43 protein-coding genes (1 of these 43 cut by a window edge) are annotated in these 41,838 nt (G+C 68.1%); 28 read left to right on the top strand and 15 right to left on the bottom strand.

Annotated features, from left to right (window positions below; translation table 11 throughout):
• The first annotated feature begins 59 nt into the window (after window positions 1–59).
• The 10 genes from ACQUQR_RS17010 to ACQUQR_RS16965 all read left to right on the top strand — a co-directional run bounded on the left by ACQUQR_RS17010 (window position 60) and on the right by ACQUQR_RS16965 (window position 11,704).
• Window positions 60–1,898 carry an ABC transporter substrate-binding protein gene (locus ACQUQR_RS17010; RefSeq protein ID WP_435197591.1) on the top strand — a complete coding sequence of 613 codons (1,839 nt, stop codon included), beginning with the start codon at window positions 60–62 and terminating at the stop codon, window positions 1,896–1,898.
• A 240-nt stretch (window positions 1,899–2,138) separates the two neighbouring features.
• The gene (locus ACQUQR_RS17005) at window positions 2,139–3,221 is read left to right on the top strand and encodes an ABC transporter permease (protein WP_435197590.1); all 1,083 of its coding nucleotides are present in this window, start codon (window positions 2,139–2,141) and stop codon (window positions 3,219–3,221) included.
• A 3-nt stretch (window positions 3,222–3,224) separates the two neighbouring features.
• Window positions 3,225–4,739, top strand: a complete 1,515-nt coding sequence (locus ACQUQR_RS17000; protein ID WP_435197589.1) for an ABC transporter permease — start codon at window positions 3,225–3,227, stop codon at window positions 4,737–4,739.
• The gene (locus tag ACQUQR_RS16995) at window positions 4,736–5,806 is read left to right on the top strand and encodes an ABC transporter ATP-binding protein (protein WP_435197588.1); all 1,071 of its coding nucleotides are present in this window, start codon (window positions 4,736–4,738) and stop codon (window positions 5,804–5,806) included. Before ACQUQR_RS17000 ends, ACQUQR_RS16995 begins: the two co-directional genes overlap by 4 nt.
• Window positions 5,803–7,374 carry an ABC transporter ATP-binding protein gene (locus ACQUQR_RS16990; protein WP_435197587.1) on the top strand — a complete coding sequence of 524 codons (1,572 nt, stop codon included), beginning with the start codon at window positions 5,803–5,805 and terminating at the stop codon, window positions 7,372–7,374. Before ACQUQR_RS16995 ends, ACQUQR_RS16990 begins: the two co-directional genes overlap by 4 nt.
• On the top strand, window positions 7,374–7,823 hold the full coding sequence (locus ACQUQR_RS16985; RefSeq protein WP_435197586.1) for a DUF7555 family protein: 450 nt from the start codon (window positions 7,374–7,376) through the stop codon (window positions 7,821–7,823). Before ACQUQR_RS16990 ends, ACQUQR_RS16985 begins: the two co-directional genes overlap by 1 nt.
• A gap of 37 nt (window positions 7,824–7,860) precedes the next feature.
• On the top strand, window positions 7,861–8,424 hold the full coding sequence (locus tag ACQUQR_RS16980) for a DUF7529 family protein (protein ID WP_435197585.1): 564 nt from the start codon (window positions 7,861–7,863) through the stop codon (window positions 8,422–8,424).
• Between the two features lie 121 nt (window positions 8,425–8,545).
• The gene (locus ACQUQR_RS16975) at window positions 8,546–9,400 is read left to right on the top strand and encodes a CBS domain-containing protein (RefSeq protein ID WP_435197584.1); all 855 of its coding nucleotides are present in this window, start codon (window positions 8,546–8,548) and stop codon (window positions 9,398–9,400) included.
• Window positions 9,397–11,133: a glycine--tRNA ligase gene (gene glyS, locus ACQUQR_RS16970; protein WP_435197583.1), complete on the top strand. Its 1,737-nt coding sequence runs from the start codon at window positions 9,397–9,399 to the stop codon at window positions 11,131–11,133. Before ACQUQR_RS16975 ends, glyS begins: the two co-directional genes overlap by 4 nt.
• A 4-nt stretch (window positions 11,134–11,137) precedes the next feature.
• Window positions 11,138–11,704 carry a dolichol kinase gene (locus tag ACQUQR_RS16965; RefSeq protein ID WP_435197582.1) on the top strand — a complete coding sequence of 189 codons (567 nt, stop codon included), beginning with the start codon at window positions 11,138–11,140 and terminating at the stop codon, window positions 11,702–11,704.
• Here the strand turns inward: ACQUQR_RS16965 and ACQUQR_RS16960 are convergent.
• Together ACQUQR_RS16960 and ACQUQR_RS16955 are read right to left on the bottom strand one after the other, a co-directional pair.
• Complete coding sequence (locus tag ACQUQR_RS16960; protein WP_435197581.1) at window positions 11,676–12,851, bottom strand: cation:proton antiporter; 1,176 nt, start codon at window positions 12,849–12,851, stop codon at window positions 11,676–11,678. The two genes, ACQUQR_RS16965 and ACQUQR_RS16960, sit on opposite strands and share 29 nt — an antisense overlap.
• Window positions 12,851–13,324: a cation:proton antiporter regulatory subunit gene (locus ACQUQR_RS16955; RefSeq protein WP_435197580.1), complete on the bottom strand. Its 474-nt coding sequence runs from the start codon at window positions 13,322–13,324 to the stop codon at window positions 12,851–12,853. The genes ACQUQR_RS16960 and ACQUQR_RS16955 overlap by 1 nt, the downstream gene beginning before the upstream one ends.
• Window positions 13,325–13,430: 106 nt before the next feature.
• Between ACQUQR_RS16955 and ACQUQR_RS16950 the strand changes: the two genes are divergently transcribed.
• Window positions 13,431–15,911, top strand: a complete 2,481-nt coding sequence (locus ACQUQR_RS16950) for a DEAD/DEAH box helicase (protein WP_435197579.1) — start codon at window positions 13,431–13,433, stop codon at window positions 15,909–15,911.
• Here the strand turns inward: ACQUQR_RS16950 and ACQUQR_RS16945 are convergent.
• A complete protein-coding gene (locus ACQUQR_RS16945; protein ID WP_435197578.1) occupies window positions 15,908–16,531 on the bottom strand; it encodes an Sjogren's syndrome/scleroderma autoantigen 1 family protein in 624 nt (207 codons plus the stop codon). The two genes, ACQUQR_RS16950 and ACQUQR_RS16945, sit on opposite strands and share 4 nt — an antisense overlap.
• Window positions 16,532–16,619: 88 nt before the next feature.
• Here ACQUQR_RS16945 and fabG point away from each other — a divergent pair, with 88 nt between their 5' ends.
• Together fabG and ACQUQR_RS16935 are read left to right on the top strand one after the other, a co-directional pair.
• Window positions 16,620–17,360 carry a 3-oxoacyl-[acyl-carrier-protein] reductase gene (gene fabG, locus ACQUQR_RS16940; RefSeq protein ID WP_435197577.1) on the top strand — a complete coding sequence of 247 codons (741 nt, stop codon included), beginning with the start codon at window positions 16,620–16,622 and terminating at the stop codon, window positions 17,358–17,360.
• A gap of 33 nt (window positions 17,361–17,393) precedes the next feature.
• Window positions 17,394–18,392 carry an AAA family ATPase gene (locus ACQUQR_RS16935; protein WP_435197576.1) on the top strand — a complete coding sequence of 333 codons (999 nt, stop codon included), beginning with the start codon at window positions 17,394–17,396 and terminating at the stop codon, window positions 18,390–18,392.
• Here the strand turns inward: ACQUQR_RS16935 and ACQUQR_RS16930 are convergent.
• The gene (locus ACQUQR_RS16930; RefSeq protein WP_435197575.1) at window positions 18,389–19,378 is read right to left on the bottom strand and encodes a methyltransferase domain-containing protein; all 990 of its coding nucleotides are present in this window, start codon (window positions 19,376–19,378) and stop codon (window positions 18,389–18,391) included. The two genes, ACQUQR_RS16935 and ACQUQR_RS16930, sit on opposite strands and share 4 nt — an antisense overlap.
• A 130-nt stretch (window positions 19,379–19,508) precedes the next feature.
• Here ACQUQR_RS16930 and ACQUQR_RS16925 point away from each other — a divergent pair, with 130 nt between their 5' ends.
• Both ACQUQR_RS16925 and ACQUQR_RS16920 read left to right on the top strand, forming a co-directional pair.
• Window positions 19,509–20,072, top strand: coding sequence for a TATA-box-binding protein (locus ACQUQR_RS16925; protein ID WP_435197574.1), 564 nt, complete (start codon window positions 19,509–19,511; stop codon window positions 20,070–20,072).
• A gap of 79 nt (window positions 20,073–20,151) precedes the next feature.
• Window positions 20,152–20,538: a DUF7473 family protein gene (locus tag ACQUQR_RS16920; protein WP_435197573.1), complete on the top strand. Its 387-nt coding sequence runs from the start codon at window positions 20,152–20,154 to the stop codon at window positions 20,536–20,538.
• Here ACQUQR_RS16920 and hisG read toward each other — a convergent pair whose 3' ends face one another.
• Entirely contained in the window at window positions 20,539–21,384 is an 846-nt protein-coding gene (gene hisG / locus ACQUQR_RS16915; protein WP_435197572.1) for an ATP phosphoribosyltransferase, read from the bottom strand. It abuts the gene before it with no gap.
• A gap of 39 nt (window positions 21,385–21,423) precedes the next feature.
• On the bottom strand, window positions 21,424–21,798 hold the full coding sequence (locus ACQUQR_RS16910) for a hypothetical protein (protein WP_435197571.1): 375 nt from the start codon (window positions 21,796–21,798) through the stop codon (window positions 21,424–21,426).
• Between the two features lie 77 nt (window positions 21,799–21,875).
• Here ACQUQR_RS16910 and ACQUQR_RS16905 point away from each other — a divergent pair, with 77 nt between their 5' ends.
• The 5 genes from ACQUQR_RS16905 to ACQUQR_RS16885 all read left to right on the top strand — a co-directional run bounded on the left by ACQUQR_RS16905 (window position 21,876) and on the right by ACQUQR_RS16885 (window position 26,948).
• Window positions 21,876–23,156, top strand: coding sequence for an amidohydrolase (locus tag ACQUQR_RS16905; protein ID WP_435197570.1), 1,281 nt, complete (start codon window positions 21,876–21,878; stop codon window positions 23,154–23,156).
• A 139-nt stretch (window positions 23,157–23,295) separates the two neighbouring features.
• Window positions 23,296–24,084, top strand: coding sequence for a hypothetical protein (locus ACQUQR_RS16900; RefSeq protein WP_435197569.1), 789 nt, complete (start codon window positions 23,296–23,298; stop codon window positions 24,082–24,084).
• 174 nt (window positions 24,085–24,258) lie between these two features.
• Window positions 24,259–25,539 (top strand): adenosylhomocysteinase, encoded by a 1,281-nt coding sequence (locus tag ACQUQR_RS16895; RefSeq protein ID WP_435197568.1) that lies wholly within the window; start codon window positions 24,259–24,261, stop codon window positions 25,537–25,539.
• A gap of 216 nt (window positions 25,540–25,755) precedes the next feature.
• Complete coding sequence (hjc, locus tag ACQUQR_RS16890) at window positions 25,756–26,280, top strand: Holliday junction resolvase Hjc (protein WP_435197567.1); 525 nt, start codon at window positions 25,756–25,758, stop codon at window positions 26,278–26,280.
• Between the two features lie 29 nt (window positions 26,281–26,309).
• The gene (locus ACQUQR_RS16885; protein ID WP_435197566.1) at window positions 26,310–26,948 is read left to right on the top strand and encodes a hypothetical protein; all 639 of its coding nucleotides are present in this window, start codon (window positions 26,310–26,312) and stop codon (window positions 26,946–26,948) included.
• Here ACQUQR_RS16885 and ACQUQR_RS16880 read toward each other — a convergent pair.
• The gene (locus ACQUQR_RS16880) at window positions 26,938–27,576 is read right to left on the bottom strand and encodes an SWIM zinc finger family protein (RefSeq protein ID WP_435197565.1); all 639 of its coding nucleotides are present in this window, start codon (window positions 27,574–27,576) and stop codon (window positions 26,938–26,940) included. The genes ACQUQR_RS16885 and ACQUQR_RS16880 overlap by 11 nt on opposite strands.
• 121 nt (window positions 27,577–27,697) lie before the next feature.
• On the opposite strand from ACQUQR_RS16880, the gene ACQUQR_RS16875 reads away from it, so the two are divergent.
• Window positions 27,698–27,898, top strand: a complete 201-nt coding sequence (locus ACQUQR_RS16875) for a DUF7472 family protein (RefSeq protein WP_435197564.1) — start codon at window positions 27,698–27,700, stop codon at window positions 27,896–27,898.
• On the opposite strand, the gene ACQUQR_RS16870 is transcribed toward ACQUQR_RS16875, so the two are convergent.
• A complete protein-coding gene (locus tag ACQUQR_RS16870) occupies window positions 27,895–28,902 on the bottom strand; it encodes a hypothetical protein (RefSeq protein ID WP_435197563.1) in 1,008 nt (335 codons plus the stop codon). The two genes, ACQUQR_RS16875 and ACQUQR_RS16870, sit on opposite strands and share 4 nt — an antisense overlap.
• Before the next feature lie 84 nt (window positions 28,903–28,986).
• Between ACQUQR_RS16870 and ACQUQR_RS16865 the strand changes: the two genes are divergently transcribed.
• Window positions 28,987–29,568 (top strand): DUF7474 family protein, encoded by a 582-nt coding sequence (locus ACQUQR_RS16865; protein ID WP_435197562.1) that lies wholly within the window; start codon window positions 28,987–28,989, stop codon window positions 29,566–29,568.
• Window positions 29,569–29,667: 99 nt separating this feature from the next.
• A complete protein-coding gene (locus ACQUQR_RS16860) occupies window positions 29,668–30,846 on the top strand; it encodes an MFS transporter (protein WP_435197561.1) in 1,179 nt (392 codons plus the stop codon).
• 49 nt (window positions 30,847–30,895) lie between these two features.
• Here ACQUQR_RS16860 and ACQUQR_RS16855 read toward each other — a convergent pair whose 3' ends face one another.
• A complete protein-coding gene (locus ACQUQR_RS16855; protein WP_435197560.1) occupies window positions 30,896–31,642 on the bottom strand; it encodes a DNA polymerase sliding clamp in 747 nt (248 codons plus the stop codon).
• 129 nt (window positions 31,643–31,771) lie between these two features.
• Here ACQUQR_RS16855 and ACQUQR_RS16850 point away from each other — a divergent pair, with 129 nt between their 5' ends.
• Window positions 31,772–32,305, top strand: coding sequence for a hypothetical protein (locus ACQUQR_RS16850; protein ID WP_435197559.1), 534 nt, complete (start codon window positions 31,772–31,774; stop codon window positions 32,303–32,305).
• Window positions 32,306–32,369: 64 nt separating this feature from the next.
• Here the strand turns inward: ACQUQR_RS16850 and ACQUQR_RS16845 are convergent, their stop codons facing one another.
• Together ACQUQR_RS16845 and ACQUQR_RS16840 are read right to left on the bottom strand one after the other, a co-directional pair.
• Window positions 32,370–32,753 carry a type II toxin-antitoxin system VapC family toxin gene (locus ACQUQR_RS16845; RefSeq protein WP_435197558.1) on the bottom strand — a complete coding sequence of 128 codons (384 nt, stop codon included), beginning with the start codon at window positions 32,751–32,753 and terminating at the stop codon, window positions 32,370–32,372.
• Window positions 32,743–32,991, bottom strand: a complete 249-nt coding sequence (locus ACQUQR_RS16840) for an AbrB/MazE/SpoVT family DNA-binding domain-containing protein (RefSeq protein ID WP_435197557.1) — start codon at window positions 32,989–32,991, stop codon at window positions 32,743–32,745. Before ACQUQR_RS16840 ends, ACQUQR_RS16845 begins: the two co-directional genes overlap by 11 nt.
• Before the next feature lie 242 nt (window positions 32,992–33,233).
• Between ACQUQR_RS16840 and ACQUQR_RS16835 the strand changes: the two genes are divergently transcribed.
• Window positions 33,234–33,992, top strand: a complete 759-nt coding sequence (locus tag ACQUQR_RS16835) for an SAM-dependent methyltransferase (protein ID WP_435197556.1) — start codon at window positions 33,234–33,236, stop codon at window positions 33,990–33,992.
• On the opposite strand, the gene ACQUQR_RS16830 is transcribed toward ACQUQR_RS16835, so the two are convergent.
• From ACQUQR_RS16830 to ACQUQR_RS16820, 3 genes are read right to left on the bottom strand one after another with little or no spacing between them, the layout of a single operon-like run.
• Window positions 33,989–34,714 (bottom strand): queuosine precursor transporter, encoded by a 726-nt coding sequence (locus ACQUQR_RS16830; protein WP_435197555.1) that lies wholly within the window; start codon window positions 34,712–34,714, stop codon window positions 33,989–33,991. The genes ACQUQR_RS16835 and ACQUQR_RS16830 overlap by 4 nt on opposite strands.
• The gene (locus ACQUQR_RS16825) at window positions 34,711–34,887 is read right to left on the bottom strand and encodes a ribbon-helix-helix domain-containing protein (protein WP_435197554.1); all 177 of its coding nucleotides are present in this window, start codon (window positions 34,885–34,887) and stop codon (window positions 34,711–34,713) included. Before ACQUQR_RS16825 ends, ACQUQR_RS16830 begins: the two co-directional genes overlap by 4 nt.
• A 59-nt stretch (window positions 34,888–34,946) precedes the next feature.
• Window positions 34,947–37,322, bottom strand: coding sequence for a twin-arginine translocase subunit TatC (locus ACQUQR_RS16820; RefSeq protein ID WP_435197553.1), 2,376 nt, complete (start codon window positions 37,320–37,322; stop codon window positions 34,947–34,949).
• Window positions 37,323–37,411: 89 nt separating this feature from the next.
• Between ACQUQR_RS16820 and ACQUQR_RS16815 the strand changes: the two genes are divergently transcribed.
• Window positions 37,412–38,569 carry a twin-arginine translocase subunit TatC gene (locus ACQUQR_RS16815; protein ID WP_435197552.1) on the top strand — a complete coding sequence of 386 codons (1,158 nt, stop codon included), beginning with the start codon at window positions 37,412–37,414 and terminating at the stop codon, window positions 38,567–38,569.
• A 238-nt stretch (window positions 38,570–38,807) separates the two neighbouring features.
• Window positions 38,808–39,392 (top strand): histidine phosphatase family protein, encoded by a 585-nt coding sequence (locus ACQUQR_RS16810; RefSeq protein ID WP_435197551.1) that lies wholly within the window; start codon window positions 38,808–38,810, stop codon window positions 39,390–39,392.
• 6 nt (window positions 39,393–39,398) lie between these two features.
• On the opposite strand, the gene larE is transcribed toward ACQUQR_RS16810, so the two are convergent.
• The gene (larE, locus tag ACQUQR_RS16805; RefSeq protein ID WP_435197550.1) at window positions 39,399–40,268 is read right to left on the bottom strand and encodes an ATP-dependent sacrificial sulfur transferase LarE; all 870 of its coding nucleotides are present in this window, start codon (window positions 40,266–40,268) and stop codon (window positions 39,399–39,401) included.
• Window positions 40,269–40,432: 164 nt separating this feature from the next.
• On the opposite strand from larE, the gene ACQUQR_RS16800 reads away from it, so the two are divergent.
• Window positions 40,433–41,838, top strand: the 5' portion of a protein-coding gene (locus ACQUQR_RS16800; protein WP_435197549.1) for a MutS-related protein. The gene runs 562 nt beyond the window's last position; only the first 1,406 of its 1,968 coding nucleotides appear in the window; the start codon lies at window positions 40,433–40,435; its stop codon lies beyond the right edge, outside the window.

Below are 41,838 nucleotides of genomic sequence, written 5' to 3'. Positions count from 1 at the left end.
CAAACCGGGTCGAGAGGCACTCAAAGAGATTGTCAGAGCAGTTCTCTGACTCACCAACAATGTACTTCACAAGAGCGAACAGCCTTTCACGCCGTCGCTTCCTGCAGGCGACGGGTGGTACCGCGGGCGCAGTTGCCCTCGCCGGATGTACCGGCGGTGAAGACACCCCCACGCCGACCGAGGAGCCCACCGAGGGCGGCGGATCGACCGAGGAGCCGACGGAGACGTCGACGCCGGCCCCCCAGAAGGGCGGCACCCTCGAACTGATCAACTCCACGATCACGACGTTCGACCCCATCAAGGCGACGGACACCGCCTCGGGCCGCATCATCCAGCAGGTCTTCGACGCGCTGATGAACTACCCGAACGGCGAGACCGCCGTCGTCAAGCAGCTCGCCGAGTCCTACGAGACCAGCGACGACTTCACGACGTACACCTTCAACCTGAAGCAGGGCGCGACCTTCCACAATGGGAAGGAGGTCACCGCCGACGACATCATCTACTCGTGGGAACGGCTCGCGGGCTCGGACAACTCCAACCGCGTCTACTTCATCCTCGACTCGCTCGGCATCAAACACGAGACCGACAGCGACGGGAACTACGTCCCCGGCTCGCTCGCGGTCCGGGCCCCCGACAAGTACACGCTGGAGTTCGACCTCCAGCAGGCGTTCGCCAGCACCCTCTCGATGCTCGCGTACACCTCGTTCGCGGCCATCCCGAAAGGGATCGTCGGCGAGGGAGCAAACGACAACCCCGAGGAACACAAGCAGTTCGCCACCCAGAACCCCATCGGTGCGGGTGCGTTCCAGTTCGACTTCTGGAACCAGGGCGAGGACGCACAGGTCGTCCGCTACGACGACTACCACGGTGACGTGGCGTTCCTCGACGCCGTCCACTGGGCGGTCATCGAGGACCCGAACGCCGCGTACCAGTACGTACAGAACAAGAACGCGGACGCCTTCGGCATCCCGACCTCGAAGTACAACCCCTCGCTGGCGACGATCAACCGGACCGACGACCTCGGCCGCGAGATCGGGACCTACGGCCCGATGCAGAACGGCGAGACCGTCGCCTACGCGCGTGTCCCCGAGGTGTCCACCTTCTACTTCGGCTTCAACACGAACAACGTCCCGAAGCCCGTCCGTCAGGCCGTCGCCTACGCGACGAACCAGAAGGAGTTCGCCGACCAGGTCTTCAAGAGCCGCGTCGCGCCGGGGTATCACCTGACGCCGCCGCTCATCTACCCCGGTGGCGGGAACGCGTACCGCAAGCACGCCGAGGAGAACTACCCCTACGGCTACAACACGGTCGACCTGCAGTCCGCAAAGCAGGTCATGGAGGACGCTGGCTACGGCGAGAACAACCGCTTCCAGCTCACCTTCACCCACTACGTCTCCGACACGTGGAACCAGATGGCCCAGATCCTGCGCGACCGCCTCTCGGCCGCGTACATCGACATGCAGATCGAGTCCGCGGAGTTCTCGACGCTGCTCCAGCGCGGCCGCTCCGGTAACCTCCAGGCGTACACGCTCGGCTGGATCGCCGACTGGCCCGCGCCGGACAACTTCCTCCAGCTCATCTACCCGCCGCGGACGGACACGTCGCAGCCCGGGCCGCTCACCTACACGAACTGGGACGACCGGAACACGGCCGCGAAGCGGAAGGCGAAGAACGCGTACGAGCGCGTCACGTCGAACCGCCAGCCCACCGAAGAGGCCCAGCAGATTCGCAACGAGGCCTACGTCGCGATGGAGGAGGCGAACTGGGAAGACGTCATCCTCGTCAACACCTTCCACGGCATCAACGAGCCGATGCACTACAACGACGTGCACATCCCGCTGCACGGTGCCATGGGCCCGTCGCGTATGATGCACAACCACACCTGGAAGGAGCAGTAGACCACCCGAATCCGACCTTTCTTTCGACGCCGCCCGCCGCATAGCGGGTCGTGTGGTCGGACCGATACACGTGTACTGACACAGACATATTCGAACCCGGAGCGATACCGCGAAGATAATGCTACACCGCCCGTACCCCGCGATTCGGCGAGGAACGAAAGAGATAATTGCCGAAAACAGCAAATCCATATCAGCCGCATTAATAATGAGACACCCTCACAGCCCGGAAGGTGAGCACGCGTGAGCCGGTGGAACTACTTCCTCCGGCGGGTACTCCTCGCGATACCCATCCTCGTGTTCTCCACGTCCATCACCTTCCTCATCATCCGTGCGGGTCCCACGGACCCCGTAGCCGCGATTCTCGGCCCGACGGGCGACCCGCAACAGTATCACGAAATCGCCGTACAGCTCGGTATCGAACGCAAGGTCGGGCCCAACCAGTGGGTCGACGTCCCGCTGTGGGAGCAGTACCTCGATTTCATCGTCGACCTGTTCACCTTCAACCTCGGGACGTCGTGGGTCATCAGCCCCGACACCTCCGTCTACGATGTGATGGCCTCCCGTGCGCCGAAGACCATCTGGCTCGGCTTCTGGTCGGTGCTCGTGGCCCTGTTCGTCGGCATCCCGCTCGGCTTCTACGCCGGGTTGAACCCGAACACGCTCTCCGACTACTCCGCCTCGTTCGGGGGGATCGTCTGGCGCGCCATGCCGAACTTCTGGCTGGCCGTCATCCTCTCGGGCATCCTCACCCAGTCCGAACAGCTGTTCGGCGTCGCGTGGGAGAACTTTCTCGTCCAGACGGACGGGGTCATCGGCGCCCCCGACCTGAGGACGATCTACCGGCCGCTCGAGGCCGGCTTGACCGTGGCGAACGTCCAGACGGCGTTCACCAACCTCGTCGCCGCCATCAAGTGGATCCTCCCGGCCGCGCTCGTGCTCGGCTCCTCCTCGATGGGCAACGAGATGCGGATCGGCCGCACCGCCGTCTTAGAGACCATCAACTCGAACTACGTCGAGACGGCGAAGGCGAAGGGGCTCGGCCCGCGCATCATCGTCTGGAAGCACGTCTTCCGGAACGCGCTCATCCCGCTCGTCCCGATCATCACCGGCGAGGCGTTCCTGCTCATCGGCGGGTCCGTCCTCGTCGAATCCGTCTTCGCCATCAACGGCATCGGCCTGCTCTACTTCAAGGCCGTCAAGCAGGGCGACCTCCCGCTCGCGGGCGGGCTCATCTTCATCTTCATCGTCCTGACGCTCGCGATCAACATCATCCAGGACTTCCTGTACACGCTTATCGACCCCCGCGTGGGGTACGAGGACTGACAAATGAGTGTAACCACCGTCACCGAGGACGCACCGCTTCTCGAGCGGATCCGGAACAACCCCCGTCCGGCCATGCTCTGGCTGGCCGGGTTCGCGCTGCTGCTCGTACTCGAAATCGGCGCGCTGGCGACGGCGCTCGTCGATTTCGCCATCGCCTTCAGCAACGCCATCCCCGGGGGCAACCCCGGCATGGAGTTCCTCACCGGCCTGCTCGATGCCGCCAAACAGATCCCGACGCTGCTCTCGCGCGAGACCATCCCGAACCAGGGGTACGACGCGAACGGCGTCGACAAGGTCATCCAGCCGAAGAACGGCTCGCCCCGCTACATCTTCAACGGACCGTGGAAGAGCACGTTCATGGGTCTCTCCCCCAAACACGCGTGGCTGCTCCGCGTGGGGCTCGTCTACGCCTACTCGTTCCTCTTCATCGGCTGGCTGGTCCGCGGCTACTTCGTCTTCCGCAAGCACTACCGGTATGCGGACTGGACGCCGCGTGACGACGTGGTGAACCGGCTGCGCTCGCACCGCTGGGGCCAGTTCGGCTTCCTCATCGTCGTGATGTTCCTCACGCTGGCGCTGTTCGCGCCGGCGCTCGGTCCCACGACCGTCGACCAGAACATCAAGCGCCCGTACGAACACACCGTCCAGTACTTCGACACGCAGACCGACTCCGTCCAGGAGGTCGCAGTCGGCACCGCCAACCTCGCGGCCGCCTCCGACGGCGCCGGCTCGAAGAACACCGGCCCGTGGGAGTACGACCAGTACTCGCGGTTCCACCCGTTCGGGACCTTACCGACCCCCGGGAAGGACCTGTTTACCTTCATGGCCGCGGGCGCGAGGATCTCGCTGTTCATCGGGCTCGTCTCCATCGGCATCAGCGGCGGGCTCGCGGCGATATTCGGCCTCCTCACGGCCTACTACAAGGGGCTGGTCGACCTCGCCGTGGTCATCGCGGGGGACTCCATCATGACCATCCCGCAGCTCCTGCTTCTGATCCTCGTGTCAGTGGTGTTCGCCCAACACTGGCTCTCGGATATCTACAACGGCGGGTTCCTGATCGCGCTCATCTTCGGGTTCACTGGCTGGCCGTTCCTCTGGCGGGCCGTGCGTGGGCCCGCGTTCCAGGTGGCCGAACAGGAGTGGGTGGACGCCGCCCGTTCCTACGGCCAGCGGGCCACCTCGACGATGAAGAAGCACATGCTGCCGTACATCCTCGGCTACCTGCTCATCTACGGCTCGATGACGCTGGGTGGCATCATCATCGGCACCTCCGCGCTGTCGTTCCTCGGGCTCGGCATCGAGCCCCCGACGCCGGAGTGGGGCCGAGCCATCTCGATGGGACAGGGGTACGTCGCGACCCAGTCGTGGCACATCTCCTTCATCCCCGGCGTGCTCATCGTGCTCGTCGTCACCGCGTTCAACGCGATGGGTGACGGCATCCGCGACGCCATCGACCCGAAGAGTGGTGGTGGCGACGCCGGCAGTGAGGTCGCGGCCGCCGGAGGTGGTGGCGGATGAGCCTCCAACAGCAGCGCGCCCGCGAGGAGCCCGTCCTCGCCGTCGAGAACCTGCGGACGGCCTTCTTCACCGACAAGGAGGTCATCCGTGCCGTCGACGGCATCTCCTTCGACATCCACGCGGGGGAGACGGTCGGCATCGTCGGGGAGAGCGGCTCCGGGAAGTCCGTGACGGCGCGGTCCATCATGGGCCTCGTCGAGAGCCCGGGGCGTATCCTCGACGGCTCCTCCATCCGGTTCCAGGGTGAGGAGCTCGTCGGGAAGACGCAGGCGCAGTACCGGAAGCTCCGCGGCTCCGGCATCGCCATGGTGTTCCAGGACCCGCTCACCTCCCTGAACCCCGTCTACACGGTCGGGAACCAGATCAAAGAGGCGCTCCGGCTCCACCAGGGACTCCGCGGGACGGAGGCGACGAAGGAGGCCATCAACCTCCTCGAGGCCGTCTCCATCCCCGACGCCCGCCGTCGCATCAACGAGTACCCCCACCAGTTCTCCGGCGGGATGCGCCAGCGGGCCGTCATCGCGATGGCGCTGGCGTGTGACCCGGAGCTGCTCATCTGTGACGAGCCGACGACGGCACTCGACGTGACCATCCAGGCGCAGATTCTGGAGCTCCTGAAGGAGCTCCAGGAGGAGCGCGGGCTCGCCATCATGTTCATCACCCACGACATGGGTGTCATCGCGGACATCGCGGACCGCGTGAACGTGATGTACGCGGGCGAGGTCATCGAGAGCGCCCCGGTCGGGGAGCTGTTCGAGAACCCGAAACACCCGTACACGCAGGGACTGCTCCAGTCGATTCCGGGGATGCACCCCGGTGAGGAGCGCCTGCGCACCATCGAGGGGGACGTGCCGACGCCGAACGAGCCGGCGACCTACTGCCGGTTCGCGCCGCGGTGTCCCGAGGCGTTCGACGCCTGCGACGCGGTCCACCCCGTGAACGTCGAGGTGGGACGCGACGACACCGACCACACGGCGGCGTGTCTGCTGTACCCCGAGGACCAGTCCCGCGAGGAGGCGGTGGAGACCCACCGCGCCCGCGGTGAGACGCAGGAGGAGATCCGATGAGCGAAGCCATCAACACCGACAGCGTGGACGCACCGGCACGCGACGACGTGCTCGTCGACGTGAACGACCTGAAGACGTACTACGAGACGGGCGGGCTGCTCAACGACAACCCCGTGAAGGCCGTCGACGGCGTGGACTTCCAGATCCACCGCGGCGAGACGCTGGGACTCGTCGGGGAGTCCGGCTGCGGGAAGACCACCCTCGGGCGCACCCTCGTCCAGCTGGAGAAGGCGACGAGCGGCGAGGTGCTGTTCGACGGGCGCGACATCACGACCCTCTCCGGCGCGGAGCTGAAAGAGTGGCGGCGGGACGCCCAGATCGTCTTTCAGGACCCCGAGTCCTCGCTCAACGACCGGATGACGGTCGGGGAGATCATCCGCGAGCCGCTGGACGTCCACGACTGGCCCAACCTCGCCGTGAAGGTCATCGCCGACGGCCCTTCCACGGTGAACGGGAAGCTCGTCACCGAGGCCGCCCCGGACGCGACCGGCCGGAACGTCGACCTTACGGTCACCGTCACGGGCGGGAGCTACGAGCTCGACGTGCGCGAGGAGATGCCGCTCGACCCCGCCTCGGATATCGACGTGCGCGTCGATGCGAGCGGCGGGACGACGGCGGTGACGGTGAACGTCACGAAATCCAAAGACCGGATGCGCCGGGCGCACGTCCGCCAGCTGCTGGAGACCGTCGGTCTGCGCGAGGAGCACTACTACCGCTACCCGCACCAGTTCTCGGGCGGCCAGCGCCAGCGAATCGGCATCGCCCGCGCGCTCGCGCTCGAACCCGAGTTCGTCGTGCTCGACGAGCCGGTGTCGGCGCTCGACGTGTCCGTGCAGGCGAAGATCCTGAACCTCCTGGACGACCTCCAGACGGAGTTCGGGCTCACCTACCTGTTCATCGCCCACGACCTCTCGGTCGTTCGCCACATCTGCGACCGGGTCGCGGTGATGTATCTGGGGAACATCATGGAGCTCGGCCCGACCGAGGAGCTGTTCGACGAGCCCGCGAACCCCTACACGTTCTCGCTGCTCTCGGCGATCCCGGAGCCCGACCCCAGTTCGGAGAAGAAGCGGATCACCCTCCGGGGGACACCCCCCAGCCCGCGTGACCCGCCGGTCGGCTGTCCGTTCTCGACGCGGTGTCCGGCGAAGATCCGCCCCGACCAGTACGCCGACGTGGACGACGAGGTCTGGGAGGGTATCGAGGTGCTCCGCGAGATCGTCCGCGAACGGTCGCGGGCGGACCGCTCGCTCACCGAGATCGCGAAGTCGTATCTCGGCATGGAGACCCGCTTTTCGGACATCTCCGAGCTGACGGCGGAGGTGTTCGGCGACCTCGAAGTGCCGCCGAACGTCCAGACGCACATCGACGAGGCCGAACGGCTCGTCGCCAGGAACAGAGAGGACGAGGCGGTCGCGTACCTCCGCGAAGAGTTCGGCAGCGAGTGTGACACCCGGAAACCCGAGTTACACACCGTGAGCGAGGCCGGGCGCACCTCGCTGTGTCACCGCCACGAGGCCGAACACGACGAGCCGGGGACCATCCTCGGCGAGGCGTTCGACGTCTGATGGCGGCGGCCCGTCGCTCGACGTGGGCGCTGCGCGCGCTCGACGGCCTGCAGTACGGCGTCGTCCTCTCGGGCGTCGTCGTGCTCGTGGCGTCGGTCGCCGCGTACGCCCTCGCGCTCGTGGCGCGCGGGCCGGACGCCATCGCGACCGTGCGGCCGCTTCTGGCCGCGAAGTGGCTGCTGTTCGTCCTGGGCTTCTTCTTCATGGCGCTGGGCGCGTTCCGCCTGCGCCCGGCCGCCCCGTACAAGCAGAACGCCCGGTTCTCGCTCGACCTGTCGAACTCGCGTGACGCGGAGGGGATCGCCGCGCTCGCCGGCCGACTCCCACCGCTGTCGCGGTTCGACCCGTCCCCCACCGAGCGCCTCTCCACAGGAGGTCGGCTGCTCGTCGGGAGCGTCGTGATGCTCGCCATCTCGCTACTGCTCGAACTCGGCGGCGTTCGCATCTGACCAACGGATATATCCCGCGTGAGGAGAACACGCATACATGGTCGAAATCGGCGAGGAGGACCTCGGATACGCGGACCGCATCGCGGCGAACGCCGACGTGCTGAAGAGCGCGTGGGAGGGGACCATCGCGGACATGAACGCGCTGGCCGAGGAGTACGAACAGGAGGGGTGGGACACCTTCACCGTCGCCGCCGGCGACGTCGGCCCCGAGAACCCCTCCTCGGGGCAGGAGGGGCGGTGGGGGCTCGTCCACGTCATCCCGAACAACTTCGCCGAGGGGTTCGAGGCCGCCTTCTCGAAGGGGGCGTTCCCGGAGTACGACGTGTTCCGGCAGGAGGCGGACGGCAACGTCTTCCACGTCATCGTCCTGCGTGACCCCGACTCGAAGACCGCCATCTTCCTCGCCGGCCAGTACGAGCTCATGTTCGCGGGGCCGCTCGTGCGAACGGCGAAGAAGGAGGGAGAGATGTACACGCACGTCCAGCTGTTAGACGAGACGCACATCGCCTCCTTCCGGCACTCCGACCCCGAGAAGTTCTTCCCCCACTACGAGGAGTTCGACGACTACGTGGACTACGACCCCATCAGCGACGAGGAGTAGCGCCGCGTCCCCCCTTTCGTTTTCTCCGCGCGTACGCGACCCCGACGACCCCGAATCGGGTGTAAACGCCGCACACGAAGTGCAAGGACTTAGTACGACGGCGCTCCCACCCCACGGTATCATGAAAATCGCCGACGTGATGACCCCGCGGGAGTCGCTGGTGACCGTCTCCATCCCCGGCACCCGCGAGGACGCGCTCGAATACTTCCAGGAGTACGAGTTCTCCTCCGTCCCCGTCGTGAAGGAGACGGACGACGGCGAGGAGTTCCGCGGGCTCGTCACCCGCGATATGCTCATCGCGGAGCCGGAGGAGGACCAGCTCGCGCTGCTCGTCGAGGAGGTCCCGACCGTCGATGTGGACGCGACGATGGCGGAGCTGGCCGCGCTGATGCGCGAGACCGGCGCGCGCCGCGTTCCCGTCCTCGAGGGCGGGGAGCTGACCGGGATCGTCACCATCACCGACGTGGTCCGCGCCATCGCCGAGGGGGCGGTCGGTGGCGAGGGCGCCATCGGGGAGCTGGCGGGCCACGCCGTCAACACCGTCTACCGCGGCACGCCGCTGCCCGTCGCCGAGCGCCAGCTGGCGTACGCCGACGTGGCCTACGCCGTCGTCCTCGACGACGAGGGGACCCCCGAGGGGATGCTCACCGAGGTGGACATCGTCGCCGTCGCCCGCATCGTCGAGGGTGAGGAGAACGCCGGCGACGCCATCGCCAACCAGGACGACGAGTGGATGTGGGAGGGCATCAAGGCCGTCGGCTCCCGCTACATGCCGACCCGGAACGTCGAGTTCCCGGACGACCCCGTCAGCGAGTTCATGAGCAGCGAGCTCGTCACCATCTCGAAGCGCCGCACCCCCCAGGAGGCCGCGCGGGTGATGATCCGCGAGGACATCGAGCAGATCCCCCTCCTGAGCGGCGACGAGCTCGTCGGTATCGTCCGCGATATGGACCTCCTGGAGGCCCTCGACGCATGAGCGAGCTGGAGCGCGTCGGCGAGCTCGCCCGTCGTCGGGGCTTCTTCTTCCCCGCCAACGGCGCGTACGGCGGTGTCGCCGGCTTCTACACCTACGGCCCGCAGGGTGCGGCCCTGAAACGCAACATCGAGGACGCGTGGCGCGACCGCTACGTCACCCAGGAGGGCCACATGGAGGTCTCCGCCCCCGACGTGATGCCCGAGCCCGTCTTCGAGGCCTCCGGGCACTTAGAGGGGTTCGACGACATGATCATCGAGTGTCCCGCGTGTGAGACCTCCCACCGCGCGGACCATCTCGTGGAGGACGCGACCGACATCGAGGACGCGGAGGCGCTTCCCTTAGAGGAGGTGGAGGCGCTGTTCGAGGCGCACGACCTCGAGTGTCCGACCTGCGGGGAGTCCCTTGCGGGGGTGCCGGTCGAGGACTTCAACCTCATGTTCGCCACGGACATCGGTCCCGGCTCCGCCCAGCCCGGCTACCTCCGGCCCGAGACGGCACAGGGCATCTTCGTGGAGTTCCCGCGATTGAAGGAGTACGCCCGCGGCCAGCTCCCGTTCGGCGTCGCCCAGGTGGGCAACGCCTACCGGAACGAGATCTCGCCGCGACGGCAGCTGCTTCGGGTGCGTGAGTTCACCCAGGCGGAGTTGGAGCACTTCATCGACCCCGAGCGCGACGAGCCGGACCTCTCGCGGGTCGCGGACGTGGAGCTCCCGCTCTACTCCGCGGAGAACCAGCACGCCGAGGACGGCGGCATCGAGTACGTCACCGTGAAGGAGGCCGTCGAGGAGGGGATCGTCGGCTCCGACTGGATCGCCTACTATCTCGGCATCTCGCTCGACTGGTACGAGCGCATCGGCGTCGACATGGACCGGTTCCGATTCCGCCAGCACCTCGCGGGCGAGCGCGCCCACTACGCCGCGGACTGCTGGGACGCGGAGTCCGAGATCGGCGGCGACTGGATCGAGATCACGGGGTTCGCCTACCGGTCGGATTACGACCTCTCGAAACACGGCGAGTACTCGGGCGACGACTTCACCGTCTTCCGCGCCTACGACGAGCCGAAGACGGTCGAGCGGGCGAGCGTCGACCCCGACATGTCGACGCTCGGCCCCGAGTACGGCGGCAAGGCCGCGGACATCGCCGAGGCGCTCCAGACCCTCGCGGAGACCGACCGCGAGGCGTTCGAGGGCGACACCGTCACCGTCGAGGTCGACGGCGAGGAAATCGAGGTGGCGACGGCCGTGGCGAACTTCAGCGTGGAGGAGGTCACGGAGTCGGGTGAGCATATCACGCCGCACGTCGTGGAGCCCTCGTTCGGTATCGGCCGCATCCTCTACACCGTCGTCGCGCACGCCTACCGGACGGACGAGGTGGACGGCGAGGCGCGCGACTACCTCTCCTTCCCCGCCGAAGTCGCCCCCACGACCGTTGGCGTCTTCCCGCTGATGGGGAAAGACGGCCTCGACGACCGGGCACACGAGATCGCCGCGACCCTGCGGAGTGCCGGCTTCGACGTGGCGTACGACGAGTCCGGCAACATCGGGCGGCGCTACCGCCGGCAGGACGAGATCGGTACGCCCTACTGCGTCACCGTCGACTACGAGTCGCTGGAGGACGACACCGTCACGGTGCGGGAACGCGACTCCACCGAGCAGGCCCGCGTCGCCATCGACGAGCTGCCGGCGACGCTGACCGCGCTCCGGATGGGGAGCAAATCGCTCTCGGATCTCTAGGCCCGTGCGCCCGGAGGTCGAGCGCCGACTGGTCCACGCCGCGGGAGCCGTCTTCCCGCTCGCGTACGTGAGCGGTGTGTTGACGTGGACCAACACCGGCAGACTCCTCCTCCTCGCGAGCGCGGTGGCGCTCGCGCTCGAAGCCCTCCGCCTCTCACAGCGCCTCGAGCTCCGCATCTTCGACCGGCTCACCCGCGAGTACGAACAGGACCACCTCGCGGGCTACGCGCTGTACGTGCTGTCGATGACGGCGACGGCGTGGCTCTTTTCCCCCGCGGCCGCGGTGCCGGGAATGCTGATGCTCGCGGTCGCGGACCCGATCTCTGGCCTGTTGAGCACCGGCGAACTCCGTCCGATAAAACGGACGTTCGTCCTGCTCGCGATGTTCGGCGTCTGTACGCTCCTCGCGCTCCCGTTCGTCTCGTCCGTGCCGGCGATTCTGGGGGGGCTCGCGGCGACCGTCGCCGACGGCGTGAAGCCCGTCGTCCGGGGCTACGTCGTCGACGACAACCTGACGATTCCGCCAGCTGCGGCCGGGGCCATCACCCTCGGGCTTCGGTTCGCCGGGTGACCCAGCGCTCGACCGGGTCGGAGTGGCGCATCAGCACCGTTCCGAGGACGCTCATCACGAGGACGTAGCCGACTGCCAGCGCGACGATTCTGCTATCGACCCCCGCCTGTACCGCGAGTGCGGCGATGACGAGCGAGAACTCCGCGCGGGCGACGAGCCCGAGTGCCACCCTGGTAGAGCGCCGGGTGTCGAGGCCGTACGCCCGGCCCCCCATGTAGCCCGAGGCGAGCTTCGAGGCCGTCGTGGCGACGACGAGCACGGCGAGCGGGAGCGCCACCGCCGGGAGCAGTCCCGGGTTCGTGTCGAGGCCGATGGCGAGGAAGAACACCGCGGCGTAGAGGTCCCGCTCGGAGGTGATGACCCGCTCGACGCGGTGGGCCTGTTCGGTCCCGCCGATGGCCGCGCCGAGGAAGAACGCGGCGACAGCCTCGCTGACCCCCGCGGCGAGCGCGAGCCCCGAGACGAGGACGGCCATCCCGACGATGCGCAGGAGGAACTGCTCGTCGGAGTCCGTATCGAGCAGGCGTTCGAGGATGCCCGTCCCCTTGAACGCGAGGACGGTGAGCGCGACGATGACGGCGATGGAGATGGCGAGCGAGATCGCGGAGCCCTCCGGCGAGCCACCGAGCGCGACGGCCGCGAGGACGGCGAGGTAGACGGCGACGGCCACGTCCTCCACGATGAGGACGGTGAGGATGGCCTCGGCCTCGGGGTCCGCGATCCAGCCCAGATCGATGAGCGTCTTCGTGATGACGGCCGACGAGGAGATGGTGACGATTCCCGCGACGAACAGCGACTCGAACAGCGTGAAGCCGAGTACGACCCCGACGACGAGCCCCACCGTCCCGTTGATGAGGAGGTCTGCGCCCCCCGCGCGCACCACCCGCTTTCGCGCCGCGAGCAGGCGGTCGAGGTTGAACTCCAGGCCGATGAAGAAGAGCAGGAAGACGATCCCGAGTTCCCGGAGGAGAACGATGAACTCCCGCGTCTCGACGAGACCGGCACCGAACGGCCCGACGAGGATGCCCGCGAGGATGTACGCGGGGATGACGGACTGGCGGGCGCGCAAGGCGATGGCGCCACCGAGCGCGAGCACGGCGAAGACGATGCCTGCCTCCAGCAGGACCGATCCCCCGACCGACGCCATCAGCAGCGCTCGGCGAGGGCGGCGTGTTCCTCGCGGGTCCCCAGCCCGACGAGCACGTCACCCGCCTGCAGGGTGAAGTCGGCGTCGGGGTTCGGATGCGTGTCGGGGCCGCGCTGGACCGCGATGACGGAGACGCCCGTCTCCCCCCGGAGGTTCGTCTCGCCGAGCGTGCGCCCGACGAGCGGCGAGTCGTCCGGGACCTCCGTCCACTCGATGATGGAGTCGCCGAGGGGGACCGAGAGATCCTCGGTGGCGACGCTCTCGAAGTAGGCTCCCGAGAGGATGCTCCCCAGCTGGCGGGCCCGCTCGCTGGAGAGACCGAGCAGTTTCTCCGAGTCCGCGTCGGGTGAGGGGCGTTTGAACAGCTCTCTGCGGCCGTCGTGGTGGATGAGGACGACGGCACGCGCCCCATCGTCCATCTCGAGTTCGAACTTCCGACCGACGCCGGGAACGTCGGCTTCGTAGACGGTCATACCCCCGCGTTCGGCGCAGGGGTGCATAAAATCGGCCCACCATCGGGTCGTTCACTTTCACCCCGGTGGGCGAATCCTTATTCGCGGTGAGGCGGAAGGAGGGGTAATGGCGGCATCGGACGCCGGGACGGAGTACGTCGAGGGACCCCTCCTCACGCCCGGCTTCATCGAGCATCGCTCGTATCAGGTCACGCTCGCGGAGGCCGCGAGCGACGACCACACCCTCGTCTGTCTCCCCACAGGATTGGGAAAGACCGCGGTCTCGCTGCTCGTCACCGCGGACCGGCTCGCGACCTGCGGCGGGAAGGCGCTCATGCTCGCGCCCACCAAACCGCTCGTCCAGCAGCACGCCGCGTTCTACCGCGAGGCCCTCGAGATTCCGGACGACGAGATCGTCGTCTTCACGGGCGACGTACGCCCCGACGACCGCGCCGAGTTGTGGAACTCCGCGCGAGTGATCATGGCGACCCCGCAGGTCATCGAGAACGACCTCGTGGGATCGCGCATCGACCTCGCGCCCGTGACGCATCTCACCTTCGACGAGTGTCACCGCGCCACCGGCGACTACGCCTACAACTACATCGCCGAGCGCTATCATTCGGACGCGGACCGCCCGCTCGTCACCGGCATGTCCGCGAGCCCGGGTGGTGACAAGGAGGCCATCCTGCAGGTGTGTGAGAACCTCGGGCTGCGGGAGGTGGAGGTGATGACGGAGGACGACGCCGACGTGGCCGACCACACCTACGACACCGAGGTGGAGTGGATCCACCTCGACCTCCCAGAGACGGTCCTCGAGATCCGGGACGCGCTGAACGAGGTCATCACGGACCGGCTGGAGAAGCTCAAGCAGCTGGGCGTGACGAACTCGACGGACCCGAACATGTCCCAGCGCGATCTGAACGAGATGCGCGGCCAGCTCCGCCGGCTGATGGACAACGACCAGTCGGAGGGGTATCAGGGGATGAGCGCCCACGCGGAGATCATGAAGCTCCGGCGCGCGACGGAGCTCGTGGAAACGCAGTCGGTGGAGTCGCTTCGTCGGTACTTCGAGCGCCAGCGCGAGGCCGCGAAAACGTCAGGGGCGTCGAAGGCCAGCCAGCGGTTCGTCTCCGAGCCCAGGGTGCGGGAGGCGATGCGGCTCGCCGACCAGTTCGACGACCTCCACCCGAAGTTCAGGCGGGCGCGCATCCTGCTGGCGGAGACGTTCGGGCTCGCGGACGGGGAACGCGCCATCGTCTTCACGGAATCGCGGGACACGGCGGAGTATCTCACGGAGTTCCTCGGCGAGCACTTCTCCACGCACAAGTTCGTCGGGCAGGGCGACAAGCAGGGCTCCGACGGGATGACCCAGACGGAACAGCAGGAGACCCTCGATAACTTCAGAGCCGGGGAGTTCCAGGTGCTCGTCTCGACATCGGTCGCGGAGGAGGGGCTGGACGTGCCGGACGTGGATCTGGTGCTGTTCTACGAGCCCGTTCCGAAGGGGATCCGCTCCATCCAGCGGAAGGGGCGGACGGGGAGAGCGAGCGAGGGCCGGGTGGTCGTCCTCATCGCGAACGACACCCGCGACGAGGCGTTCTTCTGGATGTCCCGCCGCGAGGAGAAACGCATGCAGTCGGAGTTACGTGAGCTGAAGGGCGTGGCTGACAGCATCGAGGCGGAGCTGGGCCAGGAGTCGCTCGAGTCGTTCGCGGGGGAGCGGTCGGAAGAGACGCCAGACGAAGAGGAAGAAAACGCCAGCGAGGAGACGGCCGCCACGAGTGCGTCATCGGACGCGAACTCCCCTTCGAAATCGGGCGACGGCCAGGCCGGGCTGGACTCCTTCGCGCCGGCGGAGTCGGGCGAGGAGGCCGAGACGGACGCAGCCGAGTCGGAGAGCGACGAGGAGAGTATCGAGGACGACCGCGTCGTCGCCAGCGCGGGCACCGACGACGACCAGGTCGAAATCGTCGTCGACCAGCGCGAACTCGACTCGCACATCGCGCGGGACCTCTCGACGCGCAAGGGCATCCGCACCCGCCTCGAAACGCTCCAGGTGGGCGACTACATCCTCTCCGACAGGGTCGTCGTCGAGCGCAAGAGCGTGGAGGACTTCCTCGATACCCTGCTCGGAAGCGACCGCTCGATGTTCGAGCAGGTGGGGGAGGCCGGGCGGTTCTACTCCCGGCCCGTCGTCATCATCGAGGGCGGAGACCTCTACGGCGCTCGGAACGTCCACCCGAACGCGATTCGGGGGGCACTCGCCTCCCTCGCCGTCGACTTCGGCGTGAGCATCCTCCGCACCGCGGACGAGGGGGAGACCGCCGACATGCTCGAAACCATCGCCAGACGCGAACAGGAGACGCGCGACCGGTCGGTGAGCGTCCACGGGCAGAAGGCCTCGAAAACGCTGGCAGAGCAACAGGAGTACGTCGTCTCCTCCATCGCGGAGGTCGGGCCGGTCACCGCGCGGGCGATGCTCGAGCACTTCGGAAGCGTCGAGGCGGTGATGACCGCCGAGACGGAGGACCTCCTGGAGGTGACGGGCGTGGGCGAGGTGACCGCAACGCGGGTGCGGGAGGTCGTCGGCTCGCGGTACGACGCCTAGCGCAGCGCGTCGAGGGCCTCGGCGGCCTCCTTCGCCGCCTCCAGATAGGCGGTGGCACTCCGGGGGTCCTCGGCCCCCTCGGCGCGTTTCGCCATCCGCGTGAGCGTGCGGGTGAGCGACGCGCGGGCGGCCGCGAGGTCGTCCTCGGCGTCGGCATCGACAGCCGGCGAGGCGGGCTGGCGGTTCGTGGTGGGTGTCGGCTCTGGGGTCGGTTCGGGAGCCGGCTCCGCGGGCTCCTCGACCGGTGTCGGCTCCGCTGCTGTGGGAGCGTCGACCGATTCGGTAGCCCGGTCGGGCGTCGGCTCGGGCGTCGGTTCGGCGGTCGGCTCCTCCCCCGCCTCCGCAGGCGGTTCCTGAGCGTCCGGTGCGGGCTGGGCGTCCGTCGGCTGGCTCGCCTGCCCGCTCTCCTCGACCGCCACGCCGGAGCCGCACGTGGGACAGAACTCCTCACCGTCCTGTCGGAAGATGGGGTCCCCGCAGCGCTGGCAGTGGTGGTTCGTCATCGTCGCTCCCTTCAGGAGGAGTTCGGACATGCGCTCCGTCGCCTGGCGCTTCTGTTTGTCGCGTTCGAACTTCTCGCGGAGCTTCTCGCGTTCCGCCTCCTTGTCGAACTCGCTCATATGGGAGCGAAGGTGGCGGGAACCGAAAAGAACTGCGGCGCCGGGGCGTCGCCGATAACGCTTTAGGCTCGCCGCCGAACGGGTCGGTATGCTCTCCGAGCAGACGTGTCTCGTGACGGGGGCGTCACGCGGCATCGGCCGGGGAATCGCGTTAGAACTGGGCGAGACGGGCGCGAACGTCGTCGTCAACTACCGGTCCTCGGACGAGGAAGCACAGGAGGTCGTCGAGGAGGTCGAAGCTCGCGGCGGGAACGCCATCACCGCCAAGGCCGACGTGGCCGACTACGAGGAGGTGGGCCTGATGCGCGAACGGGTCCACGACGAGTTCGGCGAGGTCGACGTGCTCGTGAACAACGCGGGTATCACCGTCGACAAGAAGTTCGAGCACATGAGCCGTGAAGACTGGGAGCGCGTCATGCGCGTCAACCTCGGCGGCGTGTTCAACTGCACCAAACACTTCTTCGAGGACGTCCGGCAGGCCCACGAGGGCCGGCTCATCAACATCTCCTCGGTCGTCGGCCAGCAGGGGAACTACGGGCAGGCCAATTATGCGACGACGAAATCCGGGCTGTTCGGCTTCACCCGCACCATCGCCCTCGAACTCGCTTCGGAGGGGTCGACCGCGAACTGCGTCGCCCCCGGCTTCGTCGCCACGGACATGCTGGAGACGGTTCCCGAGCGCGTCAAGGAGAAGATCCTCCGGCGCATCCCGCTCGACCGGTTCGCCACCGTCGAAGACGTCTCGGGTATCGTCCGCTTCGTCGCCAGCGAGGAGTCATCCTACATGACCGGCCAGATCCTCGCCGTCAACGGCGGCATGGAGTGGTAGGGTTCTTGCCCCTCGACTAACTACGAGGGGGTAATGGACGCGCCGCTGTGGACCGACGAGTACGCCCCCGCCATCGCGGACCTCCCCCAGGCGGACATGCGTGAGTATCTGAGCCGGGCGAGCGCCGAGCCCATCAACCTCGTGCTCTACGGCCCCCGCGGCGTCGGGAAGACCGCCGCGGCCCGCGCGCTCGCCCGCGAGGCGCACGACGACCCGGACAACGACCTCGTCGAGATCAACGTCGCCGACTTCTTCTCGCGGACGAAAAAGCAGATCCGCAACGACCCCCGGTTCGAGCACTTCCTCGCCGGGCGCTCCCGGATGTCGAAGCGGGATATGATCAACCACGTCCTCAAGGAGTCGGCGGCCCATCCGCCGATGTCGGGGACGTACAAGACCGTCCTCCTCGACAACGCCGAGGAGATCCGCGAGGACTTCCAGCAGGCACTCCGGCGCGTGATGGAGCAGTACGCCCAGAACACGCAGTTCGTCATCGCGACGCGCCAGCCCTCGAAGCTCATCCCACCCATCAAATCCCGGTGTTTCACCGTCCCGATGCCGGCGCCGACGCACGCGGAGACGGTGACGGCGCTCGAACGCGTCGTCGACCTCGCCGGGGTAGCGTACGACGACGACGGGCTGGAGTACGTCGCGGGCTACGCGGGCGGCGACCTCCGGAAGGCCGTGCTGGGCGCTCAGACCGCCGCGGAGCAGGCCGACGCCGTCACGATGCAGGCCGCCTACGACGCGCTCGGCGACATCGGCGTCACAGGCGACGTAAAGGAGATGCTCGCCGACGCCGAAGCGGGTGAGTTCTCGTCGGCCCGCTCCGCGCTCGACGACCTCCTCTTTTCGGAGGGCTACTCCGGCGACGAGGTGCTCCAGGAGATCCTCACCGCGGGGCGGAGCAAATATAATGGACGAGAGCTCGCGCGGCTCTACCAGCTCGCGGGCGAGGCCGACAGGGACATGGCGGAAGGGCAGAAAGCGCGGGTCCACCTCTCGCGGCTGCTCGCGGAGCTCGGCGCCTAATCCAGGACGTGGACGTGCCGGTCGAGCGACCGGTGGACGCGCTTTCGGAAGGTTTCTCTCACCGTCCAGCCGGCGGCTTCAGCTTCCGTGACCCACGAGCGGTCCGCGACGAGGACGCCGCGGTCGGCGATCCGTCGGGTCTCACGGAGGGCGTCGCCCACGAGGTCGGACAGCGAGTCGTGCTCGATCTTCGACTGTCTCCCGTAGGGCGCGTCGAAGACGACGGCGTCGGCCGCGCCGTCGCGGTAGGGAAGGCGGGTGGCGTCACCGCGGGTGAGATGCCAGTCGGCCAGCTCGGCGCCGAGGGGGGAGTCCTCGGCGAAGTAGTGTTCCAGATTGACCCGCGCGCCCTCGACCATCTTCTTCTGGGCGTCGTTGCCGAGCACGCGCGCGCCGAGGAGCGCGGCCTCGCTCAGGATGCCGCCCGTCCCGCACATCGGGTCGAGGATGGTCGCGCCGGGGCGCGCGCCGGCGATGTTGACCACCGCGCGGGCGAACAGCGGGTCCATGCTCCCCGGCTGGAAGAACGGTTTCTTCGTGGGCATCCGGTCGCCGAAATCCCGCACCGATTCGGCTTCGAGCCAGCCGAGCGCACAGACGCCCTCCGAGAAGCACGCGCGGAGGGTGTGGTCCGGGTCGTCGAGGTCGACCGAGAAGCCCCGGTCGACGAGGACCCCGCCGAGGTCGCGTTCCGCGCGCGCGGTGGAGACCCCGGTCAGCCCGCGCACGTCGACCGCGCGCACGGCGATGGAGCCCTCGCGGTCGAGGCCCGCAGCCTCGAGGGTGGCCACGGCGCTCTCGATATCGGGGTCGCAGGTGCCCACGAGCCGCGAAACGCGGTGGGTGAAGGCGAGCCCGCGCACGCGGTCTGAGACCCCCCGTGCGGTGGCGAGCCCGGGGGCGAGTCGCTCGACGGCGGAGCAGGCGCTCGCGGCCTCGCAGGCTGCGAAGGCGTCGTCCTCGCCACCGAGTTCGAGCAGATACACACCCCGACTCGGGGCAGCGAGAAAAAGAGGCTACCGGCTCGCCGGGGGCGGCGCGAACTGGCCGGGCGTGCGACCTGTCAGGGAACACCACGTACATTTATAAACCTTAAATACGTGTTTTAAGTCGACTATGGACGACCCCAAGGAAACCATCAACATCGAGAACGTGGTCGCCTCGACGGGTATCGGGCAGGAGCTCGACCTGCAGAGCGTGGCGATGGACCTCGAAGGCGCGGACTACGACCCGGAGCAGTTCCCCGGCCTCGTCTACCGCACGCAGGACCCGAAGTCGGCAGCGCTCATCTTCCGCTCCGGCAAGATCGTCTGCACCGGTGCCAAATCGACCGACGACGTGCACGAGAGCCTGCGAATCGTCTTCGACAAGCTCCGTGAGCTCAACATCGAGGTGGAGGAGGACCCCGAGATCGTCGTGCAGAACATCGTCACGTCGGCGGACCTCGGCCGTAACCTCAACCTCAACGCCATCGCCATCGGCCTCGGCCTCGAAAATATCGAGTACGAGCCGGAGCAGTTCCCCGGCCTCGTCTACCGCCTCGACGACCCCGACGTGGTCGCCCTGCTGTTCGGCTCCGGGAAGCTCGTCATCACCGGCGGCAAACAGCCCGTCGACGCGGAGCACGCGGTCGACAAGATCGTCTCCCGGCTCGACGAGCTCGGGCTCCTCGGCAACTAACGCCCTCTCTCTCCGTTCTTTCGCCCGCTCGAGCACCCGCTTTCGGAACCTCCATACCGCTCGCGAGGCTACCGCCGCTATGCTCGCACAGGTGGACGCGACGGGCGGGGGCCTGCTCGCGCTCGTCGTGACGTTCCTCGTGACGACCCTCTTTTACGCCGTGACGCTGCATCTCGCGGCCCTCTTCTTCATCGGTGAGGTCCCCTCCCAGCGCGCGGCGACGGTCGCGCCCGTCCCCGCCGCGGTGTCCATCCTCCTCCAGCAGTACGGCATCGCCGCCGCGCCGGGGGTCCTCGCCGGCTACGGCGTCGCCGTCGCGCTCGTGATGACGTTCATCGCGGACATGCTGGCGATCAGCGTCGTCTACCGGCTGAAACTGAAAAGCGCGTTCCCGCTCACGATAATCCACCTCGCGTTCGCGGCGGGGCTGGGGTTCTCGCTGGCGAACCTCCTCGGGTTGCTGTAGCTACTCGACCAGCCGCTCGATCTCGGTGACGAGAATGTCGCTCGCGCCGGCCTGCTTGAGCCGCGTGATGGTCTCGAACACCTCGCGTTCGTCGACCACGACGTGGACGGCGACGGCGTCCTGCCCGTCGATGTCCATGACGGTGGGGCCGCCCATCCCCGGGATCACGTCCTCGACTTCTTTCAGCTGCCCTTCGGGGACGTTCATCATCAGGTAGCGCTTGCCGTCCGCGGCGAGGACGGATTCGAGCGCCGTGGCGATCTGCTGGACCTTCGGGTCCTCCGCCACCTCGGGGTTGGCGTAGAGGTGCACCGACGAGGAGAGCACCTCGTCGACGATGGCCAGCCGGTTCATCTTCAGCGTCGTCCCGGTGGAGGTGATGTCGATGATGGCGTCGGCGATGTCGACGTGGGGGGTGAGCTCCGTCGCCCCGGACACCTCCACGATGTCGGGCGAGACGGGCTTGTCGGCGAAGTACTGCTTCGCGATGTTGGGGAACTCCGTGGCGACGGTGCCGCCCGCGAGCGCCTCCACGCTCTCGATGGGGCCGTCCTCCGGGGCCGCGAGGACGAGCCGGCACTTCCCGAAGTCCAGGTCGAGCAGGTCGACGAGGTCCGTCTCGCTCTCGTGGACCTGGTCACGGCCGGTGATGCCGATGGCCGCGGCGCCGTCCGCGACGTACTCCGGGATGTCGGCCGCGCGGGCGAACAGCACGGTCACGTCGGGGTCGACGGTGTCCGCGTAGAGCTTGCGGTCGGCCCCGTTCTCGATGTGGAGCCCCGCGCGTTCGAGCAGGGCGATGGTCGGGTCGTGCAGGCGGCCCTTGTTGGGCACGGCAATCCTCATTGGCCGGGGTTGGGCGTCGCCGGCGAAGGGTCTTTCCCCTCACTCGCGGCGTACGAAGAGTTCGCCCGCGAGTGGCCCGCCGAACACCAGTCCCATCGCGACGGCGAGCAACAGGGCCGCGAGCCCTGCCAGAAGATCACTCGGGAGCGACGCCGCGACCGCGAGTACCGGGTCCGGGTTCAGGTCCGTGGCGAGCCGTCCGAAGACGCTGAGTTGATAGCATCCGAGCGACAGAACCGCAAGCGAGAACACCCAGAGCCCGTAGGCGGGGACGACGCGGAACGCAGTACCTACCCGGTCCTCCCGGGCCGCCCGGTTGTCGAGGCGGGCGGCGTAGCGTCGCCACAGCCATCCACCGATGAGAGCGACCGCAGCGAGGGAGACGAAGAGGCCGAACAGTGGGTACGCGAGCATGGTTCGTGTTCTCGGGACGTGGGCAAAACCGTTCCCCGAACCGTGAGGGTCATGGCCCGTGCGCGGAAAGCCCCGGTATGAGTCTCACCATCGAGGGCGGGCGGGTGCTCCACCCCGACCACGCTATCGAGGAGGCCGATGTCTACATCGAGGACGGCGTCGTTCGGGAAATCGGCGACGACGTGCCCGCCGGCACGGAGTCGCTGGACGCCGAGGGAGGCCTCGTCATGCCCGGGCTCGTCAACGCCCACGGGCACGTCGCGATGACCCTCCTCCGGGGATACGCCGACGACAAACCCCTCCAGGAGTGGCTGACGGAGGATATCTGGCCCATCGAGGGGGAGCTGAAACCCGCGGACGTACGGGCGGGCGCGGCGCTCGGCGCACTGGAGATGATCAGGTCGGGGACGACGGCGTTCGCGGACATGTACTTCCACGTCCACGCCGTCGCGGACGCGGTGGCGGAGGCCGGGCTCCGGGCCCGAATCGGCCACGGCGTCGTCACCCTCGGAAAGGAGGCGGCCGAGGCGCGCACGGACTTCGAGGAGAGCCTGCGCGCGGCCGACCAGCTCCAGGGGGCCGCGGACGGCCGCATCACGACGGCCGTGATGCCCCACGCCCCACACACGGTGGGGACCGAGTTCTTAGAGGAGTACGTCCCCAAAACGCGCGAGGCCGGCGTCCCGCTCCACTTCCACCTGAACGAGACGCACGACTATCTGGCGCCCATCGCTGCGGAGACGGGACAGACCCCCGGAGCGTACGCGGACGACCTCGGGATGCTCACCGAGGAGGACTGGGTCGCCCACGGCGTCCACGTCTCCGACGAGGAGATCGACCTGCTCGCCGAGCGCGGGACGGGAGTCGTCCACTGCCCCGCCTCGAACATGAAACTCGCCTCGGGGATGGCCCCGATTCAGAAGATGCTCGACGCCGGGGTCACCGTGGGGCTCGGCACCGACGGCGCGGCGTCGAACAACGACCTCGACATGTTCGACGAGCTGCGCGACGCCGCGATGCTCGGCAAGCTCGCCGCGGACGACGCGAGCGCGGTCGACGCCGGAACGGCCGTGGAGATGGCGACGCAGGGCTCCGCGCGCGCGACGGGCCTCGGGAGCGGGCGGCTGGAGGAGGGGGCGGCCGCCGACTGCATCGTCGTCGACTTCGAGGCCCCGCATCTCACCCCCCCCCACGACCTCGTGAGCCATCTCGCGTACGCCGTCCGCGGCTCCGATGTGCGCCACACGGTCTGTGACGGAGAGGTACTGATGCGCGAGCGGGAAGTGCTGACGCTGGACGAGAAACAGGTGCGCGAGGAAGCCGAGCGGCGCGCGATGCGTGCCGTCGACCGGACGTGAGAACCCGGAATTAAACGCCGAGGATCGTTTTTAAACGCTCTAACCGCCGTAGAACTTCCACTATCAGCGGTGTGAACGGGTCGAACGAAGTGAACGAGAATCCCGGTTTATCCCCCTGCCAGTCGACGGGAGAGACGTGATGCAAGGGAACTCGAAACTCTTCGCGCTGGTCGCCTCGGCGCTCATGGTCGTGAGCGTCTTCGGCGTCGGCGCGGTCGGTGCGACGGCAGCGGCGAACGGTGAACTGGATGTCGGCGTCTCGCAGGGCGAGGACGTCACGGTGAGCGTCACGTCGAACGGGACGGCCGTCGAGGGCGCGAACGTCTCCGTGACGACGAGCGGGAACTACTCCGGGACCGGTGACTACACCACGGGCGCGGCGGGGACCGTCTCGCTCCCGAGCCCCGAGGAGAACGTCACCATCAGCGTCACCGCGAGCTACGAGAACATGACCGCGTCCACCACCGCGGACCTCGTCGCTGGCGGAAACGCCACCAACGAGACCAACGAGACCAACGAGACGAGCGAGTTCGAGTACGACGGCACGGGCCCGTTCGGTGAGGACGTGGCCGCCTTCGTGCAGTACGCGCAGTCGTACTCCAACGAGTCGAACTACACGGTCGGCGAGCTGGTCTCGCAGTTCGTCACCACGAACAACCCCGGCCAGTCGCAGAAGGCAACCCACCCGGTCTTCGGCGGTGACGACGACGGCAACGAGACCGACGAGAACGAAACCGAGGTCGACGACGACCGCCGCGGCCCGCCGGCCGACAAGGGTCCGAACAAGGACAAGAAAGACAAGCCGAAGGGCAAGCCCGCACACGCGGGCGGTGACGACGACGAGGCGGAAGACGAGGACGAGGACGACGAGGAGGAGGACTCCGGTCGTCCCGACCACGCCGGCAACGGGAACGGCCCGAAGAACTAACGACACGGCGTATCGCGTCGCCGACCCCTCTTTCTCCCGGTAGCCGCGTGCTGCCGGATATCCTGCTTCTCCCGGTAGCCTCGCGCTACCGAATATCCTGCTTCTCCCGGTAGCCTCGCGCTACCGAATATCCTGCTTCGGTAGGGTTTTCATCCGCCTGTTCGACTCATCGGTATGAGCTATCCACCCATCAGCGAGCAGGTCGAGGACCTCGACGCGGCTCGCGCGGAGGGCCACCGCAAGATCGAGTGGGCCCGCGAGCACATGCCCATCCTCGCGGCGCTCCGCGAGGAGTTCGAGGCCGACCAGCCGTTCGCCGGCCAGGTCATCGGCATGGCGATGCACGTCGAGGCGAAGACGGCGGCGCTCACCCAGCTGTTGGCCGACGGTGGCGCGGAGGTCGCCATCACCGGCTGTAACCCCCTCTCCACCCACGACGACGTGAGCGCGGCGCTCGACGAGCACCCGCGAATCACCTCCTACGCCAAGCGCGGCGTCGACGACGAGGAGTACTACGCGGCGATCGAGGCGGTCATCGCCCACGAGCCCACCGTCACCGTCGACGACGGGATGGACATGGTCGCGGCCATCCACGAGGACTACCCGGAGCTCATCGACTCCATCATCGGCGGGTGTGAGGAGACGACCACGGGCGTCCACCGCCTCCGCGCGATGGACGACGACGGCGCGCTGCGCTACCCCGTCTTCGCCGTGAACGACACCCCGATGAAACGGCTGTTCGACAACGTCCACGGCACCGGGGAGTCCGCGCTCGCCAACATCGCCATGACGACGAACCTCTCGTACGCCGGGAAGACGGTCGTCGTCGCGGGCTACGGGGACTGCGGCCGCGGCGTCGCCAAGAAGGCGAAGGGCCAGAACGCCCACGTCATCGTCACCGAGGTCGAGCCCCGGCGCGCCCTCGAAGCCCACATGGAGGGGTACGAGGTGACGACGATGGCCGACGCCGCCGAGCGCGGTGACGTGTTCATCACGACGACGGGCAACCGCGACGTCATCACCGCCGAGCATTTCGAGCGGATGAACGACGGCGTCGTCCTCGCCAACGCCGGCCACTTCGACGTGGAGGTGAACCTCGATGAGCTCTCCGCGCTCGCCGTCGAGGAGCGCGAGGCCCGCGACGGGGTTCGTGAGTACGAACTCCCGAACGGTAACCGCATCAACGTCCTCGCGGAGGGGCGGCTCGTCAACCTCGCGGCCCCCACCGCGCTCGGCCACCCGGTCGAGGTGATGGACCAGAGCTTCGGCGTGCAGGCCGTCGCGGTCCGCGAACTCGTCGAACACGGCGACCAGTACGAGGCTGGCGTCCACGACCTCCCCGACGAGCTGGACAGGGAGGTCGCCGAGATCAAACTCGCCGCCGAGGGCGTGGAGTTCGACACCCTCAGCGAGGAGCAGCGCGAGTACATGGGCTCGTGGGCCCACGGGACGTAAGCACCGCAGGGAGCGGAGCGACTGAGGAGCACAGCGAGTCAGGCACGGCGAGCGGGCGAGGGCTTTGCAGGTGTACGCGGACTGCGCGACGAACCAACAGCGAGCTTTGCAGACGTTCACGACAACGCGCAAAACGAGAGCGTTCGAACCCGTTCAAAGAGTCCAGTTTCACCGCGCTGTCCGGCCGTTTAAGACCCCGGACGCCTCCCATCGAGTATGGTCAACACGAACTCGAAGGGGAACCGCCGCGAGCGGGAGCTCGTCAACCTCCTCGACGAGCGTGGGTTCGCGGTGATGCGGGCGCCCGCCTCCGGCGCGGCGACGGAGCGCGAACTCCCCGACGTGCTCGCCGGCAACGGGGAGCTGTTCTACGCCATCGAGGCGAAGGCCTCCGCCGGCCGGCCCATCTACCTCACCGGCGAGGAGGTCGAAGCCCTCGTCTACTTCTCGCGGAACTTCGGAGCCAAGCCGAGAATCGCGGTGCGGTTCGACCGGGAGGACTGGTACTTCTTCCACCCCGCGGACCTCCACACGACGGACGGGGGGAACTACCGCGTGAAGAAGGAGACGGCGCTCGCATCCGGCGTCGACCTCGCGGAGCTCACCGGCGAGTCGACGAAGGTGACGCTCGACGAGATCGCGGTGGAGAAGGCGGATTCAGGCCCGGACATCGCGGAGATTCTCAACGCGGTGAAACAGGGGGCGATCTCGGTGGAGGAAGCGAGCGAGATGCTGGAATAACTTTTCACGCGCCTGCCCGTCCTCCCGCTATGCGCGTTCCCCGCCCCTCCACTCGTGCCGCCCTCCTCGTTCTCGTCGGCGTCCTCGTCCTCGCGCAGCCGGTCGTGGGCAACGGTCCCGGTCCCGAGACCGCGTACGTCTACGAATCTGCCGAGCTCGATTTCGACGACAGCGAGGCCGTCGAAGCCCTCTACAGGCATCCCGAGGTGCAGTATCTCATCGACCAGCGCGACCTCGTCCGCGAGGCCGCGAACGAGACGGTCGAACGGCCCGCAGACGAACTCACGGACGCGGAACGGGCGCTCGCGACCCGTCGGTTCGCCGCGGACGACCACGGCGACCAGTATTACCGGCTCCGGGGGAGCGTCGAAAACAGGACGTTTAGGCTCGATGCGGAGCGCGTTTCCCCCCGGACCGTCGCCGACGCGCTCACGGTCGCCCGGCTCTCGGACCCGGTTCGTGACGCTGCGAGAACGGGGCAGGCGGTGAGCCGCTCGATGCTGGCGACGGGCGTCGTCGAGACCGCGGACGGCCCCGTCCTCGTCTACGAGGCCGGCACGACGCAGGTCAGGGACCCGTGGCTCTACGTGAAACTGCCGGCGTACGCGCTGGGCGCGGTGTGTCTCGTGCTCGGGTTACTGGGTGGAAGAACGCGAATCAGCGGATGAACTGCTGGTCCAGTTCCTCCAACCGGGAGCGGGGGAACGCGTAGCGTTTCCCGTCGAGCACGGATGTTCGCGCCGAGTCGCTGAAGGGGTAGACGGCCTCGACGACCACGTCGGCGGCGGGATACCCGCGATTAGTGGCGTGGTCGGCGACGGTCGAGCCCACCCCCTCCAGGAACCACTCGTCCGCGCGGCGGTCGGTGGCGCGGGCGACGACGAGCAGGTCGCCGGTCTCGCGGTCCCGGACCACGTCGCCGGGCTCGAGCCGACAGCGGTCGCAGAGCGCCGGCCCCGCCTCGGGGACGAAACTCGGGCGGTCGCAGGCGGCACAGGTCTCCCGCACGCGCCCGGGCGGCGCGACGTTGCCGAGCGTGACTTCGAGGGCGACCCGGCGGAGGTGTTTACAGCGCTCGCGGCGCAGTTCGTGGTCGGGACAGGAGCAGTCGCTTCTCGCTAAATCGACGGTGTACTCGTTGCCCGACTCGCTTTCCACGCGGTAGCGGCCCCTCCCCATGGAAGAGACGGCCATCGACTCCGTCCACGCGCGGACGGAGCGGGCGTCGAGCTCCGAGAGGTCGGGGGCGAGCGGGCGTTTTCGCGGTGACGCTGGTGTGTGTTCGGGAGGCGTCATGATCTGTGGTGGCGCGGTGCCGTTCCACCCGAAAGAAGGGTCTCAGTGGAGGTAAATCGCTCGTCCGTTCACGTCCGCTCACCTTCGAAGCCCTTTTGCCCGGGCCACAGGAACGCGGGATATGGAACTCTCGCGGGATGCAGTCGTCGAGATCATCGCCTCGTTCGTCGCGGTGACCGCGTTCGTCGCACTCATCCTCGTCATCGGCACGACCTACGGTGGGGAGAACCTCACCCAGCAGGGCGCACTCGCGCTCGTCGGAAGCATCGCCGTCTTCGTCGTCCTGATGGCCATCGTCGGCGTCGCGCTCGAACGCCGCTAGTTCTCCAGTCGTCGCTCGTAGTACGCGAGCGGGTGGCTGATGGTCGCACAGAGCTCGTCTTTGTTCACACAGAGGTCGTTCTCGACCATCGTCGCACACGACGGGGGGGCGAACTGCGCGCCCTCTCCAGCGAGCCGCTCCATCCGATAGCGGAGCGTGTCGGCGTCCTCGGGGGAGTCGAGCCCCACGACGGCCGCGGCCTCCTCGAACCCCGCGCCACAGGAGGCGAGGAAGGAACAGAGCGCGAAGGCACCGTCGTCGTCCAGCTCGGGCGCTCGCTCGACGAGCGCCTGCATGCACGGCGGGAACGACTCGGGGACCAACTGATCCACGTCGCGCGTCTCGTCGACGACGGCCAGCGCGTCACGGAGCTCGGCGACCTGCGGGGCCAGCGCCTCGGCGATTGGGTCCGGCACCGAGAGCGGGAGCCCGTCCGCGACCCGGACGCGCACGGCCTCGCGCAGGAGGTCGTAGAGCTCGCTGCGGGTGACGGTCACCTTCCCACCCCCGAGTTCGCGGGCCGCGAGCCGCCAGCGCGCCCCGTCGCGGCCCGCCGAGAGGTCGAGATACGCACCCACGGCGACCTCGAACCGGTCGTCGCCGGTGGGATTGACCGTACCACCCAGCTCGAAATCGGCGAGCAGCTGGGACAGCGAGAGGCGTTCGGTCGAACTGCTCTTCAACTGTGTATCGTCAGTGAAGTCGTCGGTGAACCGCTCGTAGGCGAGCGCGGCCTCCGCGCGGGCGTACTTCTCGACCGCGCCGGGCACGTCGATGAGCGAGACGAGCACGCGGGCGACGGGGTACGAGAGGAGCTCCGCGCGGGTCCCCCAGCGGCCCTGCGGGGCCACCGTCCCCTCCACGAGGGCGCGCTCCACGCGTTCGACGCCGCGGGCGACGGGGTCACCGCCCTCTCGGACGACGGCCGCGAGGTCCACGTCGGCGGCCCGCACGGCCTCGCGCGAGACCTGCAGGAACGGGTAGCGGGCGTGGAGCGGCTGCATACCCACGGCTTGCGAGGGGGCGCGAATAAACGCGACGGTCCGCGAGAGCGATAGGCTCTTTTCGGCGCTCGTGTAGAATGAGGTGTGCGCTTCGAGTACCCCTGTCCGGACTGCCGGACCACGACGAACCTCCACGACGCCGACTGTCGGTTCGACGGGGTCCCCTGGACGACCATCGAAGCGGCCTACACCGACATCCTCGCCCGGCTCTCCGCGCGCCCGTGGGAGCCCGACGCCCTCCGCGACGCGCTCGACTGGTCCGGCATCCACGGCGCCGTCCTCTCGCGGCTCACCCACGACCAGCGCGTCGACGACTCGGAGGGCACCCTCACCCTCCTCACCGCGGCGGAGTACAAAGAGCGCGTCACCCACCCGACGATGGAGCCGCTCAAGACCATCTACGAGAAGGGGAGCGTGCCGGGCGCCCATGATCACTCGATATTCGCCCTCATCGCGTTCTACGAGATGGTGGGGCTCTCGTGGGAGGAGACGCGCGAACAGATGCTCCAGTGGTTAGAGGAGTCGGGAACGTGGACTCGAGGCGGGTTCGAAGAATCCTCTCCGGAGGAGATCGTCGACTCGAAGAAACACGTCTACGTCCAGGGCTACGGCTGGAAACAGGCGGGTCGGGAGGCGAAGGCGGTTATCGACCGACACCTGGGCTGACCACGGGAGTTCGACGCTGTTTTGCGGGGGAGCGTGTGATACTCGGATAGTGACCACAGTCGCCCCGAGTGTCGAACAGGTCGCCGAGCGGGTGTGCCGATGAGCGAGTCGAACCGCCGGACGTGGGGGGTCCTCGCCGTCGCGTTCATCGTCATCGAGGGGCTTGGCCAGCAGATGCGCGGGCCGCTGCTCGCGGAGTTCGGCGAGACGTTCGGCGTCGGCTCCGCGCTCCTCGGGCTCGTCGCACCCGCCGGCACGGTGGGGTTCGTGCTCGCCGTCCTCGGCGGCGGGGTGCTACTCGGCCGGAACGAGCCGAAGCACTTCCTCCTGACCGGAAGCGCCGTGATGGCGCTCGCGTTGCTCGTCGTCGGGCTCGCGCCCACCTTCCTGGTCCTCCTCGGCGGGTTCACCGTCCGGGCGCTCGCGACGGGGACGTTCCGCGCCGCGGACAAACCCGTCCTCAGTCACCTGTTCGCGGAGCGACGCGGCCGCGTGTTGAACCTCTACGAGCTCGCGTGGTCCGTGGGCGCGGCCGCGGGGCCGGTGCTCGCCACCGTCGTCCTCGCCGTCGGCTCCTGGCGGCTGGCGTACGGCGTGCTCGTCCTCCTCTTGCTCCCCGTCGTCGTCATGGTCTGGCGGACGCCGCTGTCGATCCCGGGGAGCGGCGAGAAGCCGTTCACGCTCGCGGGGCTGCGGACGCTCGCGGGCCGACCCGCCGTCGTCGGGATGACCGTCGCGCTCGCCACGAGCGGCGGCATCGAGGGCGCGGTCTTCCTCTGGCTCCCCACCTATCTCAGAACGATCGTCGACCCGGCGACGGCGAACCTCGCGCTGTCGGCGTACATCCTCACCTACGTCCCCGCCCGCGCGGTGTACACCCTCGTCGTCGACCGGGTGGGGTATCTGAACCTGCTCGTCGTCGCGGCCGCGGGGCTGCTCCCGCTTTTCGCCGCCGCGTTCGGCCTCGTCGGGTCGCTGACGGGGCTGGAGGTCATCGCCGCCGCCGTCGCCGCGGGCTTCTTCGTCGCCGGGCTGTTCCCCACGCTCGCGGCGTACGGTGTGGCCGCGGCCCCCGAGTACAGCGGCCCGGTCAACGGGCTCTCGCTGGCCGCGAGCTACGCGGGCGGCACCGTCTCTCCCGTCGTCGTGGGGGTCGTGACGGCACAGTACTCCATCCGGACCGGGATGCAGACGGTCGTCGTGCTGGCCGCGGTGTTCCTCGCCGTCGTCGTCGGGCTTCGCGTGAGTGGCGCGACGGTGCGCGGCGCGACGGTGTAGCCGGCGCGGCCGCTGGGGGCTCGAAAACGAGAGAGGAGAGGCGCCGAGATTAGTTGCTCTGGATACGCGGGGCGAGCATGTAGGTGACCTGGCAGGCCCCCTCGGCGAGCTCGAAGTGGAGCTTCACGGGGAACTCCTCGCCGAGTTCGAGGGTGACCTCGGCGTCGCCGGGGATGGCCTTGTTCATGTCCTTCAGGTAGTCGAGGGAGAACAGCGAGCGGGCGTCGCCCGCGGAGAGGTCGATGAGGTCCTCGCGTTCGAGTTCGAGGTGGACGTCGTCCGTGTCACCCTCGGCGTCGACGTAGAACGTCTCGGCGTCCGCGTCGACGCCGAGCGCGATGTGGTCCGACACCATGTCCGCGGCCTTCACGGCGCGGTTGATGTCGCGGCCCTCGACGACGACCGTCGCGGGTAAATCGAGGTCCGGGAGGTCCGGCTCCTGACGGATGGACTCGGGGTCGATGAGCGCGAGGGTCCCCTCCAGCCCCTCGATCTTGATGTGGAGCTTGCGGGTCTCCTCGTCGAGTTCGAGCTGGATGAGCTGGCCGGCGTCGGCCATGCCCGCGAACTCCTCCAGCCGGGAGAGGTTCACGCCGATGACGCCGTCGCCGTCGGTCTCGTAGGATTCGAAGGCGCTCGCGGCGAGCGTCAGGTCCACCATGCCGACGTTGGCGGGGTCGACGGCGCGGATGGAGAGCCCGTCCTCTTCGAGCCGGATCTTGCACTCGTCGACCAGCACGCTCACGGAATCGAGCGTGTCCCGGAGCGTCTCGGCGCTCACGATAGCCTTGAACATCTTGGAATCGGGTACGAAACGCCGTGTTAAAAACTCACCCCTTCGCGTGCATGACCGCGCACGTACGCGGGCGCGAGCCGCGCGACGGCAGCCACTACTTTTAGGTATCGACCGGTCGAATCACCGTACATGTCGGGTCAGCTAACGCGACGCGCGATGCTCACCGGGATGGGTGCGACGGCCGCGATGGCGCTGGCCCCGACGGCCAGCGCGCGCATCACCAGACGCGTCGTGATTCCCGAGTCGGAGGAATACGTCGAGAGCGGCGACTACACCGGCTACTTCCTCCACGTCGGGAGCGACTCGACCGGGGAGCTGACGCCGTCCGACGTGGCGGGGTGCGGCTTCGACGGCTGGGACCCCGAGCAGATCGACGCGTTCGACGGCCGGCTCGTCGACCGCGTCGAAGACCACAGCGACCACGCGACGCAGGTGTACGCGACCGGGGAGATCGCTCCCGGTGCCCTGTTCGTCGTGAACGACCAGGTCACGTGTCCCGACGGCTACGTCGGCCTCGAGGTGGAACGCATCGGGGTCGAGCGGGTCCGCGACAGCGAGCAGGTGGCCGAGTCCACGCCGAGCGGGGGGGCCGGTCCCGGCTTCGGCGTGCTCGCGGCGGCCCTCGGGACGGCCCTCGCGGCCGGACATCGGCTTCGGTCCTAAGCGAAGGGCGTCTCCCGCTCGGTTCACCCCGGCGCGTCGTGCCTGCTATCGACCCCGACGTTTCTCACTCCTCCGACGCCTCGCCATCGGGTTCGAGGCGGACGCGTCGCACGCCGCCGAGCGTGTCATATGCCCCGTCGCTGGAGATGATGCTTCCCCCGGAGAGCGCGGCGTGGAACGCGTCGAACGTGTTCAGCCCCTCACCGATGTTCTCCGAGGCCTGATATATCACGTCCGGATCGCTCGGGAAGGTCGCCATTTCGAGGATGGCCGTCACCGCGCGCTCGCGGTCGAACGCGAACCGCTCCTCGACGAGGAACAGCTCGATGAACGTCGCCAGCGAGACCTCGAGGTCACCCTCGTGTTCACGGAGGAGCCCCTCGGCGCGGTCGGCCAGCCAGTCGTCGTCTTTGAGCAGTGCCAACCAGAGGTCCAGATCAGCGTACATGCGCCCCGGCTTGCCTGCGTGCCTCCTCACGGGCCGCTTCTTCGAGGTCGTCGATCGACGCCTCGCGGAGTTCGTCGGACGCCGCGGCCCGGAGCGCTGCCAGTGGGTCGTCCGGAATCGGCACCAGCTTGATCCCGCTGTCCAGCTCGACGAGCCGGAACCGGTCACCGTACCGGTCGCGCACCTCCTTCGGGATCGTGACCCGCCCCCGCTCGTCCGTTCGCACTTCGCCGCTCATACACGAAGCAATGAGGTGGGCGACATTAACTGTTGTTCCCGCTGTTATTCGAAAAGTGGGTAAGAAGATTCGTACATCCCCTCGGAGAGATGCACGGAAGGCCCCGAAGGGGCCGGCTCGCGCCGGAGCACTGGCCTCACATCCGATGTCCCTTTCAGCGTCGACCACGTCACTCCGCGTATGAATACGGATTCGCCGACGATTCCCGCTCGTGACACGCCACGGACTGCGGTGAGCGACACATGACACGGAAGGACGAATACTACAACCGGGCGAAGGTCGAGGGCTACCGCTCTCGCGCCGCCTACAAGCTCAAACAGCTCCACGAGACGGCAGGGGTCATCCAGCCGGGCCACCGTGTCGTGGACCTCGGGGCGGCCCCCGGTGGGTGGCTGCAGGTCGCGAAGGAGCTCGTCGGCGAGGGGGGATCAGTCGTCGGAGTCGACCTCCAGCGCATCAAGCCCATCGACGGCGTCGAAACCGTCAAAGGCGACATGACGGAGGAGAAGACGAAGGAGGAGGTCCGCGAGCTCGTCGGCGAGGCCGACGTCGTGGTCTCGGACATGGCCCCGAACATGACCGGGGAGTACTCGCTCGACTCCGCGCGCTCCGCGTATCTGGCGCGGATGGCGTTCGAGACGAGTCTGGACGTCCTCACCGGTGGGGGGGACCTCGTCGTGAAGGTGTTCGAGAGTCCGGACGTGGCGGACCTGCGCGCGGATATGGAGAAAGAGTTCGAGTACGTCCGGGCAGTCCACCCGCGCGCGTCGCGTGACGCCTCCTCGGAGCTCTATCTCGTCGCGAAGAACCGCCTCACCGGGCCCGTGCGGACGGGCGACCGGCTCGCGGTCACGATCGAGGACATCGGTGACGAGGGCGACGGCATCGCCAAAGTCGAGAACTTCACCGTCTTCGTCCCCGGCGTCGAGCAGGGCGAGACGGTCGAGGTGACGATCACGGACGTGAAACCGCGGTACGCGTTCGCGGAGAAGCTGGATTAACCCAGAATCCGGTCGGCGTGGCCCGGTTCACGGGCACGGACCGCTCCCGTCACGAGGTAGACGAACGGGGTGTCGACGACCGCGATGGCGAGTTTCAGGAGGTACTGCCCGACGATGAGCGCCAGCAGGAAGTCGAACGGCTGGGCGCTCCCGCCTCTGAGGACCGGCATCGCGGCGAAGGCGACGGTGATGAACAGCACGGTGTCGAGCGCCTGTGAGGTGGCCGTCGACGCGATGTTGCGCAGCCAGAGTTTGTCCTTGCCGGTGACCTCCTTCAGCCGGTGGAAGACGAGGACGTCCCAGTTCTGCGAGACCAGATAGGCGATGAGGCTCCCGACGACGATGTTCGTCGACGCGCCGAGCACCTGCTCGAAGGTGGCGGGGTCGATCCCCGCGGGGGACGCCGGGGCCGCGATGGTGGAATAGATGAGCAGGAGGAGGACGAAGTTCATCAGGAAGCCGACGTTGACCATGGCCTGGGCCGCGCGCTTCCCGTAGAGTTCGGCGTAGCAGTCCGAGGCGAAGAACGTCACGGCGTAGGCGAGTGCCGCGCCGGGGAGGACGAACTGCGTGCCCGGCGCCTGTGGGACCACGTCCGCGAGGGGGATGGCGAGTCCGACGGTGAACCCGAGAATCTTCGAGGCCGTCACCTGTGCCGTGACGAGGGCGGTGATGAACAGCGCGACGAGCGCGGTCGCGCCGAGGGGAACCTCGCGGCTCATTCCTCCTCTTCGAGCCGACCGTGGCGCTCGTCGATGTCGTCTAAGATGTCCAGCGTCTTCCGGATGGACGCCCGGATGGCGTCACTCCGGTTGACGAACTTCCCCTCGTCGCCGACGTGGGCATCTAAATCCTCGAGGAGCTCCTTCGGAATTTCCACGCTTATCTTGGGCATACCCGAGTATTCTGTCGAGAGCACTTAAGCCCCTCAATTGTTCCGGCAACACTTCCGGCTCAGTCCGCGACCTGCTCGCGGGGTGGGCCGCCCCCGCCGCGGCGGCCACCGAGGGTGTAGACGTGGAGGATGCCAAGCCCCATCGCGAAGAACCCGAGGATGGGGATACCGAGGATGAACATCATGAACACGCCGCGCGGGGAGGCGAGCGCGACGATGGCGAGGATGGCGACGGTGACCTCCCGCCAGCGGCCACGCATCTGCTCGTAGCTGATGAGCCCCCCGCGGTGGAAGAGGAACATCGAGACGGGGATGTCGACGAGGAGGCCGACCCCGACCGTCGTGAAGAACACCAGCCAGCCGAAGTTGTTGATCTGGTACGCGATGACCATGTTGGCGTTGATGACGTCCGCGGCGAGCCAGGAGATGATGGCCGGGGCGACGTAGAGGAAGCCGAACGCACTCCCGACGACGAGGCCGAGGAAGACCCCACCGGCCCACGTGAACAGCACCGTCCGGTCGCCGCGGGCGAAGCCGCGCTCCTTCAGCGCGGGCCACGCGTAGTAGAGCAGCAGGGGGAGCGTGGCGACGGCCCCGAAGATGGTCGCCACCTTGATCTCGAAGATGAGCGCCTCCACGGGGTGGAGGGTGACGATCTGCACCTGATCCGCGACGATGGCGTCCGGGAGCTTCCGGAGGAACGAGTCCTTCAGCACCCGGATTCCACCCTGATAGAGGACGAAGAACGTCCCGGCGAGGACGGTCATGAACACCGCGACGAGCCGGAACGTCTTCGAGGTGAGCGAGTCGAGAATGAAGGCGATGTCGTAGGCGTAGCCGCCGATGTCGTCCTCGTCCACGTCGTCGTCGGTGAACGCCGAGAGCATCCCCGCGCCGGTGCGGGTGAAGACGCTCCCCTCATCCTCGTCGACCGTCACCTCGCCCGACTGCGCCGCGTCGTACCGGTCGAGGATGGCCTGCGCCTTCTCGTCGTCGCCGGCCTCCATCGCCTCGCTGGCGCGTTCGAGCGCCGCCTCCTCGGTCATCCCCGCGAACGCTTCGGGCGGGGCGGCACGGACGCCCGCGGCGTCGAGCGTCGCGAGGTCGATGTCGCCGGGAGACCCGGCGCTGGCGGGGGCGTGACCGTCGGCGTCGGCGGATTCGGTGGAGTCGGCCGATGCCTCCTCGTCCGTCGCGCTCGCGGCGGCATGCACCGCGTCGTACCGGTCGAGGATGGCCTGCGCCTTCTCGTCGTCGCCGGCCTCCATCGCGGCGCTCGCGTGGGCCAGCGCCGTCTCCTCTTCCATCTCGGCGAACACGCGGGTGGGGACGGCCTCGACCCCTTCGACGTCGAGGACGCTGAAGTCGGCGGCCTTCGGGTCGCCGGCCACGATGGCGTCGAGCGCGCGGAACAGGTATCTGAGCAGCACGCCGACCCCGGCGACGAGGCCGACGACGACGGCGACGAGGGCGGCGCCGACGGTGTACGGGAGGCCGAACAGCGTCTCGCGGGCGACGGTGAGGCCGTACTGGGAGAGCGTGGCGTCGAGGGCGCCGCCGAGGACCGCCGCGAGCGCCCCGTAGGTGAGCGCGCCCGCCAGCAGGCCGGCGGCAACGACGACGGTCCAGTGGGCGCGGAAGGTGGTGCGGACCCCGACGAGGTCACCCGCGTCGCGGGCCGTGGTGACGAACTTCGAGAGCCCGAGCGAGACGCCGTAGAGGAACAGCAGGGGGATGGCCCACATGATCTGCGTGAAGGGGTCCGGCGGCGAGAACAGGGCGCCGAAGATGAAGATGCCGAGCACGGCGTACTTCCACTTCTCGCGGAAAATCCGATAGGGGACGATACGGGTGTAAGAGAGCCCGCTCATGAGCAGCGGGAGCTGGGCGGCGAGCCCGAAGCTCATGCCGAGCAGGAAGATGAACTGCGCCCACTTCACGATGGAGTAGGTGGGGACGAACCCCGACTGCACGGCGTTGCCCGCGAGGAAGTCGAACATGAGCGGGAAAAAGAGGAAATACGAGTAGGCGGTCCCCCCCAGAAAGAGCAGCGTGCTGGCCGTGAGGATGGCCGCGAGCTGCCAGCGCGGGATGTTCTTCGGCCAGATGCCGCGCGCCTGGAGGGCGTCACGGGAGTAGTAGATGAGAAGCGGCAGCGCGACGACGATCCCCACGACGAGGCCGATCTTCACCTGCAGGAGGATGACGTCGAAGGGGGTGACGGCGACGACCTCGATGTTGGGGTTCGTGTTGAGGTCGCGCTGGAGCTGCCGCCAGACGAAGTTTCGGAGCACCCAGATGGTCCCGACGAGGCCGATGACGAACAGGATGAACACCTTCTGGAGATGTTTCTGTGCGGTCGAGAGCATCGCCCCCAGCGTCTCCCGGCCGGTGTTCACCGAGCGGACCACGTCCTCGTCGACGGCTCCGGACACGTCGGAGTGTAGTCGGCACCCGCCTATCAATCTTTCAGCCTGCGGGCGGAGAAGAAGGCTTACAATCGGCGGGGACCGAGCGTTCCGTAATGGCCGACGAGTCGGGTGATGGGCGGGACGACGAGGAGTCGCCGGACTCCGAACCCGCGCGCTCGACGCGACAGTTCGACCCCGACACCGTCGCGGACGCGGAGGCGGAGACGGCCGACGAGGCCGAGGAGAAGACGGCCGACGAGGGCGAGGAGAACGCGGACGACCCGATCGCCACTGCCACGGACGACGGGAGTTCCTACACGCCGGCGGACTCCGCGCCGGAGTCGGACGAGGCGTTCTACGACGCCGCGAACCCGACGGGTGACACCGAGAGCGAGGCCGACGGCGGCTACGCCGGCGAGGACGACCCCTACTCCATCTACGACGGCCACGAGATCGAGGAGCCGACGTACGACGACCTGACGGACGAGGACGCGGAGGAGGGCGCCCCCGACGACCAGGAGATGCCGCTCGCGGACCACATCGAGGAGATGGTCCGCCGGCTCGGCGTCGTGGTCGTCGTCATGGCCATCGTCTCGGGGATCGTCTTCCCGTTCGGCGACGACCTCATCAACTACCTCTGGTTCTCGTATCTGCCGGGCTCCATCGCCGAGTGTCCCGGCGCGGCGACGACCATCCAGAACATCGACCAGGGCGGCGCGGCCTGCGCCCGGGTGTACCACCCCCTCGCGCTCATCCTCGCGCGGCTGAAGGTGGCCTCGCTCGCCGGCTTCATCGTCGCGCTCCCCGTCTTCGTCTACGAGACGTACCTGTTCATGCGCCCGGGGCTCTACCCCACGGAGCGCCGCTACTACCTCGCCTCGGTCCCGACGAGCCTCTTTCTCGCGCTCGTCGGCGTCCTGTTCTCGCATTTCATCGTCCTGCCGACCATCTTCACCTACTTCGTGTTCTACTCCGCGGACGCCGCGGCCATCGCGTTCGGGCTCACGGAGACGTTCGACCTCATCGTCCTGATGCTCGGCGGTTTCGCCATCGTCTTCCAGATCCCGCTGTTCGTGATGCTCGCCATCATGATGGGGCTCACCACCCGCGTGTGGCTCACCGACCGCCGCATCTACTTCTGGAGTGCGTTCGCGGGCCTGGCGTTCCTGTTCAGCCCCGACCCGACGGGGATGGCCCCCATCATCGTCGCGGCGACGATGATCGCGCTGTTCGAGGGGACGCTGCTGCTGCTCAAGTGGACCGGGCGTTGAGTCTCTGATTGCTGATTCACTTCGAGTTGCGAGACGGCGACAGGAGTAACCACGAACACGGAGGAAGCCCTCGGGTGCTCGCGGTCGCTGCGCGAGATATCCGCGCACGCGATAGGGCTCGCGCAGCCGACTCCCCGTCGGCGCGACCACCCTCGCCCTTCCAGTCCACCAGGAACCGCACGGGCAATAGGCAGCTATCGCCGATACTCCCTTCTTCCCCCTCCCCCAACGCCCGCCAATGGAAGTCGTCCTCCTGCGACACGGCGAGACGGCGTGGAACGACGAGGGGCGGATGCAGGGCCACGCGCCCGTTCCCCTCAACGACCGGGGTCGCGAGCAGGCGCACGCGGCGGGCGCGTGGCTCGCGGACGAGTACGCGTTCGACCGCGTCATCGCGTCGGACCTCTACCGCACCCGCGAGACGGCGAACCTGGTCTCCGAGTACGTGGACGCCGACGTGGAGTACGACGCGAACTGGCGCGAGCGCTCCGTCGGCATCTACCAGGGACTCACCTACGAGGAGATGGCCCGGCGCTTCCCCGACTTCGGGATGGGACCGGAAGCCGCCTCCGCGTATCAGAAACGGCCGGAGAACGGCGAGAGCCTCGTGGACGTCCACGAGCGCGTCATGGGCGGCTACGAGTCGCTGGAAGGCGACACGACGCTCGTCATCACCCACGGCGGCCCGATTCGCCTGGTACTCGGCCACCTGAAGGGGCTCGACATCCCGACGACGATGGGGCAACACTCGCTGTCGAACTGCTCGGTGACGACGGTCGTGGACGGGGAGCTGGAAGCGGAGAATACGACGGACTGGCGCTAACGCGGCTCAGTTCGACGGGTACTCGGCGTCGAGCGGGTCCACGTCCGTCGAGTAGGCCTCGTTCGCGGGCGACACCGACCCCGTGGCGTAGCCCTCCAAATCGAGGGTGACGTGGTCGAACCCGCAGTCGAGCAGGTGCTCGCGGGCCGCGCGGATGAAGTCCACGTCGAGCGCTCTCTCGAGTTCCTCCTCGCCGATTTCGATGCGCGCGAGGCCGTCGTGGTCGCGCACGCGGAACTGCTCGAACCCCCAGACGCGGAGGAGCTGTTCGGCCTGCTCCACGCGGGAGAGGCGTTCCTCGGTGACCTCGAGCCCCGTCGGGATCCTGGACGAAAGACAGGCCATCGAGGGCTTGTCGGCGACGGAGAGGTCGTAGAAGTCGGCGATTTGCCGGACCTCCCCTTTGGTGATATCGTGTTCCAGCAGCGGGGAGTAGGCGTCGAGCTCCTCCACGGCGCGCAGGCCGGGGCGGTGGCCCTCGCCGGGGTCGTCCGCGTTGGTCCCATCACAGACCACGTCGATGCCGAGCTCCCGCGCGGTGTCGAACATCTCGCCCAGTCGCATCGTCCGGCAGTGGTAACAGCGGTCGCCGTCGTTCTCGACGAAGTTCGGGTCGTCCAACTCGGAGAAGGAGGTGATCTCGTGGCGGATGCCGATCTCGTCGGCGACGCGGGTCGCGTCTTCCAACTCCGCGGCGGGGAGCGTCTCGGATTTGGCGGTGCAGGCGACGGCGTCGTCGCCGAGCGCGTCGTGGGCGATGGCGGCGACGACCGAGGAGTCGACCCCGCCGGAGAAGGCGACGAGGACGGCCTCACGGTCCGCGAGGTCCGCGCGCGCGGCGTCGAGCTTGGCGGCCACGTCGTCGGGGAGGCTCATTGTGGGTACGTGGGAGTAGAGGAAGAAAAGGCCATGGCTTTGGGTGAGTCCGGCGTCGCTCCGACCTCGACCGAAGGGGAGGTCGGACATCGTACGGACTCCCCACGCCAGCCGGTAGCACCCTCCGATGGAGTTTTGCCGGACGGAATCAGTATGAGGGCGTAATGGAGCTGGAGGCGATCCCCGGCATCGGCGCGAAGACGGCCGAACGACTCCGGGCGCTGGAGGACCCCGAGGGGGCGCTCGACGCCGGTGACGTGGCCGCGCTCGCCCGCGCACCGGGCATCTCGGAGGGGCGCGCCGCACGCATCGCCCGGGCCGCCATCCGGCATCGCCACGGCGACAGCGGGGGGTTTCTCGCGACCGACCGCTCGCGGGAGCTGTACCGCGACGCGCTCGGCCTCCTCCAGGAGCGGGCCGTCACGAGCTACGCCGAGAGACGGCTGGAGACGGTCTACCCCTCCGCGGCCGAGTCGCGCATCGAGGAGCTCCGCGGGTTCGCGGAAGCGGCGATGGACCGGGAGCCGGACCCCGCCGTCCTCGACGCGCTGGAGGGCGTGAAACCGCTCGAATCGCCGCGGTCAGTGCGCGTGCGGGACCGCTGTCTCGCGACGAACGACGCGGAGACCTACTCGGAGGCGCAGGAGGCCGTGCCGGAGCTCTCCGTCGAACTCGTCGACGACGCCCGTGACCTCGCAGAGCTCGCGCGGGGGTACGCCACCGTCATCGCCCTCGACGAGGCGTTCGCCGGGCTCGACATCGACGGCGACGTGCGCGTGCTGCCGAACGCACTCGAGAACCCCGTGGAGGTCGTCCCCGAGCGCGCGCTCGCCTTCTTCGCGCGGAACCGCGACCCCCTCCGGGCCGCGGCCGCCGTGCACCGCGCCGCGGGGCTGGACGCTCCCCTCGACCTGGAGGCGATGGACGGCGCGCTCGAACGGCTGGAGGAGGACGGGACGCCGGCAGGGGACGCGGAGTTGCATCGACTGGAGAACGCCGTCGACGACATCGACGCCGCCGTCTCGATGGCCGAGAACACGGCGAACGACAAACTTCGGGAAGCGATCGCCGAGCAGGACGTGACCATCGAGGGGTCGGACCTGCTCTCGCTCGTGGAACGCGGGGCGGGGGTGGACTCCCTCCTGGAGCGAGAGCTTCCCGACGAGTTCGAGGACGCGGTGGAGGCCGCCCGCGCGCACCTCGTCGACGCGCTCTCGCTTTCCGACCACGCGGACCTCGCGGAGCTGGCGTTCCCCGACGAGCCCACCTACCCCGTCGAACACGAGGCGAAGGCCGTCTCCCGGCTGCGCGAGGAGCTCACGGCCGAGCGGGACCGCCGGGCGGCGCGGCTGAAACGCGAGCTCGCGGACACGCTGGCCGCGATGCGCGAGCCCGCCTACGACCTCGTCGACGCGGCGCTCGAACTCGACGTCGAACTCGCCGTCTCGCGGTTCGCCCGCGATTTCGACTGCGTCATGCCCGAGTTGGGGGGCGAGGGGTTCGCCATCGAGGGCGGGCGCTCACCCCTGCTCGATGTCTCGTTCTCCGAGGTGGACCCCGTCGACTACGA

It is taken from the genome of Natronomonas sp. EA1 (genome assembly GCF_051195035.1).
GTDB lineage: Archaea > Halobacteriota > Halobacteria > Halobacteriales > Haloarculaceae > JBNTJV01.
This window is presented reverse-complemented; position numbering and strand designations above follow the sequence as displayed.

Excerpts from the sequence above, each read along its gene's own strand:
- ACQUQR_RS17010 (WP_435197591.1), top strand. The coding sequence starts at position 60 with ATGTACTTCACAAGAGCGAACAGCCTTTCACGCCGTCGCTTCCTGCAG.
- hisG (WP_435197572.1), bottom strand. The coding sequence starts at position 21,384 with ATGAGGATTGCCGTGCCCAACAAGGGCCGCCTGCACGACCCGACCATC.
- ACQUQR_RS16920 (WP_435197573.1), top strand. The coding sequence starts at position 20,152 with ATGCTCGCACAGGTGGACGCGACGGGCGGGGGCCTGCTCGCGCTCGTC.
- fabG (WP_435197577.1), top strand. The coding sequence starts at position 16,620 with ATGCTCTCCGAGCAGACGTGTCTCGTGACGGGGGCGTCACGCGGCATC.
- ACQUQR_RS16925 (WP_435197574.1), top strand. The coding sequence starts at position 19,509 with ATGGACGACCCCAAGGAAACCATCAACATCGAGAACGTGGTCGCCTCG.
- ACQUQR_RS16845 (WP_435197558.1), bottom strand. The coding sequence starts at position 32,753 with ATGTACGCTGATCTGGACCTCTGGTTGGCACTGCTCAAAGACGACGAC.
- ACQUQR_RS16870 (WP_435197563.1), bottom strand. The coding sequence starts at position 28,902 with ATGCAGCCGCTCCACGCCCGCTACCCGTTCCTGCAGGTCTCGCGCGAG.
- hjc (WP_435197567.1), top strand. The coding sequence starts at position 25,756 with ATGGTCAACACGAACTCGAAGGGGAACCGCCGCGAGCGGGAGCTCGTC.
- ACQUQR_RS16960 (WP_435197581.1), bottom strand. The coding sequence starts at position 12,851 with ATGGCGTCGGTCGGGGGATCGGTCCTGCTGGAGGCAGGCATCGTCTTC.
- ACQUQR_RS16855 (WP_435197560.1), bottom strand. The coding sequence starts at position 31,642 with ATGTTCAAGGCTATCGTGAGCGCCGAGACGCTCCGGGACACGCTCGAT.
- ACQUQR_RS16850 (WP_435197559.1), top strand. The coding sequence starts at position 31,772 with ATGTCGGGTCAGCTAACGCGACGCGCGATGCTCACCGGGATGGGTGCG.
- ACQUQR_RS16980 (WP_435197585.1), top strand. The coding sequence starts at position 7,861 with ATGGTCGAAATCGGCGAGGAGGACCTCGGATACGCGGACCGCATCGCG.
- glyS (WP_435197583.1), top strand. The coding sequence starts at position 9,397 with ATGAGCGAGCTGGAGCGCGTCGGCGAGCTCGCCCGTCGTCGGGGCTTC.
- ACQUQR_RS16990 (WP_435197587.1), top strand. The coding sequence starts at position 5,803 with ATGAGCGAAGCCATCAACACCGACAGCGTGGACGCACCGGCACGCGAC.
- ACQUQR_RS16895 (WP_435197568.1), top strand. The coding sequence starts at position 24,259 with ATGAGCTATCCACCCATCAGCGAGCAGGTCGAGGACCTCGACGCGGCT.
- ACQUQR_RS16885 (WP_435197566.1), top strand. The coding sequence starts at position 26,310 with ATGCGCGTTCCCCGCCCCTCCACTCGTGCCGCCCTCCTCGTTCTCGTC.
- ACQUQR_RS16875 (WP_435197564.1), top strand. The coding sequence starts at position 27,698 with ATGGAACTCTCGCGGGATGCAGTCGTCGAGATCATCGCCTCGTTCGTC.
- ACQUQR_RS16860 (WP_435197561.1), top strand. The coding sequence starts at position 29,668 with ATGAGCGAGTCGAACCGCCGGACGTGGGGGGTCCTCGCCGTCGCGTTC.
- ACQUQR_RS16825 (WP_435197554.1), bottom strand. The coding sequence starts at position 34,887 with ATGCCCAAGATAAGCGTGGAAATTCCGAAGGAGCTCCTCGAGGATTTA.
- ACQUQR_RS16810 (WP_435197551.1), top strand. The coding sequence starts at position 38,808 with ATGGAAGTCGTCCTCCTGCGACACGGCGAGACGGCGTGGAACGACGAG.
- ACQUQR_RS16975 (WP_435197584.1), top strand. The coding sequence starts at position 8,546 with ATGAAAATCGCCGACGTGATGACCCCGCGGGAGTCGCTGGTGACCGTC.
- ACQUQR_RS16830 (WP_435197555.1), bottom strand. The coding sequence starts at position 34,714 with ATGAGCCGCGAGGTTCCCCTCGGCGCGACCGCGCTCGTCGCGCTGTTC.
- ACQUQR_RS16905 (WP_435197570.1), top strand. The coding sequence starts at position 21,876 with ATGAGTCTCACCATCGAGGGCGGGCGGGTGCTCCACCCCGACCACGCT.
- ACQUQR_RS16840 (WP_435197557.1), bottom strand. The coding sequence starts at position 32,991 with ATGAGCGGCGAAGTGCGAACGGACGAGCGGGGGCGGGTCACGATCCCG.
- ACQUQR_RS16945 (WP_435197578.1), bottom strand. The coding sequence starts at position 16,531 with ATGAGCGAGTTCGACAAGGAGGCGGAACGCGAGAAGCTCCGCGAGAAG.
- ACQUQR_RS16950 (WP_435197579.1), top strand. The coding sequence starts at position 13,431 with ATGGCGGCATCGGACGCCGGGACGGAGTACGTCGAGGGACCCCTCCTC.
- ACQUQR_RS16985 (WP_435197586.1), top strand. The coding sequence starts at position 7,374 with ATGGCGGCGGCCCGTCGCTCGACGTGGGCGCTGCGCGCGCTCGACGGC.
- ACQUQR_RS17000 (WP_435197589.1), top strand. The coding sequence starts at position 3,225 with ATGAGTGTAACCACCGTCACCGAGGACGCACCGCTTCTCGAGCGGATC.
- ACQUQR_RS16955 (WP_435197580.1), bottom strand. The coding sequence starts at position 13,324 with ATGACCGTCTACGAAGCCGACGTTCCCGGCGTCGGTCGGAAGTTCGAA.
- ACQUQR_RS16935 (WP_435197576.1), top strand. The coding sequence starts at position 17,394 with ATGGACGCGCCGCTGTGGACCGACGAGTACGCCCCCGCCATCGCGGAC.
- ACQUQR_RS16900 (WP_435197569.1), top strand. The coding sequence starts at position 23,296 with ATGCAAGGGAACTCGAAACTCTTCGCGCTGGTCGCCTCGGCGCTCATG.
- ACQUQR_RS16815 (WP_435197552.1), top strand. The coding sequence starts at position 37,412 with ATGGCCGACGAGTCGGGTGATGGGCGGGACGACGAGGAGTCGCCGGAC.
- ACQUQR_RS16995 (WP_435197588.1), top strand. The coding sequence starts at position 4,736 with ATGAGCCTCCAACAGCAGCGCGCCCGCGAGGAGCCCGTCCTCGCCGTC.
- ACQUQR_RS16880 (WP_435197565.1), bottom strand. The coding sequence starts at position 27,576 with ATGACGCCTCCCGAACACACACCAGCGTCACCGCGAAAACGCCCGCTC.
- ACQUQR_RS16910 (WP_435197571.1), bottom strand. The coding sequence starts at position 21,798 with ATGCTCGCGTACCCACTGTTCGGCCTCTTCGTCTCCCTCGCTGCGGTC.
- ACQUQR_RS16835 (WP_435197556.1), top strand. The coding sequence starts at position 33,234 with ATGACACGGAAGGACGAATACTACAACCGGGCGAAGGTCGAGGGCTAC.
- larE (WP_435197550.1), bottom strand. The coding sequence starts at position 40,268 with ATGAGCCTCCCCGACGACGTGGCCGCCAAGCTCGACGCCGCGCGCGCG.